The sequence below is a fragment of the Ligilactobacillus sp. MP3 genome, from assembly GCF_024436335.1.
Lineage (GTDB): Bacteria > Bacillota > Bacilli > Lactobacillales > Lactobacillaceae > Ligilactobacillus > Ligilactobacillus salivarius.
In genome coordinates, this window is sequence record NZ_JANFQI010000006.1 from 1 (window position 1) to 57,671 (window position 57,671).

52 protein-coding genes (1 of these 52 running past the window's edge) are annotated in these 57,671 nt (G+C 32.3%); 34 read left to right on the plus strand and 18 right to left on the minus strand.

The window, feature by feature from the left end:
- Positions 1–324: 324 nt before the first annotated feature.
- The 7 genes from NOU10_RS05555 (at position 325) to rpoD (ending at position 9,743) form a co-directional block, all read left to right on the plus strand.
- A complete protein-coding gene (locus tag NOU10_RS05555; protein WP_255906258.1) occupies positions 325–1,656 on the plus strand; it encodes a PTS transporter subunit EIIC in 1,332 nt (443 codons plus the stop codon).
- A complete protein-coding gene (locus NOU10_RS05560) occupies positions 1,657–2,544 on the plus strand; it encodes an alpha/beta hydrolase (protein WP_255906259.1) in 888 nt (295 codons plus the stop codon).
- A gap of 63 nt (positions 2,545–2,607) precedes the next feature.
- Positions 2,608–3,165 (plus strand): hypothetical protein, encoded by a 558-nt coding sequence (locus NOU10_RS05565; RefSeq protein ID WP_255906260.1) that lies wholly within the window; start codon positions 2,608–2,610, stop codon positions 3,163–3,165.
- Positions 3,166–3,579: 414 nt separating this feature from the next.
- Complete coding sequence (glyQ, locus tag NOU10_RS05570) at positions 3,580–4,497, plus strand: glycine--tRNA ligase subunit alpha (RefSeq protein ID WP_003700278.1); 918 nt, start codon at positions 3,580–3,582, stop codon at positions 4,495–4,497.
- The gene (gene glyS, locus NOU10_RS05575; protein WP_255906261.1) at positions 4,497–6,578 is read left to right on the plus strand and encodes a glycine--tRNA ligase subunit beta; all 2,082 of its coding nucleotides are present in this window, start codon (positions 4,497–4,499) and stop codon (positions 6,576–6,578) included. Before glyQ ends, glyS begins: the two co-directional genes overlap by 1 nt.
- 180 nt (positions 6,579–6,758) lie before the next feature.
- Positions 6,759–8,612, plus strand: a complete 1,854-nt coding sequence (dnaG, locus tag NOU10_RS05580; protein ID WP_255906262.1) for a DNA primase — start codon at positions 6,759–6,761, stop codon at positions 8,610–8,612.
- 24 nt (positions 8,613–8,636) lie between these two features.
- Positions 8,637–9,743, plus strand: a complete 1,107-nt coding sequence (rpoD, locus tag NOU10_RS05585; protein ID WP_034983182.1) for an RNA polymerase sigma factor RpoD — start codon at positions 8,637–8,639, stop codon at positions 9,741–9,743.
- 270 nt (positions 9,744–10,013) lie between these two features.
- Here rpoD and NOU10_RS05590 read toward each other — a convergent pair whose 3' ends face one another.
- The gene (locus tag NOU10_RS05590; protein ID WP_160993529.1) at positions 10,014–11,579 is read right to left on the minus strand and encodes an Nramp family divalent metal transporter; all 1,566 of its coding nucleotides are present in this window, start codon (positions 11,577–11,579) and stop codon (positions 10,014–10,016) included.
- 179 nt (positions 11,580–11,758) lie between these two features.
- Here NOU10_RS05590 and NOU10_RS05595 point away from each other — a divergent pair, with 179 nt between their 5' ends.
- From NOU10_RS05595 to cmk, 4 genes are all read left to right on the plus strand, one after another.
- Positions 11,759–12,799, plus strand: coding sequence for a helix-turn-helix domain-containing protein (locus NOU10_RS05595; RefSeq protein WP_255906263.1), 1,041 nt, complete (start codon positions 11,759–11,761; stop codon positions 12,797–12,799).
- A complete protein-coding gene (locus tag NOU10_RS05600; RefSeq protein ID WP_255906264.1) occupies positions 12,786–14,231 on the plus strand; it encodes an ATP-dependent DNA helicase RecQ in 1,446 nt (481 codons plus the stop codon). The genes NOU10_RS05595 and NOU10_RS05600 overlap by 14 nt, the downstream gene beginning before the upstream one ends.
- Positions 14,232–14,292: 61 nt before the next feature.
- Positions 14,293–14,844, plus strand: coding sequence for an SAG1386/EF1546 family surface-associated protein (locus NOU10_RS05605; RefSeq protein ID WP_161022372.1), 552 nt, complete (start codon positions 14,293–14,295; stop codon positions 14,842–14,844).
- Between the two features lie 31 nt (positions 14,845–14,875).
- Positions 14,876–15,550, plus strand: a complete 675-nt coding sequence (gene cmk, locus NOU10_RS05610; protein ID WP_003706313.1) for a (d)CMP kinase — start codon at positions 14,876–14,878, stop codon at positions 15,548–15,550.
- Positions 15,551–15,601: 51 nt separating this feature from the next.
- On the opposite strand, the gene NOU10_RS05615 is transcribed toward cmk, so the two are convergent.
- Entirely contained in the window at positions 15,602–16,450 is an 849-nt protein-coding gene (locus NOU10_RS05615) for an N-acetylmuramoyl-L-alanine amidase (RefSeq protein ID WP_255906265.1), read from the minus strand.
- A gap of 196 nt (positions 16,451–16,646) precedes the next feature.
- Between NOU10_RS05615 and NOU10_RS05620 the strand changes: the two genes are divergently transcribed.
- The 14 genes from NOU10_RS05620 (at position 16,647) to NOU10_RS05685 (ending at position 28,594) form a co-directional block, all read left to right on the plus strand.
- Complete coding sequence (locus tag NOU10_RS05620) at positions 16,647–17,612, plus strand: PhoH family protein (protein ID WP_255906266.1); 966 nt, start codon at positions 16,647–16,649, stop codon at positions 17,610–17,612.
- A gap of 15 nt (positions 17,613–17,627) precedes the next feature.
- Positions 17,628–18,107, plus strand: a complete 480-nt coding sequence (ybeY, locus tag NOU10_RS05625; protein ID WP_255906267.1) for an rRNA maturation RNase YbeY — start codon at positions 17,628–17,630, stop codon at positions 18,105–18,107.
- Entirely contained in the window at positions 18,085–18,501 is a 417-nt protein-coding gene (locus tag NOU10_RS05630) for a diacylglycerol kinase (RefSeq protein WP_069469266.1), read from the plus strand. The genes ybeY and NOU10_RS05630 overlap by 23 nt, the downstream gene beginning before the upstream one ends.
- Before the next feature lie 15 nt (positions 18,502–18,516).
- The gene (gene era / locus NOU10_RS05635; protein WP_255906268.1) at positions 18,517–19,419 is read left to right on the plus strand and encodes a GTPase Era; all 903 of its coding nucleotides are present in this window, start codon (positions 18,517–18,519) and stop codon (positions 19,417–19,419) included.
- Between the two features lie 66 nt (positions 19,420–19,485).
- The gene (gene recO / locus NOU10_RS05640; RefSeq protein WP_034983167.1) at positions 19,486–20,268 is read left to right on the plus strand and encodes a DNA repair protein RecO; all 783 of its coding nucleotides are present in this window, start codon (positions 19,486–19,488) and stop codon (positions 20,266–20,268) included.
- Between the two features lie 169 nt (positions 20,269–20,437).
- The gene (locus NOU10_RS05645; RefSeq protein ID WP_003706303.1) at positions 20,438–20,587 is read left to right on the plus strand and encodes a teichoic acid D-Ala incorporation-associated protein DltX; all 150 of its coding nucleotides are present in this window, start codon (positions 20,438–20,440) and stop codon (positions 20,585–20,587) included.
- Between the two features lie 15 nt (positions 20,588–20,602).
- Positions 20,603–22,129 (plus strand): D-alanine--poly(phosphoribitol) ligase subunit DltA, encoded by a 1,527-nt coding sequence (gene dltA, locus NOU10_RS05650; RefSeq protein ID WP_255906269.1) that lies wholly within the window; start codon positions 20,603–20,605, stop codon positions 22,127–22,129.
- Positions 22,129–23,331: a D-alanyl-lipoteichoic acid biosynthesis protein DltB gene (dltB, locus tag NOU10_RS05655; RefSeq protein ID WP_014568414.1), complete on the plus strand. Its 1,203-nt coding sequence runs from the start codon at positions 22,129–22,131 to the stop codon at positions 23,329–23,331. Before dltA ends, dltB begins: the two co-directional genes overlap by 1 nt.
- Before the next feature lie 20 nt (positions 23,332–23,351).
- On the plus strand, positions 23,352–23,579 hold the full coding sequence (gene dltC / locus NOU10_RS05660) for a D-alanine--poly(phosphoribitol) ligase subunit 2 (protein ID WP_003701982.1): 228 nt from the start codon (positions 23,352–23,354) through the stop codon (positions 23,577–23,579).
- Positions 23,580–23,581: 2 nt separating this feature from the next.
- Positions 23,582–24,856, plus strand: a complete 1,275-nt coding sequence (gene dltD, locus NOU10_RS05665) for a D-alanyl-lipoteichoic acid biosynthesis protein DltD (protein WP_255906270.1) — start codon at positions 23,582–23,584, stop codon at positions 24,854–24,856.
- 80 nt (positions 24,857–24,936) lie between these two features.
- Positions 24,937–25,350: an arsenate reductase ArsC gene (locus tag NOU10_RS05670; RefSeq protein ID WP_069469270.1), complete on the plus strand. Its 414-nt coding sequence runs from the start codon at positions 24,937–24,939 to the stop codon at positions 25,348–25,350.
- A 258-nt stretch (positions 25,351–25,608) separates the two neighbouring features.
- Positions 25,609–26,802 (plus strand): 30S ribosomal protein S1, encoded by a 1,194-nt coding sequence (gene rpsA, locus NOU10_RS05675; protein ID WP_255906271.1) that lies wholly within the window; start codon positions 25,609–25,611, stop codon positions 26,800–26,802.
- Positions 26,803–26,887: 85 nt separating this feature from the next.
- Positions 26,888–28,198, plus strand: coding sequence for a ribosome biogenesis GTPase Der (gene der / locus NOU10_RS05680; protein ID WP_160944439.1), 1,311 nt, complete (start codon positions 26,888–26,890; stop codon positions 28,196–28,198).
- A 120-nt stretch (positions 28,199–28,318) separates the two neighbouring features.
- Positions 28,319–28,594 carry an HU family DNA-binding protein gene (locus NOU10_RS05685; protein ID WP_003701976.1) on the plus strand — a complete coding sequence of 92 codons (276 nt, stop codon included), beginning with the start codon at positions 28,319–28,321 and terminating at the stop codon, positions 28,592–28,594.
- 58 nt (positions 28,595–28,652) lie between these two features.
- Here NOU10_RS05685 and NOU10_RS05690 read toward each other — a convergent pair whose 3' ends face one another.
- Positions 28,653–28,793 (minus strand): hypothetical protein, encoded by a 141-nt coding sequence (locus tag NOU10_RS05690; protein ID WP_003700236.1) that lies wholly within the window; start codon positions 28,791–28,793, stop codon positions 28,653–28,655.
- Between the two features lie 171 nt (positions 28,794–28,964).
- Here NOU10_RS05690 and NOU10_RS05695 point away from each other — a divergent pair, with 171 nt between their 5' ends.
- From NOU10_RS05695 to NOU10_RS05705, 3 genes are all read left to right on the plus strand, one after another.
- On the plus strand, positions 28,965–29,570 hold the full coding sequence (locus tag NOU10_RS05695; RefSeq protein WP_160996126.1) for a GNAT family N-acetyltransferase: 606 nt from the start codon (positions 28,965–28,967) through the stop codon (positions 29,568–29,570).
- A gap of 92 nt (positions 29,571–29,662) precedes the next feature.
- Positions 29,663–30,559, plus strand: a complete 897-nt coding sequence (locus NOU10_RS05700) for an ABC transporter ATP-binding protein (RefSeq protein ID WP_255906272.1) — start codon at positions 29,663–29,665, stop codon at positions 30,557–30,559.
- Positions 30,543–31,751 (plus strand): ABC transporter permease, encoded by a 1,209-nt coding sequence (locus NOU10_RS05705; protein ID WP_255906273.1) that lies wholly within the window; start codon positions 30,543–30,545, stop codon positions 31,749–31,751. The genes NOU10_RS05700 and NOU10_RS05705 overlap by 17 nt, the downstream gene beginning before the upstream one ends.
- Positions 31,752–31,790: 39 nt before the next feature.
- Here the strand turns inward: NOU10_RS05705 and NOU10_RS05710 are convergent, their stop codons facing one another.
- Entirely contained in the window at positions 31,791–32,690 is a 900-nt protein-coding gene (locus NOU10_RS05710) for a DMT family transporter (protein ID WP_255906274.1), read from the minus strand.
- A gap of 144 nt (positions 32,691–32,834) precedes the next feature.
- A complete protein-coding gene (locus NOU10_RS05715; RefSeq protein ID WP_255906275.1) occupies positions 32,835–33,674 on the minus strand; it encodes a metallophosphoesterase in 840 nt (279 codons plus the stop codon).
- A 122-nt stretch (positions 33,675–33,796) separates the two neighbouring features.
- Between NOU10_RS05715 and glyA the strand changes: the two genes are divergently transcribed.
- Together glyA and NOU10_RS05725 are read left to right on the plus strand one after the other, a co-directional pair.
- Complete coding sequence (glyA, locus tag NOU10_RS05720) at positions 33,797–35,050, plus strand: serine hydroxymethyltransferase (RefSeq protein WP_069469277.1); 1,254 nt, start codon at positions 33,797–33,799, stop codon at positions 35,048–35,050.
- Between the two features lie 58 nt (positions 35,051–35,108).
- Entirely contained in the window at positions 35,109–35,558 is a 450-nt protein-coding gene (locus NOU10_RS05725) for an ASCH domain-containing protein (RefSeq protein ID WP_255906276.1), read from the plus strand.
- A 224-nt stretch (positions 35,559–35,782) separates the two neighbouring features.
- Here NOU10_RS05725 and lepB read toward each other — a convergent pair whose 3' ends face one another.
- From lepB to NOU10_RS05740, 3 genes are all read right to left on the minus strand, one after another.
- Positions 35,783–36,370: a signal peptidase I gene (lepB, locus tag NOU10_RS05730; RefSeq protein ID WP_250200337.1), complete on the minus strand. Its 588-nt coding sequence runs from the start codon at positions 36,368–36,370 to the stop codon at positions 35,783–35,785.
- A gap of 142 nt (positions 36,371–36,512) precedes the next feature.
- A complete protein-coding gene (locus tag NOU10_RS05735) occupies positions 36,513–37,385 on the minus strand; it encodes a DegV family protein (RefSeq protein ID WP_003706288.1) in 873 nt (290 codons plus the stop codon).
- Positions 37,386–37,483: 98 nt separating this feature from the next.
- Positions 37,484–37,915, minus strand: a complete 432-nt coding sequence (locus NOU10_RS05740; protein WP_003700220.1) for a MarR family winged helix-turn-helix transcriptional regulator — start codon at positions 37,913–37,915, stop codon at positions 37,484–37,486.
- Between the two features lie 186 nt (positions 37,916–38,101).
- Here NOU10_RS05740 and NOU10_RS05745 point away from each other — a divergent pair, with 186 nt between their 5' ends.
- On the plus strand, positions 38,102–39,790 hold the full coding sequence (locus tag NOU10_RS05745) for an NFACT RNA binding domain-containing protein (RefSeq protein WP_255906277.1): 1,689 nt from the start codon (positions 38,102–38,104) through the stop codon (positions 39,788–39,790).
- Positions 39,791–39,836: 46 nt separating this feature from the next.
- Here the strand turns inward: NOU10_RS05745 and parC are convergent, their stop codons facing one another.
- Positions 39,837–42,263 carry a DNA topoisomerase IV subunit A gene (gene parC, locus NOU10_RS05750; protein ID WP_255906279.1) on the minus strand — a complete coding sequence of 809 codons (2,427 nt, stop codon included), beginning with the start codon at positions 42,261–42,263 and terminating at the stop codon, positions 39,837–39,839.
- A gap of 24 nt (positions 42,264–42,287) precedes the next feature.
- Positions 42,288–44,309, minus strand: a complete 2,022-nt coding sequence (parE, locus tag NOU10_RS05755; protein ID WP_003710138.1) for a DNA topoisomerase IV subunit B — start codon at positions 44,307–44,309, stop codon at positions 42,288–42,290.
- Positions 44,310–44,474: 165 nt separating this feature from the next.
- On the opposite strand from parE, the gene plsY reads away from it, so the two are divergent.
- Both plsY and NOU10_RS05765 read left to right on the plus strand, forming a co-directional pair.
- Positions 44,475–45,095, plus strand: coding sequence for a glycerol-3-phosphate 1-O-acyltransferase PlsY (gene plsY, locus NOU10_RS05760; protein WP_003703540.1), 621 nt, complete (start codon positions 44,475–44,477; stop codon positions 45,093–45,095).
- Positions 45,096–45,201: 106 nt separating this feature from the next.
- The gene (locus NOU10_RS05765) at positions 45,202–45,573 is read left to right on the plus strand and encodes a DUF1304 domain-containing protein (RefSeq protein WP_250201064.1); all 372 of its coding nucleotides are present in this window, start codon (positions 45,202–45,204) and stop codon (positions 45,571–45,573) included.
- A gap of 92 nt (positions 45,574–45,665) precedes the next feature.
- Here NOU10_RS05765 and NOU10_RS05770 read toward each other — a convergent pair whose 3' ends face one another.
- The 4 genes from NOU10_RS05770 to dnaE form a co-directional block, all read right to left on the minus strand.
- Positions 45,666–45,950, minus strand: a complete 285-nt coding sequence (locus tag NOU10_RS05770) for a hypothetical protein (RefSeq protein WP_250201063.1) — start codon at positions 45,948–45,950, stop codon at positions 45,666–45,668.
- 183 nt (positions 45,951–46,133) lie between these two features.
- Positions 46,134–47,894: a pyruvate kinase gene (gene pyk / locus NOU10_RS05775; protein WP_003706278.1), complete on the minus strand. Its 1,761-nt coding sequence runs from the start codon at positions 47,892–47,894 to the stop codon at positions 46,134–46,136.
- Between the two features lie 89 nt (positions 47,895–47,983).
- Positions 47,984–48,946: a 6-phosphofructokinase gene (pfkA, locus tag NOU10_RS05780; RefSeq protein WP_255906280.1), complete on the minus strand. Its 963-nt coding sequence runs from the start codon at positions 48,944–48,946 to the stop codon at positions 47,984–47,986.
- A gap of 166 nt (positions 48,947–49,112) precedes the next feature.
- Positions 49,113–52,406, minus strand: coding sequence for a DNA polymerase III subunit alpha (gene dnaE, locus NOU10_RS05785; RefSeq protein WP_255906281.1), 3,294 nt, complete (start codon positions 52,404–52,406; stop codon positions 49,113–49,115).
- 146 nt (positions 52,407–52,552) lie between these two features.
- Between dnaE and NOU10_RS05790 the strand changes: the two genes are divergently transcribed.
- Positions 52,553–52,738, plus strand: coding sequence for a YjzD family protein (locus NOU10_RS05790; protein ID WP_003700204.1), 186 nt, complete (start codon positions 52,553–52,555; stop codon positions 52,736–52,738).
- A gap of 49 nt (positions 52,739–52,787) precedes the next feature.
- Here the strand turns inward: NOU10_RS05790 and clpB are convergent, their stop codons facing one another.
- From clpB to NOU10_RS05810, 4 genes are all read right to left on the minus strand, one after another.
- Entirely contained in the window at positions 52,788–55,379 is a 2,592-nt protein-coding gene (clpB, locus tag NOU10_RS05795) for an ATP-dependent chaperone ClpB (protein WP_003706273.1), read from the minus strand.
- A gap of 124 nt (positions 55,380–55,503) precedes the next feature.
- Complete coding sequence (gene mnmA, locus NOU10_RS05800) at positions 55,504–56,631, minus strand: tRNA 2-thiouridine(34) synthase MnmA (RefSeq protein WP_003704383.1); 1,128 nt, start codon at positions 56,629–56,631, stop codon at positions 55,504–55,506.
- Between the two features lie 112 nt (positions 56,632–56,743).
- Positions 56,744–57,085, minus strand: coding sequence for a DUF1831 domain-containing protein (locus NOU10_RS05805; protein ID WP_003700201.1), 342 nt, complete (start codon positions 57,083–57,085; stop codon positions 56,744–56,746).
- A 12-nt stretch (positions 57,086–57,097) separates the two neighbouring features.
- Positions 57,098–57,671, minus strand: partial view of a cysteine desulfurase family protein gene (locus NOU10_RS05810; RefSeq protein WP_255906283.1) — the 3' portion only. The gene runs 569 nt beyond the window's last position; the window shows 574 of its 1,143 coding nt (coding positions 570–1,143); the start codon falls outside the window, past its right edge — the gene reads right to left on this strand; its stop codon occupies positions 57,098–57,100.

Here is a 57,671-nt window from a genome sequence, read left to right on the forward strand (position 1 = left end):
TTTACGCTCCCAAGTGAAACTAGCACCAGTAAATTGAGTAGGGAACACAAAATAGAAATTAGATTATTATGAAAAAGAGAATAGAATAGACTTAGATAATATTTTTCATTAGAAAGTATTTTACAGTGAGTTACTTGGAATTTCTCTTATAACTGCTTTTATAAATTTTGGTATAAATCTCAGTGTCAGATTTGATGACGACCGTTTTTTTTAATATTTACATACGCTCTAATAACCTTACTTTTCTAACAATCTCCATATTGCAATTGCCCAACGAATAACTATAATTAGACTTAACATAAAGAGATGAATGTAGGTGGTTTAATGTATGACATTTTGGCAATCCAAAATAAATGGGTCAACAAGTTAGTTTGGCTTCGGCGGCGTGTTATTGTAAGAGCAGTGCAACGAACCTTGCTATCCTTGTTTCCGTTTGCTCTTTTAGGAAGCATCGCCAGAGTTGTTTCAATTTCATTTTTATCAGACAAGGGGTTTATTAACAGTATTCTTGCGATGCCTAAATGGTTTCCGGATTCCCGTTTAGTAAAGCTATTGTTCAATAATTTTGCGACCTTTACAATTGGTATTTTAGCTTTGCTAGCAGCGTACTATTGTGCCAAATATACAGCTGAATTTTACCGAAAAGATCAGCAAGTAGCAGGTATTACAGGTTTGATCTCTTATTTATTCGTATGTATGGTAAATGTTTCTGAAAATGGGGACGGTATTATTAATTTACCAGTAGACGCGATGATGTTAGGGGCAGACGGAATCCTTTTAGGCCTATTGGTTGGTTACATAACAGGACAAATTTTCCGAAAGTTTGGAGGCATTGATTTAAAAAAGACTAAAAGTCATTCGCCAAATGTATTAGAGAAGGCATTTAATTCACTTTTAGCAATTATACTTTCTTTTTTAGTAGCAATTGTCATTAATGGATTATTATATCTATTTTTTAGATATGGTGTATACGATGCGATCGCTGATTATGTAACAAACATTTCCCTTAAACATAGCAACTTTTCAATGACGTTATTCGGAACTTTTGTCACAACAATTTTTGCCTGGTTAGGATTTAGTGGACCTTATCAATATCGTTCATTTGTAGATGATAATACCTCCGTTGAAAATCTTAATTACGCATTGAAATATCACTCTGTTTGGGGTGTACCACATCCATTCTCAGAATATTCGCTCTACCACAGTTTTGGAACTTTTGGTGGAATTGGCTCAATTTTAGCTCTGATTGTAGCGATCTTAATTGTTTCTGGGGCAGGAAGTTATCGTCGCGTTGGTGTGTCTGGCCTAATACCAACACTATTTAATAGTGGGACTTCTGTCATGATAGGACTCCCAGTGATGTTTAATCCTTTATATTTAATACCGTTTATTCTTACTCCAATATTGAATATAGTAATTGCAGCTCTAGCTATTATTGCACATATTATGCCACCAGTTGTTTATCCAGTACCAATGGGGACACCTGGACCTTTAGTAGCTTTTATCGGTACGGGAGGAAATTTTGTAGCTCTAATAATTGGAGTTATTGTTTTTTTTATCGATATTATAGTCTATATTCCTTTTGTTAGACTGAACGAACAAATATGGTTGAAAATGCAATATATTTATTTGCAAGAAGAAAAGGAGGGCGAGTAAATGACTAAAAAACGAACAAGAATTATCTTATTTGTGACCTTAATTTTTATCATTCTACTCGCAATTCCTTCTTATTTTTGGACTAAGAGTAATATCAAAGAGTTAAATGCTTTCTACAACTCTAAACTTTCGCCGGTAATTATGATTCCAGGAAGTTCAGCCACAGAAAATAGATTTGATACTTTGGTAACAAAACTCAATCAACATACTAGAAATAAACATAGCTTGTTGAAGGTTAAAGTTTGGAATAATGGAAAAATTACCTATAAGGGTAAAATTAGGGCTAATGACAATGAACCAATTATTGTAGTGGGATTTGAAAATAATAAAGATGGTTATAGCAATATAAAGAAACAAGCACGCATGTTTAATCAAGCATTCGCAGCATTGCAAACTCGTTATAAATTTAATAATTTTAAAGGAATTGGTCATTCTAATGGTGGATTAATATATACTGACTTCTTAGAACAGTATTTCAATGAGTATAGTCAAGTTGAGATTAAACGACTAATGACAATTGGTACACCGTATAATTTTGATGAAACGTCTATTTCTAATAAAACAGAAATGTTGGCAGACTTTATTGCGAATAGAGAAAGTATTCCAACCAATCTTACTGTTTATTCGGTGGCAGGGACTGAAACCTATGATTCTGATCGATTAGTACCGGAAAGTAGTGTTTCAGCTGGTAAATATATTTATCAAAAGCAGGTTAAGCATTTTACTGAAATAACTGTTACAGGAGAAGATGCGGAACACTCTGACTTGCCACAAAATGATGAAGTTGTAAGTTTGATTGAACGCTACATGCTTGATAGTCAAAATCAAGGAATGAATCGAAAAGGAAAGAATCCACAAGATAACTTACAAAAACAAGATAAAAAATAGATAGTTATGCCGGTTAAAAAACTGGTATGACTATCTTTTTAATTTGGCAGAAGAATAAGTGCCATGATTTCAAGATTCTTTATGTTAGGTGCAAGCATGTCTTATTTCTTTTTAATGCCACAAGCGTTACAAAGAGTTTTTGTATTTACACCATTGATGGCATCTATCTCATTTTTACCATTAACTGTTATACAATTTATTGTTTCCTTGTATATTCCTCGCTTAACAGCACGATTTTCTAATACATCAGTATTAATTTCAGGTGTTGTTGTTGATACCTTAGGTTTTGTTTTGGGAAATGTAATTGGTATTAATAGTGGTTATTGGTGGGGAGTAGCATTTCCAATGATCTTTTTAGGTATGGGTCAAGGTTTGATCATAGGTCCAGCAACGGTTGCTGGAGTGGCTGGAACTTCTGATGAGATTGCTGGTGCTACATCAGGAGTTGTCAATACTTTCCAGCAAATCGGTGGTGCAGTCGGATTAGCTTTTATTTCAGCAATAGTCAATGGATTGAACGGTGCTAATGTAATAATAGATCAAGCTCAATTTTGGATGGTAGTCTTAGCAATTATTATGACAGTTGCTGCTATAAATATCTTACGTGGAAAGCATGAGTAAAGAGCGTTAACTACTTCTTAAAAAACTGTAACTTTTTAGATAGTTTAGAAAAATAAGGACGAGCTAGATTATAAAGAGCAGAAATAAAATTTAAATAATGCATAGTAAAAGTTATTGAATTTTATTTCAAATATGCTATACTCTAAGCATTGAATAAAGTAAACATTGATGAAAAAGGGACTATTCATAAGAATAGGTACAGCGAGTCTGGATAGTGTAAGCAGATGTTATTCTGAATAGTTTGGCGTTTTCGGAGTTTATACGAATTAAGTTGCTAGTTTAACTAGAAGTAGGGTGGAACCGCGATGACGAAAGATCGTCCCTATGTAACCAGAGGCGTTGCATAGGAACGGTCTTTTTCTTATGCAACGAGTTTGATTAGCTTTCGAATCATTTATTCAAAGGAGTATTGTAATGACAAAGAAATTAGCATTGCAAGATATTATTTTAACGTTGCAACAATTTTGGGCTAAACAAGGCTGCATGTTGATGCAATCATATGATACTGAAAAAGGTGCCGGAACAATGAGTCCTTATACATTCTTAAGAGCTATTGGACCAGAACCATGGAATGTTGCCTATGTAGAACCATCACGTCGTCCTGCTGATGGTCGTTATGGTGATAACCCTAACCGTTTATACCAACATCATCAATTCCAAGTTTTGATGAAACCATCTCCAAGTAACATTCAAGAACTTTACCTTGATAGTTTACGTGCCTTAGGTATTGAGCCTAAAGAACATGATATTCGTTTCGTTGAAGATAACTGGGAAAATCCATCTATGGGTTGTGCCGGTGTTGGTTGGGAAGTATGGTTAGACGGAATGGAAATCACTCAATTTACTTACTTCCAACAAGTTGGTGGTTTAGAAGTTAAACCAGTTGCAGCTGAAGTAACATACGGTCTAGAACGTCTATCATCATATATCCAAGATGTTGATTCTGTTTATGATTTAGAATGGGCTGATGGAGTTAAGTACGGTGACATCTTTAAAGAACCTGAATATGAACATTCTAAGTATTCATTTGAAGAAAGTAACCAAGAAATGTTACTAAACTTATTTGATACATTCGAAACAGAAGCTAAGAAGCAACTTGCAAATGGATTAGTTCATCCAGCTTATGATTATATTTTGAAATGTAGTCATACTTTCAACTTACTTGATGCTCGTGGTGCAGTATCTGTAACAGAAAGAGCTGGTTACTTATCAAGAATTAGAAATATGGCTAAATCTGTAGCTAAAGTATTCGTAGCTGAAAGAAAGAAACTAGGTTACCCATTAATTAAAGATGAAAAACTAAGACAAGAGTTACTAAAGGAGGAAAAATAATGGCTCATACATTTTTACTAGAAATCGGACTAGAAGAAATACCAGCACATGTTGTTACTCCTAGTGTTAACCAATTAGTACAAAAGACAACAAAATTCTTAAAAGAACAAAGAATAGATTTTGATGAAGTTATCCCATATTCAACTCCACGTCGTTTAACAGTAAAAGTAACAGGTTTAGCTGGTAAACAAGCTGATATTGAAGAAGAAGCTAAGGGTCCTTCAAAGAAAATTGCTTTAGATGACGAAGGTAATTGGTCAAAAGCTGCTCAAGGTTTCGTTAGAGGTCAAGGCGTAACCGTTGACGATATCTTCTTTAAAGAATTAAAAGGTACAGAATACGTATATGTTAAGAAATTTATTCCTGGTAAGCCAGTTGCTGAAGTTTTGACAGGAATGAAAGATGTAGCGATGGACTTAAAATTCCCTACAATGATGCGTTGGGGATCCAATGATTTTGAATATGTTCGTCCAATCAAGTGGTTAGTAGCTTTATTAGATGATGAAGTAGTACCATTTGAAATTCTAGATATTAAAACAGGTCGTACAACTCAAGGACATCGCTTTTTAGGTGAAGCAGTTGACGTTCCATCAGCTGACAAGTACTTAGAAACATTAGAAACACAAAAAGTAATTGCTGACGCTGGAGTTAGAAAAGCAGAAATTCGTAAACAAATTGATGCTTTAGCAACTGAAAATAATTGGAACATTGTTGTTGATGAAGACTTATTAGAAGAAGTTAATAACTTAGTAGAATATCCAACAGTTTTTGCTGGCAAATTTAAAGAAGAATACTTACAAGTTCCAAATGAAGTTTTAATTACTTCCATGAAAGATCACCAACGTTTCTTCTACGTAACAGATAAAGAAGGTAACTTATTGCCAAACTTTGTATCTGTTAGAAACGGTAACAAGGATTACTTAGAAAATGTTATAGCTGGAAATGAAAAAGTATTAACTGCTCGTTTAGAAGATGCTAAGTTCTTCTATGAAGAAGATCAACAACATACAATTGCTGACTATGTTGAAAGATTAAAGAAAGTTATGTTCCACGATAAGATCGGTACTATCTATGAAAAGATGGAACGTGTAAATCTATTAGCTAAGTTCCTAGGAAACAAGCTTGGTTTATCTGAAACTGAATTAAAAGATTTAGACAGAGCATCCATGATTTATAAGTTTGACTTAGTAACAGGAATGGTTGGTGAATTTTCTGAACTTCAAGGTATTATGGGTGAAATATATGCTCGTCTACAAGGTGAAGATGACAATGTAAGTACGGCAATTCGTGAAGAATATATGCCAACAAGTTCTGAAGGTGAATTACCTCAAAGTAATGTAGGTGCAGTATTATCAATCGCTGACAAATTAGACAGCATTCAATCATTCTTTGCTGCTAACATGATTCCAAGTGGTTCTAATGACCCATATGCATTACGTCGTCAAGCTTTAGGTATTATCAGAATTGCTTTAGATAAAGGTTGGGAGATTTCTCTACCAGTATTGCATGCAGCAATCAATGATGCCTTTGCTAAACGCGATGACCTATACAAGAATACAAATCCTGCCGATAATGCAGCAGAAATGGATGAATTTGTAAATGATCGTCTAGCACAAGTATTAAGTGGTAATAAGTTACGTCGTGATATTCTAGATACAGTAGTAGCTAGAGCTGATATGCCATTTATCCAAGCATTACAAGCTGCACAAGTTTTAAGTAAACATGCAGAAGATGATGACTTTAAAGAAGTTATTGAAGCTTTAACTCGTGTTACTCGTTTGGCTAAGAAAGCTCCAGAATTTGGTAGCGATGCTGTAATTGACAGTACTTTATTTGAAAATGATACTGAAAAAGTTCTTGCTGATGAGTTTGCTAAGGTTGAAGCTGGTTATGGCGATGCAGAAATGAATGAAAAATTTGCTATTTTAAGTTCATTGAAAGACAGCATTACAGCTTACTTTGATGCTACTATGATTATGGCAGATGATGAAAAAGTTAAGAATAATAGATTATTGCAATTGGTTAAGATTGCTGAGTTAACAGAAGATTTCGGATCATTAGATAAATTAATTGTAAAATAATACACTTAACGATTTTTATAAATATGATATATAAGAGTTGAAAGGATTTTATGTGCCTTTCAACTTTTTTATTAATGAAAGTATTTTGCTTTACATTTACATAAAAATAGTTTATTATATATCTTGACTATACGCAGTGGGTGTAGTGCGCACTTTTTTGTTGAAGTGAGGTGAGTTAGATTGGCGAGATTAATTCCAGAAGCAACGATTGACGAACTAAGAAGTAATGTCAATATTTTAGATGTTATTAGTCAGTATGTACAATTGCATAAATCCGGTAAAAATTGGTTTGGAATCTGTCCTTTCCATTCAGAAAAGACACCATCATTCTCGGTAAATGAGCAAAAGCAAATTTTTCATTGTTTCTCTTGTCACCGTGGTGGAAATGTTTTTAAGTTCATTATGGAATTAGAGGGATTATCTTTTCCTGAATCAGTTCAAAGAGTTGCTGAATTAGCAAATTATGATTTAGGAATTTCTATAGATAATTCTGGAAATCAAAATGAAACTTCTGAAAATGGTAAAATTAGGAAATTATATAAGGAAACAACCAAGCTATATCACCATATTTTAGTTAATACAGAGTTGGGAGAACCTGCTTTAGAATATCTGCATAAACGTGGTATTAAGGATGATTTAATCGAAGAATTTGAGATAGGATTTGCCCCTGAAAATAACATTTTAGAAGCCTTTTTTAAGGAGCAAAAATTATATGATTATCAGATTTTACGAAAATCAGGTCTTTTTATTGAAAGACAAAGTACAGAGCTTGTAGAAAGATTTAATGGTAGGGTAATGTTTCCTATTCGAGACACATCTGGACAAACGATTGCTTATTCAGGAAGATTGTTAGAGAAAAGAGATGATGCTCCTAAGTATTTGAATTCTCCAGAAACTGCTATTTTTAATAAACGTAAAGTTTTATTCAATTTTGATAAAGCAAAAGGTATTATTCGACGTGAAAAAGAAGCAATTTTATTTGAAGGTTTTATGGATGTAATAGCAGCTTATCGATCTGGTGTCAAAAATGGAATAGCATCGATGGGAACGAGTTTAACTGATGAACAAATCCAAGCTTTAAATCGGGTAACTTCGCATTTGGTAATTTGTTATGATGGCGATAATGCAGGACAAAATGCAACGAAACGTGCTTTAGAAATCATTGAACCAACTGGAAAATTTAGCTTAGAAGTTATCAAAATTCCTGAAAAACTAGATCCTGATGAATTTACAAAAAAGTATGGTAGTGAGAAGTTTGTTGAATTAGCTCGAAATGATCGTAAAAGTCCATTAGATTTTTATCTAAGTTATTACGAACAAGATAAGAATCTAAATAATGAAAATGATCAACTAGAATACATTCGTGATATTTTACAAGAAATAGCAAAAGTTAGAGATTCTTTGGAACAAGACTTATATCTGAATCGTTTAGCACAAAGGTTTAATGTCGCCAAAGAAAATTTAGACTCACAACTTAGACAAATTCGTGAGAAAATATTTGCTCAAAGAGCTGAAAAGCAAGAAGAACAGAATTATCAGGCTCAGCAAATACCTAGGACAGTTATCCAGAAAAATGAAGTACAACATTTTTCAAAGGCAGAGAAAGCAGAACGCTTATTATTATATCGAATGTTACATGATAAAAATGTTTGGTTGAGAATTAATGGTATACCAGATTTCAATTTTATCCATGAAAATTATCAAGTCATCTATAATCTGAGTGAAGCATATTTTGACACACATGATGAGTATGAAGTTGCTGATTTCTTAGATTTTATCAATGAAGATGGATTACGCCAAGTTGTAGTTACATTGGAGATGGGTGACTATGCTGATGAGGTAAGTGAGCAAGAAATTAATGATTGTTTGAGTTTGATAATGAGCCAAACACCATTAGAGGATAAAATAAAAAAAGTTCAAACTGAAATGTTAGAAGCAAAACGTCAAAATGACACAGCAAAAATAACCAAGCTAACAATGGACTTGATTTCTTTATTAAAAGAACAACAAAATGCTAAGTCATTAACAATATAGGAGGAATTTATCTTGGCAAAAGAAATTTTAGAAAATAACCCTGCATTCACAAAAGCTTTACGTGATTTAATTCGTGAATATAAGCCACAAAAACAAGTTAATTATAAGGTACTTACAGATAAGTTAGTTACACCATTTAAGTTGGATGCAGATCAAATGGATCAATTAATTGGTTCTATTGAAGATAGAGGGATTTCTGTTGTTGATGAAAATGGTGAACCAAGTGCTCACAGTTTGAAGGCAGCTACAAAAGAAGCAGAAAAGGCAGAAAATGATAAAGATGTTTCTGCACCATCTGGGGTTAAGATTAATGACCCCGTACGTATGTACTTAAAAGAAATTGGACGAGTAAACTTGTTGACTGCTGACGAAGAAGTAGCTTTAGCTTTGAAGATTGAAGAAGGAGACCAAGAAGCTAAGCAACGTTTGGCAGAAGCTAACTTACGTTTGGTAGTTTCTATTGCTAAGCGTTATGTAGGTCGTGGTATGTCCTTCTTGGATTTAATTCAAGAAGGTAACATGGGGCTTATGAAAGCTGTTGAAAAGTTTGATTATCGCAAAGGATTTAAATTTTCAACATATGCAACATGGTGGATCAGACAAGCAATTACTCGTGCTATTGCCGATCAAGCACGTACAATCCGTATTCCAGTACACATGGTTGAAACAATCAATAAGTTAATCAGAATTCAACGCCAAATGTTGCAAGATTTGGGTCGTGAACCAATGCCTGAAGAAATTGGTGCTGAAATGGATATGCCAACTGAAAAGGTACGTGAAATCCTAAAAATTGCTCAAGAACCAGTATCTTTGGAAACTCCTATTGGCGAAGAAGATGATTCTCATTTGGGAGATTTCATTGAAGATCAAGATGCAACAAGTCCAGCTGAACATGCAGCTTATGAATTGCTAAAAGAACAGCTTGAAAGTGTGTTAGATACATTAACAGATAGAGAAGAAAATGTTTTACGTCTACGCTTTGGTTTAGACGATGGGCGTACAAGAACACTTGAAGAAGTAGGTAAGGTGTTTGGTGTTACACGTGAACGTATTCGTCAAATTGAAGCTAAAGCATTAAGAAAATTACGTCATCCATCTCGTTCTAAGCAATTAAAGGACTTCTTAGAATAAAAATCAAGTAACAGAAGATAATCGCAGACTCTCTTTGGAATAGATGTATTAATAAAAAAATCTATTCTGAAGAGAGTTTTTTAAATTTGTTAAAAGAAGGAGAAATAAATATATCAACAATATCTGCATGCAAAACAATGCAACTATAAATTTATTAAAAATAAAATATCCATATATCATAAACACAACAAACAGCTATATTTGCTTATTTCTATAAAAAAAGAACTTCCATTTGAGTCAGTTAAGATCGGAAGTTCTTTTTAATTGATTCTATTTATTATGTTTTTTAGCTTGTTCAGCTGCAAAGCGTTTATTACCTAAATGTAATTCAACTAATGTCCAAATTAGTAAAGCAATAATAAGCACAATTAATATATAAGCTACTGTGTGTGCTAAGCCAACTTTGTCAGCTGGGAAGAAAGGTTCAAGGTTTTGTGGCAAACCAATCATATTTAAGTAAGTTAGAGAAATAACTGAAATCCAACCAAGGATATTAATCCATAATCTGTTCTTAAATCTTTCACCCATTTCAACTTTGCTACCTGTCATAATAATAAGAGGTAACATTGAGAATGGAAGGGCAAAGGCTAAGAATACTTGTGAGTTATTCATTAAATTATTTAATGCTTCATGTTCTTCAATTGTACTCTTACCACTAGTTAAGGATACACAGATAAGTACTGGGATTACAGATAATAAACGAGTAATTAATCTTCTAGCCCAAAGTGGCATTCTCAAATGGATAAATCCTTCCATAATAACTTGTCCAGTTAAAGTACCAGTAATAGTGGAGTTTTGACCTGAAGCTAATAAGGCAACTGCGAATAAAGTAGATAAAATACCAGTTCTAGCAGCAGCAGCTAAAAGGCCATTACTCATAACGCTTGTATCGGATAATGCTTGATATAATCCAAAGAATGAAGGATCTTCAACAGCACCAGATTTGAAAACAGCAACCCCCATGATAAGAAGAAGGGAGTTTACAACAAAAGCTAAACCTAATTGAATGTTGGAATCCCAAGCTGTAAAACGAACAGCATTAGCAATGTCATCTTCATTATTACGATCAAACTTACGTGTTTGAGAAATTGCAGAGTGAAGATATAAGTTATGAGGCATAACTGTTGCTCCGATAATACCTAAAGCACCATTTAATGGAGACATGTCATGTACAACTGGATGTTTAGCAAAAGTTTCAGATGTTGGAATTAATCCTTTAAATACGCCACCCCAGTCAGGATTTGATAAAGCAACTTGATAAACAAAAACAAAAAGAATAACAAAAATCAAACAAACAACAATAGCTTCGATTTTTCTAAATCCGACTTTAGTAAGTAATAAAAGGAGTAATACGTCAAAAACAGTAATAAATACGGCAATAATTAACGGAATATCAAATAATAAATACAAGGCAATTGCCGCACCGATAACTTCAGCAATATCAGTAGCCATGATAGCCAACTCAGTTAAAATCCAAAGTACAATACCTAATGCTTTACTAGTTCTAGCACGAATAGCTTGGGCCAAGTCCATTTGGCTTACAATACCCAGTTTAGCAGCCATATATTGTAACAACATGGCAATTAAACTTGATAGTAAGATAACAGACATCAATAGATATTGAAAGTTTTGACCACCAGTAATAGATGTTGACCAGTTACCTGGATCCATATAACCTACAGCGACTAAGGCACCAGGTCCGGAATATGCAAATAAAGTTTTCCAGAAACCCTTGCCTTTAGGAATTTCTACGGTACCATTGACTTCTTCAAGTGATTTACCGTTAGCATATTGAATCATCTTATGCTTTTTATGATTATTTTCATTGTTTACCACAGTGAAAACCCACCTTTCTTTTCATTATAATGGTAGTATACACCATTTTTTTACACTTTAAAAGATATTTTTAGGTCTACCTTAACTTTTATTATTGTAAATGGAATTTACTAATTTTCATTTTAGTTGGGAAATTTTAAAATTTAGCGTATTATATTAATACGAGGGGTGATTTTTAGATGGTAGAATTACGATTATTGGATTTCTTTTCAATCGATCAACCCAGGAGACAGGCGGTATTACGCCAGATTCTTAAAAATAAAGTAACAAGTTCTTCAATATACTGGGGATTGAGATATAATTATTTATCCTATCTAAATGTTTTTCCTGAATTGAATGAAAAAAACTACGATCGAGCAATTGCGCAGTTGATAGAAGAAAATTATCTGAGTAAAAAAGATAACAATTTACTTTTAACTATTAAAGGACAACAGGCTTTAGAGGAATTTAAGCAACAACACTATTTTATCGATAAGCCTCAATTGTTTAATAAATATGATTTGAAACTATGGAAAGAAATTCTACGACTTATGATACAAGTTTTATCAGAATTAAGTTTTGAAAATCGCCGATATTATGTAGTATCTCAGAATTTAAAGGCTCAATTTTACATTAAAAAGTGGCTCTACCAAGAAAAAAAGAAAGTATTAATACCACAATTTAAAGAATACTTATTAGATTTTTTGGAATCTCAACCTAAAGATAAAAGTGATATTTTCATGAATTCCTTTGTTGGCCATGGATTACCAGGATATACTATTGAGCAATTAAGTGAACTTACAGGGTTAGCAACTACTGATATACAAATTGTCATCGCTGATCTATCCTTAAAATTCGCTGACTACCTTAATCAAAAAGGTGGTAATTTTTCAAAAATTGTCAATCTGGTAGCAAGGTCTCAGGGATTGCCGACTAGTGTAGAGGAGACTTACACTCTATTACAAAAGGGCTTTACTGTAGAAAAAATAAAGCAAATAAGACGACTTAAGGAAAGTACTATACAAGAACATTTAATCATTGCCTCAATCTTGTCGCATAATTTTGATTATCATCAAGTACTTATCTCTGAAGACTATCGTATTTTACAAAACATATATTCTGATGATGATCTTGATGATTGGAAATATCAGGATTTAGAATTGTCAGGGCACCAAATGCCTTTTTATAAATTTCGTATATATCAAGTGCAACGGAGCAAATTAAATAATGATAGAACATAATTTAAAATTTTATTTAAAGAAATATTTTGGATATTCTTCCTTTAAAGAAGGACAGGAAGAAGTTATCAAAGCTTTAATTGATCAAAAAGATGCAGTTGCTATTTTACCTACTGGAACTGGTAAATCAATGTGTTATCAGTTAACTGGGAAACTTCTTGATGGAACAGTTATAATTGTTTCACCATTACTTTCATTAATCCAAGATCAAGTAGAGCAATTACGATTTCAAGGTGAACGTAGAGTTTTAGCTTTAACCTCTAATTTGACTTATTCTGAAAAAAATTACGCCTTACAGAATTTGCATACATATAAGTACATTTATTTGGCTCCAGAAATGTTTCAAAATAATGAAGTACTAGCAAGATTACAACAACAAAAGATCAGTTTGTTTGTAGTTGACGAAGCTCACTGTATTTCACAATGGGGGCCAGACTTTAGGCCGGATTATTTAGAGTTAGGTAAGATACGTGAAAAATTAGGTAATCCACTGACATTAGCTTTAACAGCAACAGCATCGCAACAAACAATTAATGCAATCATGTCGGGACTAGAGTTGGATCAATCAGCAACTAAAGTTGTTCGAAAGTCTGTAGATAGGGAGAACATTTTTTTAAGTGCTTTTAAATTTAATAATGAACAAGATAAGTTAGAGAAGTTGTTTGACTTATTAAATACGATAAAAGGTCCAGGCTTGATCTATTTTTCTAGTAAAAAGAAAGCCAATGAGATAACTGAAAAGATAAAAGTAAAAACTTCATTAAAAGTAGCAGCATATCATGCTGATTTAGATATGAATGATAGATTTATTATTCAACATCAATTTTTGGATAATAAGTTAGATTTAATTTGTGCAACTAGTGCTTTTGGAATGGGGATAAATAAAGAAAATATTAGATATGTTATTCATTATCACTTACCAGGAGAATTAGAATCGTATATTCAAGAAATTGGTAGAGCAGGACGAGACGGTAAACAAAGTATAGCTATTTTGCTCTATCAAAAAGGAGACGAAGGAATTCAACAACAATTATCCCTCAACAATATTCCAGATAATCAAATGATAGATTATTACATAAATAATAAACAGCAATTTGCCGAAACAGACAATGAAAGCATTCAATTACTTAATAAAATAAGTAACTTATATTCATCTAAAGAAGAATTACAATCTTTTTTCTTGCAGAGGAAACGACAAAAGTTTAATTCATTGCAGCAAATGCTACAGTATGTTGATACTAAAGAATGTAGAAGGCAGTATATTTTAGATTATTTTGAAGATGATAAAAAAATTGACCATCATGAATTATGTTGCCAAAAACTAAATGATGATTTACCATTAGAAGAACTAGGGTTAATTTTTGATAAAAATGAACAAAAATCTCTAAAGATTGAAGAATTTTATAAAATAATTGATGAAATTTTTAGAACTTAAAGCATTTTTATTGATAAGTTATGGTAAAATGATTGTTGGTATATGTGAGGAGGCGGGATGAATGAATAATAAAAATGATGAAAAACCTTGGGAAAAGACATTTGAAGAAGATCGTGATGAACAGGGTAACTATTCACGAACAGCAAATCGTAGAAATGCCAAAAATAATACAATGTTGACAACATCACTTCTAATCATTTTTATAGTGATAATTATTGGAACAATTGCATTGTATTTTATATCACAGAAATCTGAATCTAAGCCTGCTAGTAGCTCTCAAATTAATACAGTGGTTACAAGTAAAAAGGCTAGTGTGAAGGAAAAAACTGCTACTAGTAAGAAAAAGAAAAGTAATACCAAAGATAAATCATCTGTTAAAAGCGTAGATGCAACTGAAGATACAACTACTACTGATAGTCAAGAAAGTACTGTTAGTGAATCTAGTAGTTCTTCTAGCTCTAGCAATAGCGAAGCTAAATACGTAACAGTTTCTTCTGGACAAGGAATTTATCGAGTAGCTGTTAATAATGGTCTAACTGTTGATCAATTATTACAATTAAATCCAGGTATGGGCTCAAACTTAAACCCTGGACAACAAGTACGTATTAAATAATAAAAAGAACAAATATTGGAGTTGGAATTAAGTGGTTAAAAAACTACAAATAGCAATTGATGGACCTGCCTCTGCTGGTAAGAGTACTGTAGCTAAATTAGTAGCTAAGAAATTAGGATATATTTATTGTGATACTGGAGCTATGTATCGTGCTGTGACTTATGCTGCATTAAAGGCAAATATTTCATTAGATGATGACGCAGCTTTAAAGAATTTATTACAAGATTTCAAATTGGAATTTGTACCGGCTGAACCTGAACAAAAAGTTTTTGTTAATGGAGAAGAAGTTACACAAATTATTCGTACTCCAGAAATTACTAATAATGTATCGTTAGTTTCGGCACAACCAAGTGTTAGACAAGACTTAACTCATCGCCAACAAGAAATTGCTGATAACGGTGGTATTGTTATGGACGGTCGTGATATTGGTACAACAGTATTACCAAATGCTGAAGTAAAAATCTTCTTAGTTGCTAGTGTTGAACAAAGAGCATTAAGAAGATATAAAGAAAATGTTGCTAAGGGTATTGATACACCGTTAGAAGTGCTTGAAAAAGAAATTGCTGAAAGAGACTATAAAGATTCTCATCGCAAGATTTCTCCATTAGTTCAAGCTAAAGATGCTGTTAAGGTTGACACAACACCGTTAACAATTGATGAAGTTGTTAATGAAATTATGAATATTATTGAAGAACGCAATCATTAATAATGTAAAAATAAAAGTCAAAGAATACCAATTTTGATATTCTTTGACTTTTTAGTTTTGATCAAAATATGTATCTAATCCTTGTTTAATATCATCAGCAACACTATCTTGATAACTAGTAGAAGTAATTCTTTCGAAATCTCTATCTGAATTAATATATCCCATTTCAAGTAAAACTGCTGGTACAGTATTTTCACGAATTACAAGAAAATCACCAAATTCAACCCCACGATTTTCTAATTTTAAGTATTTTAATTTACTGTTAATGTCTTGTGCTAATCTCAAAGACGTTTTCTTGTGATAATAGTAAGTAGTATATCCTGACCCCATGTTATTTTCTGGAGCAGAGTCAAAATGAATACTAATAAAGGCATCCGCATGTATATTTTCTGCTAGTTGTGGCCGACTATTCAAACTTACAAAACTATCATCATCTCGAGTCATATAGACCATCGCTCCAGCCTTTCTTAATCTTTCTGCTAATTTTTTAGCATAGATAAGTGTATATGTCTTTTCATTCTTATTTGTACGAGATAGGGCACCTGAATCAGAGCCACCATGTCCAGCATCGATTACGATAGTAGCATCTGATAAACTAGTAATTTTATTTTGTTGTTGAAAGTTCCAATCTTGAATCCAACCAACTTCTCCCTCTGAAGTTTTGACTTTTTTCCAATGATATTTAGTTGAAAGAACTGTAACACGATCGCCCATATTTAAAGTACCTAGGTTTTTGCTAGATGTGTTATAAGATTGATATATAATTGCTTTATTAATCAGTGGTACCTGACGAATATAGTGAACAGTTCTGAATGTTAATATTGAAAATAGGATAATAATTATAAGGTATAGGATTTTTAAATCTATTCGAGATAATAGAATTTTTTTATAATCTTTCATAGTTCATTAACTCCCATAAAGTTTCGTATGTTAGTAATTATACGATAAGATTGGACAATGATAAATTACAGATTAGTTAAAAATAATAAATACATAGTCCATCTTTAGTAAAATTTTATAAGAATAAATATCTAGCCCTAATCTTTAAAGTATGCTATATTAACGATATATATGTATTTTATAAGGGGGATTTGGCTTGGCTGAATCACAAGTTGTAGAAAACGATTTTTATCTTAAAAATGCCAATATTGCACCTGCTTTATTTGGGATAAATGATAGCTATTTAAAACTCCTTGAAGAAAGTAAAAATGTAACCATTAACCCGTTTGGTGATTATATAAAAATTTCTGGTAATCAAGAAGATGTTATTGAAACTCAAGAAATATTAAGTGAGCTAGTGAAATTATTAAATCAAGGGATAAATCTGAGTGAAGCCGATATCGTTTCTGCAGTAAAAATGGCTGAAAAAGGAACATTAGAATATTTCCAAGATTTATATAGTAATACATTATTGAAAGATCGTGCTGGACGACCTATTAGGGTAAAGAATTATAGTCAACGTCAGTATGTACAAATGATTAAAAATAATGATTTAACCTTTGGTATTGGACCAGCCGGAACTGGTAAAACTTACTTAGCTGTTGTAATGGCAGTAGCAGCATTAAAACGTCGTGAAGTAGATAGATTAATTTTAACTAGACCAGCTGTGGAAGCAGGAGAATCACTCGGTTTCTTGCCTGGAGATTTAAAAGAAAAAGTTGATCCTTATCTTCGCCCAATATATGATGCGTTGAATTCAATTTTAGGTGCAGAACATGTTGAACGTCTTATAGAAAGAGGCGTTATTGAAATTGCACCCCTAGCTTACATGCGTGGTCGTACTTTAGATAAAGCATTTGTAATTTTAGACGAAGCTCAAAATGCTACTAGAGCACAAATGAAAATGTTCTTAACACGTTTAGGTTTTGGTTCTAAAATGATTGTCAATGGTGATGCTTCTCAAATCGATTTACCAAAGGGACATAGTCAAAGTGGTTTAGTAGATGCAGAGAATCGCTTAAAAGGTTTACCACATATTGCTTTTGTTAATTTTGACGCTAATGACGTTGTTCGTCACCCAGTAGTGTCCGAAATTATCCGTGCATATAAAAACAATAATTAACTAAGGAAGGTATAAATGGATTTAGAAATTTTTGATGATACTAATAGTGTACCTGCTGAAAAAATTCAGTTGGTTAAGGATATTTTAGAGTTTTCCGGAAAATATCTTGAACTTCCAGAAGATACAGAAATGTCTGTAACTCTTATGAATAATGAACAAATTCATGAGATAAATCTAAAATATCGTGGTGTAGATAAAGCAACAGACGTAATTAGTTTTGCAATCGAGGAAGATGATCCTGATGAACTTCCAATTATTTTACCAGACGATGTAGATTTTGAAGAACCTAAAAATATCGGTGATATGATGATTTCAATGGATAAAGTGAAAGAACAAGCTGAATATTTAGGTCATTCAGAATATCGTGAACTTGGTTTCTTAACTGTCCATGGTTTCCTTCATTTAAATGGATATGATCATATGAAAGCTGAAGACGAAAAAGTTATGTTCAAATTACAGAGAGATATTTTAGATGCCTATGGTCTCAAAAGATAAAAAGAAATACGTAACTAAATGGAAGAATCGTCGTTTTATCAAATCACTAACTTATGCCGTTAAAGGGGTTCAAACCGTCTTTAATGAAGAACGTAACTTCAGATTTGATGTTTTTGCTTTATGTATGGTTATCATTGGAGGCTTATTTTTTAAAGTTTCGATTGTAGAGTGGTTGTGGTTACTACTTAGCGCCACTTTAGTTTTGACAGCAGAAATTATTAATTCTGCGATTGAAAATGTAGTAGATTTAGCTACTGATCTAAAACCCAATAAGTTAGCTAAAAAAGCTAAGGATATGGGAGCAGCAGCCGTTTTGATAATAGCTATTTTTGCGACTTTAGTAGCAGCTATGATCTTTCTACCACGAATATATTTTTGGATATTAACATTTTGAAAGGACTTTTAATTAATGCAAAATAATTTTCATTCTGGATTTGTAGCAATTTTAGGTAGACCTAATGTTGGTAAATCTACCTTTTTAAATCGAGTAGTTGGGCAAAAAATTGCAATTATGAGTGATAAAGCTCAAACAACTAGAAATAAAATTCAAGGAATCTATACAGAAGACAATGCACAGATTGTTTTCATTGATACACCTGGTATTCATAAGCCACACAGTCGTTTAGGTGACTTCATGGTAGAATCTGCATTATCCACTTTAAATGAAGTTGATGCCGTATTATTCATGGTAAATGCAACTCAAAAACGTGGTCGTGGTGATGATTTCATCATTGAACGTTTGAAGAATGTTAAAAAACCTATTTATTTAGTAATAAATAAGATTGATCAAATTCATCCAGATAAGTTATTACAAATAATGGATGACTATCGCAATACTTTGGACTATGCAGAAGTATTTCCTATTTCTGCTTTGGAAGGAAATAACTGCCCAGAATTAATTGAATCTTTGGTAAATACTTTACCTGAAGGTCCACAGTACTATCCTGCTGATCAAATTACTGATCATCCTGAAAGATTTATCGCTGGTGAGTTGATTCGTGAAAAAGTCTTAGAATTAACGCGTGAAGAAGTCCCACACTCAGTAGCTGTTGTTGTAGATAAAATCCATCGCGAAGATGACGAAAAAGTTTTAGTTCAAGCTACAATTGTAGTGGAAAGAAACAGTCAAAAGGGTATTATCATCGGAAAAGGTGGTAAGATGCTTAAACAAATTGGTGTTAAAGCACGTAAAGATATTGAATTAATGCTTGGTGATAAAGTCTATTTAGAATTATGGGTTAAAGTACAACCCAATTGGAAAGATAGACAAGTAGATTTACAAGCACTTGGCTATAAACAAGATGATTATTAATAATTAACATAATAAAGCGTTGAAGAAAATCTTCTTCGCTTTTTTTGTAAGTAGGTGCATGAAAATATGATTTACAAGAATGTGGAATTTTCGGCAATTGTTACTAAAAGAAAAAATTATCGCGAACGAGATATGCTTGTTACTATGTTTACTGATAAGTATGGATTTAAAACTTTCTTTGTTAGAGGTGTTAGAAAGCGTGGATTTAAATTGGGAGCAGCAATTTTGCCATTTACGCATGGAACATACATAGGAAGTATTAATAGTGAAGGACTATCTTTTATAACAGCAACAAAGGGTATTGATCAATTTCAAAGTATTAACCAGGATATTATTTTAAATGCCTATGCAACTTATATTTTAGAACTTGTTAAAGCTGCTTTTGAAGATTCTATTGATGTAACCAATACTTTATGGTTTGAGAAAGTATTGAAAGCTTTAAGTTTAATCAATGATGGATTTGATGCTCAAATTATTACTAATATTATAGAAGTTCAATTATTGGGGAAATTTGGTGTACAACCTAATTGGCGATCTTGCGTTATTTGTGGAGAGACTCAGAGCCAGTTTGATTATTCTGAAAGTTATGGTGGTATTCTATGCCGAAAACACTGGTATATGGATAAGAACAGGTTAAATTTAGATCAAAGGACAATGTATTATTTACGCAAATTTAGTATTGTAGATTTAAACTATCTTAACTCAATTAAAGTTAATGAAGATACTAAAAAAAGGTTAAAATTAACATTAAATGAGATTTATGATAACCAAGTAGGTATCTATGTAAAAGCACGAAGTTTCATTGATAAAATGATGAAAGTTGAGAATGATTTATTGAGAAAAGATTAAGTTAATAATTATCAGTTGATTGTTAATATTATAAATCATATTCTATAAATATAAGATAATTTTAAGAATTATAGTATTGTAATATTTCTGTAAAAGTTGTAATCTTATTAGTTGAAAAGACAAAAGTCAAAATTTGTCTTATCTTTAATTCTAGGGAGGTATGAGGGGAATGCGAGAGAGATTAGGAGAGCTAATGCAAAAAGATGCAGTTAAATTTGTAGGTAGAACCATCTTTTACTTTTTAATTTTAGCAGCATTAGTTTACCTATACAGTTATAGTGGTATCGATCAACCACATTTCATCTATAACGAATTTTAGTTAGGAGATATATTAATGAATATTATTAAAAAGATTGATAATTGGGGAACTACCTCTCCCAATAAAATCGCCTATGACTATCTAGGCACCACAAATACTTATGCTGATTTAAAAAATTATTCTGATAAATTAGCTACATATTTAAATCAGTTAAACTTAGATACCAAAAATCCAATTATGGTTTTTGGTGGACAAGATTTTAATATGATTGCTACATTTTTAGGAATTGTTAAAGCTGGTTATGCTTATATTCCTGTTGATACACATTCACCAGTAGAAAGACTAAATGTTATCAATGACATCGCTAAACCAGCTGCATGTATTGCTGTTGAAGAACTTCCTGAAGGTTTTAACGGCCTTGAAAGTTTACCTATTGTAGATCAAGCTAAGTTAGAAGATATCTTCTCAAATGGCAACGTAGTAATAAATGAAGAAAAATATGTTAGTGGAGATGATAATTTCTATATTATCTTCACATCTGGAACAACTGGTGTACCTAAGGGTGTACAAATTAGTCATGATAATTTGTTAAGTTTCTTAGATTGGATGGAAAAAGACTTTGGAATTAAAGAAGATGTAAACTGCATTTCTCAACCTCCATATTCCTTTGATTTATCAGTGATGGACTTATATCCAACTCTTACTAGAGGTGGAAAATTATCAGTTCTTCCCAAAGAAACAACCGATAATTTTAAAGAATTATTTGCTACTTTACCAAAGTTGCATGCTAATGAATGGGTTTCAACACCTTCTTTCATGGATCTATGCTTGTTAAATCCAGCATTTAATGAAGAAAATTTACCAGAATTAACACATTTTCTGTTCTGTGGTGAAGAATTAACTCATCAAACAGCACAAAACTTGCATACACGTTTCCCTAATGGACATATTTTTAATACTTACGGTCCAACTGAAACGACAGTCGCTGTTACACAAGTTGAGATAACAGAACAAGTTTTAAATGATTATCCACGTTTACCAATTGGTATAACAAAAGATGATACAAAGATTGTATTGCTAGATGATAACTTAAAAGAAGTTGCTGCAGGAGAAGCTGGAGAAATTGTTATTTTAGGACCAAGTGTATCTAAGGGATATATCAATAATCCTGAAAAAACTCAAACTGCATTTATTGACTTCCAAGGTCAAAAAGCTTATCGCACTGGAGATTTAGGGCAATTTGATGATAATGGTCAATTGTTATACAAGGGTCGTATCGATTTCCAAGTTAAATTACATGGATTCCGTATCGAACTTGAAGATGTTGATCATCATCTCGATAGAGTTAGCTTGGTCTCTCAAGCAACAACTGTTCCAAAATACGATAAAAATCATAAAGTTCAACAATTGATTGCTTATGTCGTAGCTAAAGAAAATGATTTTGAAGATGAATTCAAATTAACTCAAGCAATCAAAAAAGAATTAAATGAAACAATGATGAGCTATATGATGCCTCAAAGATTTATCTATGTAGATTCATTGCCATTAACAAATAATGGTAAAATCGATCGTAAGTCTTTAATGAAAGAGGTCAATAAATAATGTTAAATTTGCAACCATATCAAAACCCAACTTATTTTGGTTACTTAGCAGTTGCTTTATTACCAATAATGATAGGCATATTATATGGTCGTCGCTTTAGATGGTATGAAACTCTGGTAACACTTGCTTTTCTAGTATTAACCTTTGGCGGTGATAAATGGTGGCAAGGGTTAATGTTGATCTGTTACATCATTTATGAAATGATACTAACTTTTGGTTATTTCAATTATCGAAAAAAGAAAAATAGTGGTGTTATCTTTGTTTTAGCAGTTATTTTATCTATTTTGCCATTAGTTATTGTAAAAATAACACCTGCAATAGATGCAGGTAAGGAATCGATCATTGGATTTTTAGGTATTAGTTACTTAACCTTTAAAACTGTTGGTATGATTATGGAAATCAGAGATGGAATTATCAAAGAATTAGGGTTATGGGAAACATTGCATTTTCTTTTATTTTTCCCAACAATCTCTTCAGGTCCTATTGATCGTTTTAGAAGATTTAAAAAGGATTACGATGCCGTTCCAGAAAGAGATAAATACCTATCACTTTTAGAAAAAGGTGTGCATTATATCTTTTTAGGATTCCTATATAAATTCTTGTTAGCTTATTTCTGGGGATCATACTTATTACCAATAGTAAGAATTCACGCTTTAGGACATGGTGGCATTTCTTGGTGGTTAGTTGCTTATACTTATGTATATTCCATGGACTTATTCTTTGACTTTGCAGGATACAGTTTATTTGCAGTTGGTACAAGTTACATCATGGGATACGAGACTCCAATGAACTTTAATCAACCATTTAAATCTAAGAATATTAAAGATTTCTGGAATAGATGGCATATGACTTTATCATTTTGGTTCCGTGATTACATTTATATGAGACTAGTTTTCTTCATGATGAAGAATAAACTTGTTAAAAGTAGAATAGCAATGGCTAACATTGGCTACTTAACTTTATTCTTAATTATGGGATTCTGGCATGGTGTAACTTGGTACTATATTGTTTATGGCATTTTCCATGCGTGTGCAATCATTATTAATGATGCTTGGCTAAGATTTAAAAAGAAACATCGCAAGTCAATTCCAAGTAATAAATTCACTGAATACTTTGCAATGTTCTTAACATTCAATGTTGTTTGTTTTAGTTTCTTGATTTTCTCAGGATTTTTAAATGAACTATTTTTTATGAATAAATAATTTGAAAGAGGTTTTTAAAAATGAAAGATACAGTTTTAGATATTTTAGAAGACTTAACAGGTAGTGACGAAGTAAAGAAAGACTTAGATGTAAACTTGTTTGAAACAGGTTTATTAGATTCAATGGCAACTGTTCAATTGTTGTTAGAATTGCAAACACAATTAGGTGTTGATGTACCTGTTTCTGAATTTGAACGTAGCGAATGGGATACACCTAATAAAATTATTGCAAAGGTTGAAAATAACTAATCATGAAGAAAAAACTATTTCTAATATTTGGACCACTAGTATTAGCAGCAGTCTTATTGGCAGTAGTTTTAGTAACACCATTTAATTTTACCAAACCAGATTCTAAAGAAATTCATGAAGCTTCTTTATCACAATCAAATAATATTTTCAAAGGAACTGCTGTAAAAAAAGCAGCCTTTGAACAAAATTATGTACCTTTCATGGGTTCTTCAGAATTATCCCGTATGGATGCCTTCCATCCAGCATCAATGGCTTTGAGATATCATCGAGATTATCAACCATTTTTACTGGGAGCAGCTGGTTCACAATCATTAACACAATTCTGGGGAATGCAAGGTGTTAATAATGAACTAAAAAATAAAAAAGTTGTTTTTATTATTTCTCCACAATGGTTTGTTAAGCAAGGGATAAATCCTGCTGCTTTCTCTATGTACTATTCAAATTTAGAAGCTGTTACTTGGTTAAGACAAGCAAATAATTCTAAAATGGATAGATATGCTGCGCAAAGATTGTTAAAAATACAAAAAAATCATTCAGATTCTTTTTTGAAAGATTGTATTGAACAAATTGCTAATAGTAAAAAACTTTCAGCTACTCAAAAAACTTATCTTGATTTGAAATATAATCAGTTAACTCATGAAGATCAATTTTTCTCAACTCTTTCTTTAAAAAATAGGGTGAAGAAAATTAAGAAAGCTAGTAAGAAACTGCCAGCTAAAGAAGACAACGCAGAGCTTGAATCTTTAGCAACTAAGTTAGGTGAGAAAGCAACTACTAACAATAATTTTGGTATTTCTAATAAGTTTTGGAATCGAGAGCTAAAAGATAAGTATAAACGTTTAAAGGGTGAACAAAGTAACTTTGACTACGTATCTTCACCAGAATTTGGAGATTTCCAATTGGTATTGAACCAATTCGCTGAAAATAATAATGATGTTCTCTTTATAATCCCACCAGTTAATGAAAAATGGTCTAACTATACAGGATTATCAAAGAGTATGCTTCGTCAATTTGATAAGAAAGTTACTTACCAATTACGTGAACAAGGATTTAATAATATCCTCGATTTAAGTAATGATGGCGGCAAGCCATACTTTATGCAAGATACTATCCACTTAGGTTGGCATGGTTGGTTAACCGTGGATAAATCAGTTAAACCATTTTTAGATGGCAAAGATAAAGTTAATAAGAATAATAATTACAAAATTAATAACTATTTCTACAGTGATCAATGGCAAAAAGCTGAAGGTCAAGAATTAAACAATATTATTAAATAATAAAAATCGGAGGACTTGAATAAACTATTTCAAGTTCTCTATTTTTTATTGTAAAATATTATTGAAAGGTGGTATTTACTATGAAGAAACCTAAAGTAGCATTTATATGTGTTCATAATTCTTGTCGTAGTCAAATAGCAGAAGCTTTAGGTAAATATCTCGCTGCAGATGTTTTTGAAAGTTTTTCTGCTGGAACTGAGACAGTACCTCAAATTAACCAGGATGCAGTTCGTTTAATAAAGGAAATATATCAAATTGATATGGAAGAAACACAGTCTTCCAAGTTATTATCTGAACTACCACAAGTAGATATAATAATTACAATGGGCTGCAATGTTAATTGTCCCGTAATACCATGCAAATACAGGGAAGATTGGGGACTAGATGATCCTACTGGTAAAGAGGATGCTGAATTTCTAAAAACAATCCACCTTATCCATGATAATATACTTAATTTATCAGAAAGAATTTCCAAAAATGAATTTTTTAGTTAAATAATAGCAGATTGTATATACTCAATGTGTGAATTTTTTACAAAGATATAACTGATATTAATTAATAATCTAATGTATCAATTTTGTTTTAAAATTATTAAATTTTATATTTTTCAAATTACAAGATAGTGATATAATAATAAGTAAAGATGTTTTGTGGTATCAAAACGTCACAAATCGTGTATTTTGACTGGAATTTACTATTAATTTAAGTTAAAATAACATGTATAGTTATAGTCGTTAAGGAGGACATTGTCCATGAGTGAAACAGAAGCAAACTTATTAGAAGAAGCTTTGAACAGCGTTAAAGAAGTTAAAGTTGGAGACGTTGTTAAAGGTGAAGTATTAACAATTGATGAATCTAACCAAGTTATCGTTGGTATCGAAAACACTGGTGTAGAAGGTGTTGTACCTGTACGTGAATTAAGCGTAAATGCTGATAAAGTTGCTGACACATACAGAGCTGGTGACATGTTAGATTTAGTTGTTATTGCTCGCATTGGGTCAGATAAAGAAGGTGGAAGCTACTTATTGTCTCAACGTCGTTTAGAAGCACGTAGAGTGTGGAACGAAATTGAAGATAAGTTCAAAGCTGGCGAAACTATCAAGGCTCCTGTTACACAAGTTGTAAAGGGTGGTTTAGTTGTTGATGCTGGTGTTCGTGGTTTTGTACCTGCATCAATGGTATCTGACCACTTTGTTGAAGATTTAAACCAATTCAAAGGTCAAGAACTTGAACTTAAGATTGTTGAAATCGAACCAAGTGATAATCGCTTAATCTTATCTCGTAAAGAATTAGTACAAGCTGAACGTGAAGCTAAGCGTCAAGCTGTTATGGAAAAACTTGTTGCTGGTGACGTAGTTGAAGGTAAGGTAGCTCGTTTAACAAACTTTGGTGCATTTATTGACCTTGGTGGTGTTGATGGTTTAGTTCACGTTTCTGAAATTTCTTACGAACGTGTAAACAAACCTGCTGATGCATTGAAAGTTGGACAAGAAGTTAAAGTTAAGGTTCTTTCTGTAGACGCAGAAAAAGGTAGAATTTCTCTATCTATCAAACAAACATTACCTGAACCATGGGAACAAGTTCCTGAACAAGTTGCTGAAGGTGACGTTCTTGAAGGTACAGTTAAGCGTCTTACAAGTTTCGGTGCATTTGTTGAAGTATTACCAGGTGTTGAAGGTTTAGTACACATTTCTCAAATCTCACACAAGCACATTGCTACACCTAACGAAGTATTAACTTCTGGCGAAAAAGTTCAAGTTAAAGTATTGAGCGTTGACGCAGCAGATCATCGTCTAGCTTTATCTATTAAAGCATTACAAGAAAAACCAGCAGTTGAAAAGAAAGAAGCAGCTCCTAAGAAGGAAGAAAAAGTAGAAATTCCTGAAGAAGATACAGGATTTACTTTGGGTGACATTGTTGGTGACCAATTAAAAGACGAACAATAATTTGTTAAAAATTAACTTTTAACTTAGAGAGTGGAATTACTTTCCGCTCTTTTTTAATGATTATAGAATATAGGAGGCGAATTAGATGGCAAATCCAGTAGTAGCAATTGTTGGTAGACCTAACGTTGGAAAATCAACAATTTTTAATCGATTAGCCGGGGAGAGAATTTCTATTGTTGAAGATACACCTGGTGTTACAAGAGATAGAATTTATGCTCGTACTGAATGGTTGGGACATCCTTTCAACTTAATTGATACAGGTGGTATCGATATTGGTGATGAACCATTTTTAACTCAAATTACTGAGCAAGCAGAAATCGCAATCGAAGAAGCTGATGTAATTATCTTTGTAGTTAGTGTTAAAGAAGGAGTTACAGATGCAGACGAAAAGGTTGCAAGGATTTTATATCGTACCGATAAACCAGTAGTTCTAGCCGTTAATAAGGTAGATAATCCTGAATTAAGAGCTGATATTTACGACTTTTACTCACTTGGTTTTGGTGAACCAATTCCAGTTGCTGGTACTCACGGTATTGGTACTGGTGATTTACTTGATAAAATTATTAAAGAATTTCCTAAAGATGCAACTAACGAAGAAGATGATTCCATTAAATTTAGTTTTATTGGACGTCCAAATGTTGGTAAATCTTCATTAGTTAATGCTATTTTAGGTGAAAATCGAGTTATTGTTTCAAACATTGAAGGTACAACTCGAGATGCAATTGACACTCGCTTTGAAACTGAAGATGGTACAAAGTATACTATGATTGATACAGCTGGTATTCGAAAGAAAGGTAAAGTTTACGAAAATACTGAAAAATATTCAGTTTTACGTGCTATGCGTGCTATTGATAGATCTGATGTGGTATGTGTGGTATTAAATGCTGAAGAAGGTATTCGTGAACAAGATAAACACGTAGCTGGATATGCTCATGAAGCTGGACGAGCAATTGTTATTGTTGTTAATAAATGGGATACTTTGAAAAAAGACAACAAAACAATGTCTGACTTTGAAAATCTTATTAGACAAGAATTTCAATACCTAAGTTATGCTCCAATTGTTTTTGTATCTGCCAAAACAAAGCAACGACTTGATAAACTTCCTGAGTTAATTAAGCGTGTAAATGATAATCATGAACAACGCATCTCATCTGCTATTCTAAATGATGTTGTAATGGATGCAATTGCACATAATCCAACACCAACAGATAATGGCAAGAGATTAAGAATTTACTATGCAACTCAGGTAGCAATTAAGCCACCTACATTTGTAATTTTCGTAAATGATCCAGAATTAATGCATTTTTCATATGAACGATTCTTGGAAAATCAAATTCGTGAAGCTTTTGACTTTGAAGGTACTCCGATTCATATTATTGAACGAAGAAGAAAATAATTATTATTATACAAATAATTCAAAAACATTGATATCATAGGCTTTCTATGCTATCCTAATAAAGGATACTAAATTACATTTTGTGATTTGAGTATGACATTCTCTGAGGAGGTGGAATACATGGCAAACAAAGCAGCATTGATTGAACGTGTTGCAGAAAAGACAGGTTTAACTAAGAAAGATGCAACAGTTGCTGTTGACGCAGTTTTTGAAACAATTCAAGACGCATTAGTTGACGGTGAAAAAGTACAATTAATCGGTTTTGGTAACTTCGAAGTACGTGAACGTGCAGCTCGTAAGGGTCGCAACCCACAAACAGGAGAAGAAATCGAAATTCCAGCAAGCAAAGTTCCTGCATTTAAGCCAGGTAAATCTTTGAAAGACGCTGTTAAATAAGATTAAATAAGAAACAGGTAATGATTTTTAACTCATTACCTGTTTTTTTATATAATATTTACTTTTTAGAATCATAATTATTATCCTTAATGCGCACAGTCACTTGACTTGGTTGATTTATACGAGTATTCCATACCAAAATTCCTAAAACGACACTAGTCATAAGTAATAATACAAAGCCTAATAAATTAAGTAGCATATTAATCATCCCTTTCTTGCTATAAATATAGCATACATAAAAATTGTAAACAAAGTATAGTCAAAATTAAAAGAATTCCTAAAGAAATTAAATAAAAGTATTTCTTATTCTTGAATTAAAAACGTTATCAATGTTAGAGTAATATTATTCAAGGGTAAGGAGAGATTTATAATGATAAAAATTCGTCCATTAAATGAGTCTGATGAAGGTGATATAGCCCAGATATTGAATAAGACTTGGAATTTTGATGGCGAGAATGATGAACTACTAGAAAGTAGAATGTATTTTCTAGAATGTATGACTAATGCAAGTTACGCTCGTGTTGCTACAGTTGATGGAAAGGTTGCTGGAGTTCTTATAGCAGCAAATTTACAAAAAGAACATCGCAATTGGAACGTAATTATGCGTAGTATCTGGCTAAAAATAAAGCAATTTTTTATTCCTCAAGAAGAAGTTGTGCAAAATTGGGAAGGTGAAGAGCAAATTTTACAAACACTGGAAGAAAAACTTCCCAAGAATTATGATGCTGAATTGAATTTATTTGTTGTCAGTCCAAAATTTCGTGGATATGGTATAGGTAGCAAGTTATATCGTCAGTTTGAAATATACTTGAAGAAACAACACTTAAAATCCTACTTTTTGCATACAGATACTGGTTGTGCATATAAATTTTATGAACATAAAGGATTAAAACGAAAAGCTATGAAGAAATCATCTTGTTTTTATGCAATAAAAGATCATAAGCCTGTAACTTTCTTCATCTATGGTAATGTATAATATGTTTAAAAAGTTTTCTTTGATTAGAAAACTTTTTTTATTTATTTACATCTATTTTTAGAGTAAAATTTAACTTAAGGAGGTATTAAAATATGCTTAAAATCACTAATCTTAACAAAAGTTTTGGTAGCAAAAATGTACTAAAAAACATTTCATTTTCTGCTCCTGCTGGTAAGATAACTGGATTTATTGGCAAAAATGGTTCAGGAAAAACGACAACCTTCCATTCTATTCTGAATTTTATAGATTACAGTGGTAATATTACTTTCAATAATAAACGTATTGATGAAAATAGTTATGCTAATATCGGATATTTACCGGAAGAACGCAGCCTAATGCCTAAATTAACAGTTTATTCTCAGGTTAAATATTTAGCAAATTTAAAGGGAATGTCTACTGCTAAAGTAAAATCTGAACTACCAAAATGGTTAGATAGACTTCAGGTAGTTGGTAAAATGAATGATAAAATTAAAAGTTTATCAAAAGGAAACCAACAAAAAATTCAGTTAATTACAACATTAATACATAAACCCGATCTAATTATTCTAGATGAACCATTTAGCGGATTGGATCCTATTAATACAGATTTATTAAAACAAGTTATCATTGCTGAACAAGAGCGTGGAGCAACGATTATTTTTTCTGATCATTCTATGAATAATGTTGAGGAACTTTGTGACAACGTAATTATGATAAATAATGGTCTTAAAGTTCTAGATGGATCGATTCAAGATGTTAGAGAAAGTTTTGGATTAACGAGAATTTTCGTACGAACTCCAATGACTGAAACAGAACTAGCAAATCTACCACATGTTATTTCCGTAAATCTAACCAAAAATGGAAGTTATCGTTTAGTAATTGATAATGAACAAGCAGGAAAAGAATTGTATTCTTTATTAACTAAAGGTGAATACATTAGAACTTTCAATCAAGAAGCACCTACTTTAGATGAAATTTTTAAAATGAAAGCAGGTGATACTATTGCATAAATTATTATTAGTAGCCAAAGAAACTTATCTTCGTCAAGTCAAATCATGGTCATTTTTATTTCTAGTATTATCTCCTTTCATTTTTATTGGTTTATCAGCGACCATTAGTTACTTTGGTTCAAAAATGACACCTGATGATCAAATTGCTATTGTTTCTACTGATAAAACGATACAGTCTCAATTAAAGCATCATGACACATTCACCTGGAAATACAAGTCAGTTGATGATGCTAAAAAAGCTATGAAGGATGATAAAATAGTTGGCTATGTTTATATTAAATCTGATAATCAAAAAATCTCTGCTAATTACTATGGAAATATCGAAATACCTTCTGCCGATGAAGCTAAAATTAGGCAGATTCTTCAAAGTAAACAAGCTACTTTAAACATTATTAATGCTAGACTTGATAAGCAGCAAGTTCAGCAACTAAGTATTCAGCCTCAATATAAGAAGTACATAGCAAAAAAAGCAGTTGATAAAAAGACTGTTCAATCTATTTCATATATGATACTAAGTTTCTTAATGTACATAGTCATCCTTACTTATGCAGCAACTACAGCTCAAGAGATTGCTGCTGAGAAGGGAACAAAAATTATGGAAGTTATTTTTTCAAGTATGTCAGCAACTAAATACTTCTATGGTAAAATTTTAGGTATTTTAGGAGTTATTTTAACTCATATAGGAATTTACTTACTTGGTGGAATAGCTATCTACCCATTTATTATCAATTTAGACATGGTATCTAAGTTCAAAGATATGATTGGAGATGTCTTATTAAATCTTGTTTCTGTCAATCTAATATATGTTGTTTTGGGAATTGTTATCTATACTACCTTAGCTGCATTCTTTGGTGCTTTAGTAGTTAGAGTTGAAGATACAAGTAAAGCAATTCAACCAATTACTATTCTAATCATTGTATCTTTCTTGAGTTCAATGGTATTTATTAATAATCCTTCAAGTATGATCGTAAGAGTATTATCTTATGTACCATTCCTATCATCATTCTTTATGCCAATTAGAGTAATTGATAATAGTGTATCTATTGTAGAAATCAGCATTTCTTTAGTAATTCTATTTGCTATAACAGCTCTAATGACTAGTTATATTAGTAAAATATATTTTGGATTGATTCTTCAAAGTGATGATGTAGGAATCTGGAAGAATTTTAAACGAGGATTGAAATTTAAATAGTAAAAAAAAGACATTTTCGATAAAAAGAAAATGTCTTTTTTACTGGATTTTTCCTTTTGGTTGCCAGTTTAATAAGATAACAGCCAAAATTATTAGAACTGAACCTATCATATCAGCTAAATAGAAATGCATATTAAAAACTAAAATAGAACTAATTGTGGCTGAAATAGGTTCAAAGGCATCTAACATACTTGCAGTTGTTGCCTTAACATAGCGTAAAGCACTAGTAAATAATTGAAATGGAATAATCGTTCCAATTACTAATACACATAATAATGGTACAATAGCTTGTGGTGCTAAAATGCTAGCACTAACGTGAGGATGGATAATAAATAATCCAACTCCTGCAATTAGTAATCCCCAGCCTGTGACGGCAGTTGGAGAAAATTCATGAATTAATGACTTGGGAATCAGAGTATTAGTGGCTACTCCAATCGCTGACAAAAGCCCCCAAAACAAAACTTGTGGAGTTATTGCTAAATGATTTATATTTCCATGTGTAGCAAGAATAAATACACCAATAAATGCAATAATTGTACAAATAACTTCAATTCTTCTAGGTGCTTGACGCTTTACAATTGTTAAGTAGAACAGTATAAAGAAAGGACCTATAAACTGAAGAATAGTAGCTATTGAAGCATCACCGTATTTTATAGCTTCAAAATAACAGTATTGAACTGGAATTAAACCTAATAGCCCAAACATGATAATTGTAAAGCTACTTTTTTTAGTTTTCCAAATTTCCATAGGCTTATCTTTATTTAACCAACTGAAAAATAATATCACTAAACCACTTATAATCATTCTTATTTGACTTACAAATATAGGTGTATTACTTCTATCCAGGTTAAAAATGAATTTAGCAAAAATTCCAGATACTCCCCAGAAAGTACAGGAAATAATAATCATTATCGTCCAAAATTTCTTTTTATTTTCCATGGATAAAAATTTCCTTCCTAAAAACATACTCACTTATTATACACGGAAAATACTTGAATAAACAGTTAAAATTCAATTAACTAAATATTATTTCAAATATAAATTAGTATCTCAAAATACTTTCGAGCTAGTTCATCATTTATTTTAGATATTAATAATATTCATGCGATACTTCCATTGATCCATAAAAGTATCTTTTTGCCATTCATGATATTTGCGTTTTTTCTTTCTTACACCAACAGCTTGGTTAAGATAAGTCGCACCCGCTATTCGGAAAGGTTCATGCCAACCATGTACATGTCCATAAAATACATATTTAATTTCAGGATAATCTTGAATTAACTCGCCTAAATGTTGACTACCTAAAAGAGCATTCACCATTTTAAAAATACGAATTTCTTTGTCATTCTTTAAAGTAGCAGGTTTTGACCATAAAGCTTTACTATTAGGTACAAAATGCGTTACAAATATCACTTTCTTTTTAGCTTGTTTGGCTAAATCAAATTGTTGTCTAGATTGCTGTAAAACTAATTGCTCACGCTCATTATCCGATATTGGTTGCTTTATACCAGCATCAATCCAATAAGTATTTTTCCAACGCTTAATCTCATCCTCAGTCAAAGTAGGGGAGAAACTATAATCATACCATCCATTGTTTCCAATGATACGCCAATCAGTATTAGGAATATCAATGTAAGTATTATGCAGATAAAAATCAGAGATATTATTATTTTCTAGTTCTGCAAAGGTTATGTTTTTCAGCATATCATGGTTGCCAGCAATAAAATAAGCTTTCCCAGTAATTAAGGTATTTAATTTTTCAAAATAGTCTTTTGTTTTTTGAAAATCATTAAACATATCTCCAGCAAAAAGATAATATTCCACATTCTGTTCATTTAAATAATTAGCTTGTAAGTACACAATTTCATTAGGATCTTGTCGATTTACATCTAAATGGTTATCACTAGAAATTGTAATTTTCATAATTCACATTCTCCTATTTGAATAATAGCTAGATTATAGGTGTAATTTAGATAAAAAGCAAATGATAATATATAATTTTTATGCTAAAATTAACTTATCAAGTTAAGAAGGGGGATTGCCGCATGGATTTTAAGAAATTAGACCCTGAATTATGGCAAGCCATTGCAAACGAAGAACAACGTCAACAAAACAACATAGAGTTAATTGCTTCTGAAAATATTGTTTCAAAGAACGTTTTAGACGCTCAAGGAAGTGTATTGACTAATAAATATGCTGAAGGCTATCCTGGACGCCGTTATTATGGCGGATGTCAATTTATTGATGTTGTAGAAAATTTAGCAATCGATCGTGCAAAACAACTTTTTGGTGCTAAATATGTCAATGTTCAACCTCATTCAGGTTCTCAAGCAAACGCTGCTGCTTATATGAGTTTGGTAGAGCCTGGCGATACCATCATGGGCATGGACTTAGCTGCTGGTGGTCATTTAACTCATGGTTCTCCAGTTAACTTTAGTGGAAAGACATATAATTTTGTTAGTTATGGTGTCGATAAAAAGACTGAAATGCTAGACTACGATGAAATTGCTAAATTAGCACGTGAACATCAACCTAAATTAATTGTTGCAGGAGCCAGTGCTTATTCTCGAATTATTGATTTCTCTAAATTCAGAGAAATTGCTGATGAAGTAGGGGCAAAATTAATGGTTGATATGGCTCATATTGCCGGTTTAGTTGCGGTCGGTCTTCATCCAAATCCTGTTCCTTATGCTGATATTACAACAACTACTACACATAAGACACTCCGTGGTCCACGTGGAGGAATGATTTTAACTAATGATGAAAATTTAGCTAAAAAAATAAACAGCAATGTTTTCCCAGGAACTCAAGGAGGGCCATTAGAACACGTTATAGCTGGTAAAGCAGCTGCTTTTGGTGAAGCTTTAACACCTGAATTCAAAGAATATGGTGAACAAATTATCAGAAATACTCAAGAAATGGCACTATGCTTTGCTGATAATGAAAAAGCTCGCTTAGTATCTAATGGTTCAGATAATCATCTTTTACTATTAGATGTTAGAAACTTTGGTTTAAATGGTAAAGAAGCTGAAAAATTACTTGATCAAGTAAATATTACGGTTAATAAAAATTCAATTCCTTTCGAAACACTTAGTCCATTCAAAACAAGTGGTATTCGTATCGGTACACCAGCAATTACTAGTCGTGGCTTTAATGAGGAAGATTCATATCAAGTTGCTAAATTAATTCTTACAGTTCTTGAAAATAAAGATGATGAACAAGTTTTAGCTGATGTAAAACGCCAAGTTAAAGAATTAACAGATGCACATCCAATTTATGCTGAAGATTCAATTAGATAATTAATTAAAGAGATGTACGTTATTCCAATGTACATCTTTATTTATAAGGAGAAAAACAATGAATAGCAGTTTAATAGAAAAATTTTGGACAGATTTTTGTAATAATCATGGTATTAGCAGATCTAGTCATTATGAAGCATATAGCTTTGGTGATCCAGAATCAGCTGATTATATAGCTGATTTAGTCAAAAATGGCATAAAAACAGCAACATCTTCAGCACTAGAATTATATGAAGAAAATGAACGAATCCCACAAGTTGGCGATTATAATGTAATTCTTGATAGTCAAAATTTACCAATTTGCGTTACACAGACTAAAGTTGTTGAAATTGTACCATTTAATCAAATTATGGTTGAACATGCATATCATGAAGGCGAAGGAAATCGTTCATATGAATATTGGCATAATGCGCATGTGAAGTTTTTTAATGCAGAATTTAAATCTGCTAACAAAGTTTTTACAGATTCTTCGCCAATTGTTTGTGAAGTTTTTGAACTCATAAAATAAATTATACTGTTAATTTTGCTTAATTGACGCTATTTTTAGCTAATTTCAACAAATACTTGAAATTAGCTAATTACATAATAATAGGGGGCTCCCTGTTATTTTTTTGTTTATCTAGTTTACATAATATACATTATCGAAAGTGTAATTAAAAGAAAAAAGTCCCCCGAAACCGCCCCGGATAAAAAAATAACGATTTTCTAGCTTGAAAATCGTTATCCATAAAATTAATCATTTTTATCATACGAATTTATCAAATCTTTTTTGTCATTCCAAAACGGAACTTTTGCAACACCATTAACTTTGTCTTTAGGAACAAATCCATAATAACGACTGTCATTTGAAACAGCTCGATTATCACCTAAAACAAAATATGAATTTTTAGGAACTGTAATTATTTTTCCTGTACCCAATGCTACACCTTGTTTTTCAACGGCAGCTTCTTGAATATTTAATGTACCTTGTTTTTGCTGTTTCTTAGATATGTAGCTTTGAGATTCTTTTTTACCATTTACATATAATGTACCGTTATTCTTGTATTCTACCTTATCTCCAGGTAAAGCAATAACCCTTTTAACATAACGCGCGTTTTTAGCAACATCTGGACGTTTATCTACTCCATACGCGTCAAATACAATTACTGAATCTCGTTTTATTTTAGCATGGTGAATTTCCATAACTAATTCTTTATCTTGTAAATTAGGAAACATCGAGATACCGTCTACTCGAACAACCGTAAATACAAAAGTTTTTATTAGCAATCCAACTAATAAGCCGATTGCGATGGGAAGAACCCAACCTTTCAATATTTTCACTTCTAACTCACCTTTCTGTTTTAACGTTAGTCTGATACCTAGAGTATATCGTATTAATAAAAAAGTTCATATAACTTAAAACATAATTTAATCTTTTTATGATATATAAAAAAGCTAAAGCATCCGCTCTAGCTTTCGAATATTAAAAATCTAATTTTTCAATATCTTTCATCCAACCTAAAGCAAGCGCCTTTTCACCTAAATGAGTTCCGATAACTGGTCCAAAATAACTAACATCAATTGGATAATCCGGATATTTCTCTTGTAATTTAGCTTTCCATTCCATAGCCATTTCTTCGTTATTAGCATGAAAAACTATTAGTCTCAAAGGATAAGAACGATCTTTGATATTTTCTTCAAATAAGTCCTCTACACGCTTTAAAGCACGCTTAGTTGAGCGAACTTTATCAAAAGCTACAATTTTATCTGATTCATCATCAAAAGTTAAGATTGGTTTTATTTTTAAAACACTACCAATAAAAGCTGAAGCATTTGATAAACGTCCACCACGAACCAAGTTTTGTAAATCATCAACAACAAAATATTCTTTAATGGTACTTCGTAGTGATTCTAAAGTTGAAATAATTTCATCAACATCTTTTCCAGCTTGTGCCATCTTAGCAGCAGCAATAGCAAGATTTCCCATCAAACGAACTGTAATTTTCGAATCAAATGGTATTACATCAATATTCGTAACTTGCTCTCTGATATTTTCAATTGTTTGAACCAAGCCAGAAATTGTTCCGGCTAAATGAATACTAATTACAGCATCATAACCTTCATTTCCTAATGATGTATATAAATTAATAAGTTCTCCGATTGCAGGTTGAGATGTACTTGGAAATGATTCTGAAGTTTTTAACTTGCTGTAAAATTCTTCTGTGGTAATATCAATACCTTCATTATAAACCTTGTTATCTATAATAAATGGAATAGGAACAACTTTAATTCCATATTGTTCTGCCACTTCAGGTTCTAAATAAGCTGTACTATCAGTAACAACAGCGATTTTCATAAAGTGTACACCTACTTTTTTTATAATAACATTTATTATCATACCATAGATTATATCTACTTACTATCTAGGATAAGATAAATTTTAAAAATACCTAACTAATTAATTTGTTGTAAGCGTGTTGCTAATCTATTTAGTAAGATTTTTAGCAAGTTATCTTCTTCATCTGTCCAATGTTCAAAAATTTGTTGATTTAATTCTTCAAATTTTTGATTCATTTTATCTAAACTTGCTTGTCCTGCCTCATTTAGTGAATATGAGGATGCTGGACGAGAACGAATCTTTTCTTCTGTTCTTATTACTTCTTTTTTTATTAAACGCTTGGCATCAAGTCTAGATAATTGTCGACTCAATGTAGATACATCTAAATTAGTATTTTCAGCTAAAAGTTGTTGTGTATTGTAGCCTTCAACAATTAATCTTAATAATTGCCATTCAGCTACCGTTAAATTAACTTGTTTAGCTCTTTTTTGTAATAAAGCTTGATAACTTTTACTTACTATCAAAAGGTTCTCTTTTGTACTTTTCATAGTCCTAACCTCACTTCACAGTAATCCTGTAAAATATTATGCTACATAGATCAGTAAATTTCAAATATTTTTTGGTACTATCAAAAAATATTTGAAAATATAAAATGCAAAGTACATGCAAAAAATGAATATCTGGTATAATATCAATATTAGTGTGAATACCAAATTAGAACGGAGCTGATATCATTGACTTTTGATGGTTTATTCACTCATGCAATGATTCATGAATTAAATCAAACTTTACAAAATGGTAGAGTTACTAAAATATCTCAACCTTATCCAAATGAAGTAATTTTAACAATCAGAGCTAATAGGACTAATTATCCTGTGCTACTATCTGCTAATCCTCGTTATGCTAGATTTCAAATTACACAAATTCCTTATACTAATCCAGCAGTTCCAACTAATTTTACTATGATGTTAAGAAAATACTTGGAAGGTGCAAAATTGCTAGAAATTAAGCAATTAGATAATGATAGAGTTGTATATTTTGAATTTCTAACCCGTAATGAATTAGGAGATAAACTTCCTTTACTATTAAGTGCTGAAATCATGGGAAGATATAGCAATGTCATTTTAATCAATCAATCAACAAATAAGATTATTGATACTATCAAACATGTCGGAATGGATCAAAATAGATATCGAACTTTATTACCAGGTGCTACTTATCGTCAACCACCTACCCAAAATAAAGAGAATCCTTTTGAACAAGAATCAAATACATTTGAAAAACTCATACAAAAATACCCTAATCGCGAAGTTTTAGCTGACAACTTATTAAAGCAATATCAAGGTATTTCTAGAGATAATGCACTTGCTTTAGCAGATAAATTGCATTCTTCAAATAATTCTGTCCAGGCTTTCAATGATTTTTTTGCAATGACAGAAGATCCTATTCCTACAATGAATGGTAATAACTTCTCGATTTTTACTGATAATCCTAACGATAAAAAATTTACTACTTTAAGTGAAATGTTGGATGTTTTCTATCATACTAAAGCTAACAGGGATAGAGTACAGCAACAAGGTGGACAATTACTACACGTTATTAGAAAAAATCTGCAGCGAAATAAGAAAAAGTTAAAGAAACTCTCTAATGAATTAAAAGCTACAGAAAACGCTGATGAGTATCGTATTAAAGGAGAAGTTTTAACAACGTATTTATATCAAATTAAACGTGGTATGACTAAAATAACTCTTCCTAATTTTTATGATAATAATAAAGAAATTACAATCTCATTATCTAACCAACTGTCCCCTTCTCAAAATGCACAAAAATACTTCAAAAAGTATCAAAAACTTAAGAATGCTGTTACTTTTGTTAATGAGCAAATAGAACTTACTAAAAAAGAAGTTGCTTATCTAGAAGAAATACAAACTCAAATAGAATTAGCAACTCCTGCTGATTTAAATGATATTAAAACGGAGTTACAACAAGAAGGTTATATTAAGAAAAAGCAACAAAAAAGTAAGCATAGTAGTAGAGTAAAAATTAATAAGCCTGAATCTTTTATAGCAAGCGATGGAACTGAGATTCTAGTTGGTAAAAATAATTTGCAAAACGAAAAACTCACTTTGCATACTGCTAAAAAGACTGATATTTGGTTACATGCAAAAAATATTCCTGGCTCTCATGTCATTATAAAGTCTAATAATCCTAGCGATGAAACTTTATTTGAGGCAGCAATGTTAGCAGCGTACTTTTCTAAATTTAGAAGTTCTGCTAATGTTCCTATCGACTATGTTCAAGTTAAAAATATTCGTAAACCTAATGGAAGTAAACCTGGATTTGTTATTTATGAAGGACAAAAAACGTTGACTGTTACGCCAACTGAAGACTTTGTATTAGAACTTAGACAAAATAAAAAGTAGGAATTATTATTCCAAAATTCTAATTGGAATAATAATCCTACTTTTTTTAATCTTCAATAATTTTAGTATAGATATTTTCAATTGTATCAGTTTCAGCATCAACTACAAATGATCCATTCGAATATCTATCATTTAATTGGTGATCTTCAGGTTTTACAGTTTCTTGCTTACCATCTGACAATAATAATACTAATTCTTGGTTTGTTTGAACTAATTCAGCAAAAATTATACGATGTGGCTTAGTTTTTAATTCTCTTAAAATTTGAACACCACGTCTTGCTCTTGTAGTCAATGGTACGTCAGCTACTTTCATCTTCTTATAACTGCCACGTTGAGTTATAATAGAAACTTCGTCACTTTCAGATACTAAAATAACATTTGCTAATGTATCATCTCTTAAATCCATGCATTTTACACCAGCAGCTAAAGCTCCATTAGTAGGGACTTCATCTAGACTATATCTCAATCCATATCCTGTATAGGATGCACAAAAGACTTGAGATTTATCAGATTCAACTTGGGACACTGAAATCACTTCATCAACATCAGTCTTTAATTTAATATATCGACTAGCACGTGTCTTATATGTTCGTCCTGGTTTTAAATCAGCCAATTTTACTTGTTTTATATAGCCCTCTTTTGTAGCTATTAAGAACTTTGCATCTTGATCTATATTTTCAAAAACAAAAGCATTTAAAACATACTCGTCATTTCCTAAACCTACAGTTTGAGATAAATGTTCTCCTGTGTCTTTCCAACGAGATTCTATAACTTTATGAATAGGACGATAAATTAGGTTACCTTTATTAGTGAAAATAAATAAATGTGATAAAGTATTAACAACACTTTGTAAAATTGGATAGTCTTCATCTTTCAAGCCATTCTCATCATTATCAGATGCATTGAATGATCGAAGCGATGAACGTTTAACATAACCATCATGGGAAACGAGTAGCATTACATCTTCTTGAGCAACCATTACTTCAGTTTCGATCTTCAATGATGAAATTTCATCTTGAATGATAGTTAAGCGTTCTGAACCATATTTCTTATTAATAGCATTTAATTCCTTACGAATTACTTTATCAAGTTCTTTTGGATTAGCAAGGATATTTTCAAAATTAGCAATAGCTTTTTGCAATTCTTCTGCTTCTTTTTGAAGTGCAGTAACATCGGTATTTGTTAACCTATATAATTGTAAAGAAACAATTGCTTCTGCTTGAGCTTCAGTAAATGAAAATTCAGATACCAAATTTTTTTTAGCATCAGACTTATTCTTAGATGCACGAATTGTTTTAATAACATCATCTAGAATAGATAAAGCTTTAATTAATCCTTTAACTATATGTTCTCTAGCTTTAGCTTTTTCCAAATCGAATTTTGTTCTTCTAGTTGTTACTTCACGTTGATGTTCTAAATAAGCTTCTAAAATTGTTTTTAGTCCTACGTGTTCAGGTCGCTTATTGTTGATTGCTACCATATTAAAGTTATAGGAAACTTGTAAATCTGTATTCTTAAATAGATAATTTAGAATACCTTGTGCATTGGCATTTTTCTTTAACTCAATTACTACTCGAAGACCTTCTCTATCACTTTCGTCCCTTACTTCAGAAATGCCTTCTACTTTTTTCAATATTCTCAATTCATCAATTCGTTTAACTAAAGCTGATTTATTAACTTCATATGGAATTTCAGTAACAATAATTTGCTGCTTATTGCCTCTGATATCTTCAATCTTAGTTTTTGAACGTAAAACCGCTCTACCACGTCCTGTTTCATAAGCTTTTTTAATTCCATCTATACCTTGCAAAATACCACCGGTTGGGAAATCCGGTCCTTTAATAAATTGCATCAAATCGTCTAGGCTAGCATTAGGATGATTTATCAAATAAATTGCAGCTTCAATTGTTTCACTCAAATTATGAGGAGGAATTTCAGTTGCGTAACCAGCAGAAATTCCTGTAGCCCCATTTACTAACAAATTAGGGAAACGTGCTGGCAAGACGGTTGGTTCGTATTCTGTATCATCGAAATTAAGTACCATATCGACAGTTTTTTTATCAATATCTTGCAACATTTCAGAAGCAATTTGAGATAATCTAGCTTCTGTATAACGCATAGCAGCTGGAGAGTCTCCGTCCATAGAACCGTTATTTCCGTGCATTTCAATTAGCGGTTCACGTAATTTCCAACTTTGACTCAAACGAACCATAGCTTCATAAATAGAGGTATCACCATGAGGGTGGAAATTACCCATAACATTACCTACAGACTTAGCAGATTTTCTAAATGCTTTGTCATGAGTATTTCCATCTTCGTTCATTGCAAATAAAATGCGTCTTTGAACCGGTTTTAGTCCGTCACGAATATCAGGTAAAGCACGTTCCTGAATAATATATTTAGAATATCTACCAAAACGCTCTCCCATAACAGCTTCTAGTGATAATTCTTGAATTTTTCTTTCAGTCGGCATTAATTACCACGCTCCTTACCGTTTTTAATAATCATTTTTATCAAATAAAGCCTCTGTATCCTTTAACTTATCGTCAGAAATTTCGCCATGAGCTCCTTCAGCGACAACTGTATCTAACAAGCTTCCATCTTCTTCTAAAGTAAATTTAACATTTTTTTCAATCCACTTACGACGAGGTTCTACTTTATCACCCATTAGAGTTGTAACACGTTTTTCAGCTATTGTATCATCATCTATTCTCACACGAACCAACGTTCTTGTTTCCGGATTCATAGTTGTTTCCCAAAGCTGATCAGCGTTCATTTCTCCTAACCCTTTATATCTTTGTAAAGTGTATCCTTTTTTAAGTTCTTTAGTAGCACTTTCTAATTCAGCATCAGTCCATGCATACTTAATAACGCGCTTTTTCTTAACAGTTTTTTCAATCTTATATAATGGTGGTAATGCGATGTATACTCTCCCTGCATTAATCATTGGTCGCATATACTTATAGAAGAACGTTAATAACAATGTCTGGATATGTGCACCATCAGTATCAGCATCAGTCATGATAATAACCTTATCATAATTTGCATCATCGATGTTAAATTCTGCACCTACTCCAGCACCAATAGTATAAATCATGGTATTGATTTCTTCATTTTTCATGATATCTTGTAATTTGGCTTTTTGTGTATTTAATACTTTTCCTCGTAATGGTAGGATTGCTTGGAATTTTCTATCTCTTCCTTGTTTTGCTGAACCACCAGCAGAATCACCTTCGACTAGGAACAATTCATTACGCTTAGCATTCTTAGATTGCGCAGGAGTTAACTTACCTGATAATAGGCGTTCGCTTTTACGTCTCTTTTTGCCATTTCTACTCTCATCACGTGCTTTACGTGCTGCTTCACGTGCTTCGCGTGCCTTAATGGATTTTCGAACTAACTCTTGGGCAAAATCACCATTTTCCATTAAGAAATAACCTAATTGCTCATTAACAACACTATCAACAATTTGACGAGCTTCAGGAGTTCCTAATTTTCCTTTAGTTTGTCCTTCAAACTGTAGTAATTCTTCAGGAATGCGAACAGAAACAACTGCTGAAAGTCCTTCACGAACGTCACTACCTTCAAGATTCTTATCTTTGTCTTTAAGAAGGTTAATTTTTCTAGCATACTCATTAAAAGCCTTAGTCCATGCAGCTTTCATTCCAGCTTCGTGTGTTCCACCATCTTTAGTACGGACATTATTAACAAATGACATTATAGTTTCAGAATATCCATCATTATATTGGCCCGCAACTTCAACTTCGATACCATCTTTTTTACCTTCAAAGTACATGACAGGACCTAATACATCTTTATCTTCATTTAAATATTCTACGAATTCTTTAATTCCTTCCGCATATAAGAATTCTTCTTCAGTATATGGGTCAGTTCTTTCATCTGTTAAAGTAATCTTTACACCCTTTAATAAGAAAGCAGATTCTCTTAATCTTTCTGCTAAAGTATTAAAATTATATTTTGTTGTTGAAAAAATATTAGCATCAGGTTTAAAAGTTACTTTTGTACCACTTTTACGTTTAGCTTTACCAATTTTACGTAAAGTTCCTACAGGTTGCCCACCGTTAACAAAATCTTCTTCATATTCAATGCCATCTCGAACAGTATTTACAGTTAACTTTGAGGAGAGTGCGTTAACGACAGAAGCACCAACGCCGTGTAATCCGCCTGAAGTTTTATAGTCGCCTTGGCCAAATTTACCACCTGCATGTAAAACAGTAAAAATTACTTCTACTGTTGGAATTCCCATTGAATGCATTCCAACTGGCATTCCACGTCCGTTATCGACTACTGTTATTGAATCATCTTTATGAATAATAACGTTAATTTCTTTGCCATAACCAGATAGTGCTTCATCAACTGCGTTATCAAATATTTCATATACTAAGTGATGTAATCCACGTGAATCTGTAGAGCCTATATACATCCCAGGACGCTTTCTAACAGCTTCTAGGCCTTTTAGAACTTGAATTGAGTCATCATTATAATTATTCTTTGGCATGCTCTTCTCCTTTCTGACTTTAAAAGTCACGTCTTTAATATCATATCGCATTTTTCTATCTCATATCAAGCAATTATATGGATAAATTTTAATTTTAATTAATGAAAAATAGTTTCTTTAATGTTAATATAGTGTATGAGTGACTACTTTAGGAGGAATTTTTTAGTGGATATAAAAATTATCTTAATGCTTATTATAGGATACCTTTTAGGATCTATTCCATCTGGTGTTTGGATAGGAAAGATATTTTATAATAAAGATATTCGTAACTATGGTAGTGGTAACATGGGTACTACTAATACTTTTAGAGTTCTGGGAAAGAAAGCTGGTATCGTTGTATTATTAATGGACATGTTAAAAGGAACTATAACAGCTTGTTTACCATTTATTTTCCACGTAAATGTTAGTGTGCTATTGATTGGATTATCTGCAATTTTAGGGCATGTATTTCCTATTTTTGCTGGCTTTAGAGGTGGTAAGGCAGTTGCTACAAGTGTAGGCGTATTACTTGTATATAATCCTTTATTCTTCACAATTGCATGGGCCATTTTTATCATTACTTTATATATTAGTAGTATGGTAAGTGTTGCTAGTATGTTAGGCTTCACACTTGTTTCTATCATTTCCTTATTTTTCAATGATCGAGTTTTAACTATCGTAGCCATTGTGTTAACTATATTCGTTTTTGCTAGACATTGGAAAAATATCGAAAGAATTAAAAACGGAACTGAAAATATGGTTCCTTTCGGTTTAGGATATCGAAGACGACAAAAAAATACAAAATAAACCTTTGGGATTAAAAATCTTTATTTCCAAAGGTTTTTAATTTGCAATAATATCATTTTTTTCGCTATACTAGTAACGTTACATAATTTTAAAGGAGGAAAATTTAATGAGTATTTTTTCTACTATCTTAGCCTCTTTAGTTGCTTTAGAAGCTTTATACATCATGCAGTTAGAAATGTTTGCCTCTAAAGAAAAATTAGAAAATGTCTTTGGATTAAGTAAAGAATACTTATCAATGGAAGAAGCTAGAGTTTCAATGAAAAATCAAGGTCTATACAATGGTTTTATTGGTGTTGGTTTGCTATTCTCTCGTTTCTTTTTCCCTGTAAATTCTCAATTTATAGGTACTACAATGTTTGTTATCTTTGTTATTATTGCCGCAATTTATGGATGGCTTAGTGCTAAAAACAGCAAAATTCTGCTTTTACAAGGTACACCAGCAATATTAGCTTTATTATCATTAATTATTTTTAAATAATACATTTTCAACAAAAAATGCTGCAGCTTACTAATTCAAATCGTAAACTATAGCATTTTTTTATTTTAATATCTACTTTAAAATTCATACAATTATTTCTCAATTATTTCCTTTGTTACTCTGACAACTTCTTTTCCTTGTTGATAAGATAGCCTCAACAATACTACATTTTCTCCCTTCGAAGAGTGATATTCATATTTAAATTCTAACAACTTTAATTTAATACTCTTACTACTTTTAATTGTTGGATGTAGATTTTTATCTAAAGTTAGCGTCACATCATCGAAAATATATTCCTTTATACCCAGTTTAGTACTTTTATCAGGTAATTCTCCTCCACAAAGCCACTCTTCTGTTTCTTTCTCGCTATATTCCATACTACTTATACCTCATTTCATTTCTTTCTTAAGTACATTATAATATCGAAATACAACTGTTGTACCTTGTTTTTTGATAAAAATAAAAAGTAGCCCATTTCGTAAAAACGAAATGAGCTACTCAATTATATTTTTAATAAAATCTCACAAGTTGCGAAACTCTAAAATCTTATCGTAACAGGATTAAAGAGCGTTTGATGCACCATGGTATACAATACCACGACGGCTATCAACTGTTACAACTTCACCGCTCTTGATCAATGATGTTGCATCCTTAGCACCAACAACTACAGGAATACCCATAGAGATACCTACTACAGCTGCATGAGATGTTAAACCACCATTTTCAACGATTAAAGCAGATGATTTTTCAATAGCTGGTAAGTAATCTTTGTCAGTTGTCTTTGTTACAAGGATTCCACCTTCAACAGCGTTCTTGTTTGCTTCATCAGCAGATGTTGCAACAACTGTCTTACCGATAACAGTTTCATCACCAACACCTTGACCTGAAACTAACTTAGAACCAATTAATTGGATCTTCATGATGTTTGTAGTACCTTTTTCACCTACAGGAACACCAGCAACGATTAAGATCAAGTCGCCTTCCTTAGCTAAACCAGCCTTCTTAGCTTCTTCTGTAGCTAATTGGAACATTTCATCAGTTGATGAAGGAGCATCAGCCAATACAGGTTGTACACCCCAGTTAACTGTTAAACCACGACGTGTACGGTCATCAAATGTAACAGCTAAAATGTCAGCATTTGGACGGTACTTAGAAATCATACGTGCTGTATGACCAGATTTTGTAGCAGCAACAATTGTCTTAATGTTCAAGTTTTCTGCTGTTTCAGCAACTGAACGACCAATTGCTTCTGTAACATCTGTCTTATCAAATGCATCTAATGTCAATGCTTTGTGTTGACGTAATGCATTTTCAGACTTGATGTCGATACGTGCCATTGTAGCAACAGATTCTACAGGGTAGTCACCATTTGCAGATTCACCAGAAAGCATTGTTGCATCTGTACCATCAAATACAGCGTTAGCAACGTCAGAAGCTTCAGCACGTGTAGGACGTGGGTTTTCTTGCATAGAGTCAAGCATTTGTGTAGCTGTAATAACTGGCTTACCAGCTAAGTTACACTTCTTGATTAATGATTTTTGTACCAATGGAACATTTTCAGCTGGGATTTCAACACCCATGTCACCACGAGCAATCATCAAACCATCAGAAACTTTCAAGATTTCATCAAAGTTGTTGATACCTTCTTGAGATTCAATCTTAGGGAAGATTTGTACATGTTCCATGTGCTTTTCTTCAAGTAATTCACGAATATCTAAGATATCTTGTGGCTTACGTACGAAGGAAGCAGCAATGTAGTTAATGTCTTGGTCTAAACCAAAGCGGATATCATCAGAGTCTTTTTCTGTAATACCAGGTAAGTTGATAGAAACACCAGGAGCATTAACACCTTTACGAGAACCAAGTGTACCTTCGTTTAATACTTTACATACAAGTTCTTTGTTTGCATCGTCTTTCTTTTCGATTTGCATATCAATCAAACCGTCGTCAAACAATACATGTCCACCTTCGTGAACGTCATCGTATAAACCAGGGTATGTTACAGCGATTTTTTCTTTTGTACCTTCAATAGAATCGTCCATAGAAATACGTACTTCATCACCGATTACAAAATGAATCTTGCCTTCTTTTTGAACAGTTGTACGGATTTCTGCACCCTTTGTATCTAATAAGAAACCTACTGTTTTACCAGTAATTTTTTCAGCTTCATGAACTAAATTCATGCGGCCTAAGTGTTCTTCATGATCACCGTGTGAGAAATTAAAACGGAAAACATTTGCACCTGCTTCGATTAACTTAACAATTGTATCTAGGTCAGAACTAGCTGGTCCAAGGGTACTTACGATCTTGGTCTTTTTCATGAATAAAACCTCTCCTTTGAAAATATTAAAAGATGACTTTCATGTCTATCTTTGCCGAAAGTTAAAATAAATACTTTATCGATACAAAATTAGAAACGAACACGATCATTCAAATCTTGTAATGATACATCTGTTTGATGTTTGTGATTTTCAAGTGTATCAATGATATCAGTTGCAACCAATTGATTATCATGAATACCAATAGCTAAACCACCTTTACCTTCAAGTAACAAGCGAATAGCATAATCACCAAGTCTTGTAGCTAAAACACGATCTTTAACAGTTGGGCTACCACCACGTTGGATATGTCCCAAAGTAATAGCACGACTATCAAAATCACCGTATTGATCAAGCTTTTCTTTGAATTCAGCAGCGCCCATTACGCCTTCTGCTAAAACAATTAAGCCATGATCTTTACCGTTCTTACGGTTTTCGGAAATTTTATTTGCGATAGCTTCAATATCGTATTCACGTTCTGGAATAACAATTGCATCTGCACCAGTAGCAATACCAGACCATAATGCAATATCACCTGCACCACGACCCATAACTTCAACAACGAATACACGTTGGTGTGAAGTTGCAGTATCGTTGATACGATCTAATGCTTCCATTGCAACATTAGCAGCAGTATCGAAACCAATTGTAAAGTCTGTACCTGGAATGTCATTATCAATAGTTCCTGGTACACCAATTGAATTGTATCCGTGCATAGTTAATTTTTCTGCACCGTGGTATGAACCATCGCCACCGATAACAACCAATGCTTCAATACCAAATTTCTTTAATTGTTCGATACCTTTCAATTGTGTTTCTGTTTCTGCAAATTCTGGGAAACGTGCAGAATATAAGATAGTACCACCACGACTGATAATTTCATCAAGTTTTGTAGATTCCATCTTAAAGATGTTACCTTCTACAAGTCCTTTATATCCGTAGTTGATACCGTAAGCTTCAAGACCTGCATTCATTGCAGAACGAGCAATCGCACGTACAGCTGCGTTCATACCAGCTGCATCGCCACCACTAGTTAAAATACCAATGCGTTTCATTTTTTCACCTCAAGTATATATTTCAGTAGAACTACATTCTCCACAAGTAATATTACCACTTTTATAAGCAATTGTCTTGTAAAAATATGAAAAATTAAGTAAAAATTCTGATTTTTTTGTAAAAAAGCCGTCAAAACCAATAATTTTTTTGAAAAAGTAACTTAATTTATTTCAAAACTACATTTTCAACTCCTAACAACTCTACAAGTCTATTGTAAACTATTTTATCCTGTGATAGCCATAATTTTTTATTAAGAAGTTTCTTTTTCCCCGATTTTTCATCAACTATAATAACAGGTACATTACCACTATTTTGGAGCATTAACTTTTCAAGATTTCTTCTTTTACTTGTATCGAAGGCTTTTGCTAAGCGTAGATAATAAGTTTTTATTCTTACATCGTTTGCTAACATCGCTTTACTAATTGTTATGGCCAATCCTCTTGTTGTATCAACTCTACCTTCAATTAAGATAATATTTCCATCTTCCAAAACTGATGAAAATCTCTTATATACATTAGGGAAAAACGTTAAATCAATGTTTCCAGTTTGATCAGCTGCAGTTACAAACGCCATTTGAGAACCATTTTTAGTTCTAATGATTTTTATAACTTTTATCTGCAAAATCATTGAAACATACTTATCTTTATTAGACTCGTTTATTTGAGAAACTCTAGTTGAATTGGTTAAATAGATTAACTCTACATATTTTTCGACTGGATGACCTGATAAATAAGCTCCTAGATAATAATTTTCTTTTTCTAAGAGTTCATCATTTGAAATCTCTATCTTTTCTACAGTCGTTTTCTTGGGTGCCAATATTGAAAATAGTTCAACATTATTTCCACTAAGTTCAATATTGCTTAGTAAGCGTGGCAACATCGCCAACAATTCTTTTCTAGATTGACCAAATGTATCAAAGACACCTGAATAAATTAAAATCTCTATTAATTCTCTTTTTAAGTATCTTTTATCGATTCTTTGCAAGAAATCCTCCATGTTTTTGAAAATACCACTTCGTTTTCTTTCTTGCAAAATATCTTGAAGAAAGTTCTTTCTCAATGACTTAATACAACTTAAACCAAAGTAGATTTCCCCATTACGTAAGATATATAGAGATTGGCTAATATTGATGTCTGGATGATGAACTTTTACTCCCTTATTCTTAGCTTCTAAAACATAATCTTTAGTTTTACGTGGATTTCCAATTACTGAATTTAATAAAGCTGCAAAGAAAGCTGCTGGATAATGTGCTTTTATATATGCTAATTCAAATGACATTTTTGAATAAGCAACTGCATGTGACCGGTTAAAACCATAATCTCCAAATTCCATGATGTAAGCATACACTTTTTTAGCAACTTCATGCGTGTATCCTTTTTTCATCGCACCATTAATAAACATAACTTCCATTCGCGAGATGATATCATGTTTCTTTTTACTCATCGCTCTTCTAAGCGAATCCGCTTGTCCTAAAGTAAAGCCTCCCATAGCAGAAGCAACTTGCATAACTTGTTCTTGGTAAACCATAATTCCATAAGTTTGCTTCAAAATACCTTCCAGTTCTTTTGAAGGATAAGTTATTGGTCTTTCACCATGCTTTCTTGCAATGAATTCGTCAATATTTTGAATAGGTCCTGGACGATATAAGGCATTTACCGCTGCTACATCTTCAAATGAAGTAGGCTTTAATTTTGTTAGTACCCCTCTGATACCAGCTGATTCAAATTGAAAAATACCACTTGTTTCTGCATTTTGATAGATCTTTAAAGTTTCAGGATCATCCAAATTAATTTTTCTTATATCAAAATCAATATGATAACCCTTTTTTATTAGTGTAATTGTATTTTCCAAAATTGATAAATTTCTCAATCCTAGAAAATCCATTTTTAACAATCCAACTTCTTCAACTTGATTTTTAGCAAATTGACTCATTAAAATACCATCGCCACCAATCTGAACTGGTACGTGATCTACTAAATCATCATCACTTAAGATAATCCCAGCTGCATGTGTAGAATAATGTCGTGGTAGTCCTTCAAGTGCAATGGCTGTTTCGAATAATAGTCGATTCTTAGAGTTATCTGCAACTAAGTTCTTCAAAGATTGGCTACTAGCATACGCTTCTTTTAGAGTAATTCCATATTCTTTAGGTATCGCCTTACTCCACGCATCTGCTTCATAAGTTTTTAAATCAAATACCCTAGCAACATCGCGCAATACCTGTTTTGTTTTTAATGTTCCAAAGGTTATGATCTGTGCCATATGTTGCTGCCCATATTTCTGATGTAAGTATTCAATGATAGTATCTCTTTTTATATCAGGAATATCTAAGTCAATATCTGGCATTTGAGCACGTTCTTCATTCAAAAAACGTTCAAAAATCAAGTCATACTTAATAGGATCAATATCAGTAATATATAAGGTATATGAAACTAAAGAACCAGCTGCTGATCCTCTACCTGGACCGGTTAAAATATTATTTTCATGAGCAAAATTTGTCACGTCCCAAACAATTAAGAAGTAATCATCAAATCCCATGCGATGAATAACTGATAATTCATAATCTAATCTATTCTGATATTCTTCTTGGTTCTTTATATTTTCTTCCGCTATTCTTTTAGCTAATCCTTCTTGACATAATTTTCTTAAGAAATCTTCTGAATTTAAGCCATTAGTTTCTTTAAAATGGGGTAACTGTGTTTTAGGAAAGTTTAATGTTAAGTTACATTGAGCAATCACATTAATTGCATTTTGATATGCACTACTTAAATAATCTGTACCTAAGCGCTCATATTCCTCAGGTGTATGTAGATAATTTCCATCATTTTTAAAATTCCAATTCGGATTAACATTTTCACCAGTTCCTATGGCTTGTAATACCTTAGTACTAAAATAATCACGTTCTTTTAAGTATTTAACTGGTGTTAATAAAATCGTCTCTAATTGTAACTTCTCAGCAGCCATTAAATCATTATTTATAGCATCTCTATCATTAGGGTTAACACCATAATAAATTGTCTCGGCAGCTGACACTAATGTTTGTAATTCTGTCACTTGATCACTTATTATGTCATTTACCGTTAGATACGATGGATTCAATACAACAATTACATCCTGTAAATACTCTGTAATATCTGCTAATTTAAAAATATTTTTATAGTTCTCATCTACTGCAGTTAGTCTCTTTGAAGAAATATTCATCAAATTTTGATAACCATTACTGTTCTTAGCAATAAAAATATACTCATCATCGCTAGATTGTAATGTAATACCAATAATTGGTTTAATTCCTGCTTTAACACATTCATGATAGAAGTCCAAAACGCCATACATTGAATTTATATCTGTCAATACCAGAGCACTGTATCCCAATTCTTTTCCTAACTTTACATACTCTGAAATTCTCAATGGACTTTGCAACAAACTATATGAACTTAAAACTTGTAAGGGAGCATACATAATATCTCTCCTTTCCTACAAAATACAATTTCATTATACTTAAAAGATATCAACTTTACAAAATTATAGATAAGATACACAAATATTACATGTAAGTTCTTTAAAATTGTGATAGAATAACTTAGTATAGATATGAGGTGTTGAAAATGGGTAAACAACTTACAGTCCTATTTTGGGGCTTTATCTATGGTGAAGTTATTGGTTATATCATTTCTGCTTTAACTGGTGTTCAATTTGACTGGTTAGCAAGTGGTGTAATTTGCATGATTGGTGGTTTAATCGGTATTAACTGCTTGAACTACTTTATCAGCGATAAAAAAGCTTCAAAATAGTTTATATCAAACAAAAAGTGTGTGAACGTAAAATTCACACACTTTTTTATTATGCTTGAGTTATAAATTTTAATTGGTTATCTACTAAAGTTACCGTTACTTTAGAATGAGGTAGAATTTTCCCAGCGATTATTTCCTTAGCTAGCGGCGTTTCAACGTTATTAGTTATAAATCTTTGCAATGGTCTTGCACCATAAGCTGGGTTATATCCTTCTTTAGCAATCCACTTCTGAGCATCTTCATCAATACCTAACGTAATCTCTTGACTTTCTAACCTGTCTGACAATTGATGAATGAATTTTTCAACAATCTTTTGTACAGAATCCATTGTTAATGGTGTAAACATCAAAATATCATCAATACGGTTTAAAAATTCTGGTTTGAAATGTGCCTGTGTTAGTTGCATGACTTTCTTCTTTATTTCAGGAGAAATTGTACCATCTGTAGAATCATTTTCTAGCAAGAACTCTGAACCTAAATTAGATGTCATGATTAAAATTGTGTTCTTAAAGTTAACCGTTCTTCCTTGACCATCAGTTAAGCGTCCATCATCTAGAACCTGTAATAAAATGTTGAAAACATCTGGATGAGCTTTTTCAACTTCATCTAACAAAATAATAGTATAAGGATTGCGACGAACAGCTTCTGTAAGTTGTCCACCTTCTTCGTATCCTACATAACCAGGAGCAGCACCAACTAATCTTGAAACTGAATATTTTTCCATATATTCTGACATATCTATTCTTACCATATGGCTTTCAGAATCAAATAAATTCTCTGCTAAAGCCTTAGCTAGTTCTGTTTTACCGACACCTGTTGGTCCCAAGAACAAGAAAGATCCCAGTGGCTTGTTAGGATTTTGCAAACCAGCTCTAGATCTTAAGACTGCATCAGAGACTGCATCTACAGCTTCATCTTGGCCTATTACACGCTTATGCAAATTATCTGCTAAATGTAAAAGCTTTTCACGTTCTCCTTCAACCAATTTACTAATTGGAATACCAGTCATTCTACTAATTACTTCTGCAATTTCCTTATCAGTGACAGACTCTTCAACCATCCATTCTTTAGGACGTTCACTATTTTCCAATTGTTGTAGTTCTTTTTCTAGTTGTGGAATCGTTGCATGTTGTAACTTAGCAGCCTTTTCTAAATCATAATTATTTTCAGCTTCTTCTAATTGATGACGAGCTTTATCTAATTCAGATTTCTTATCAGATACTTTTTGGATGTCTAGTTTTTCATCTTCCCAACGTTGACGAAGTTTATTAGCTTTTTCACGCAAATTGGATAATTCGGCTTGTAACTCCTCTAAGCGTTTCTTAGATGCAGCATCTGTTTCTTTCTTCAAAGCAGCTTCTTCAACTTCCTCACGCATTAACTCGCGAGTTACTTGATCTAATTCATTAGGAACGGAATTCATTTCTACACGTATTTCAGCACAAGCTTCATCGATTAAATCAAGGGCTTTATCTGGTAAAAATCTATCTGTAATATAGCGATTGGATAGAGTTGCAGCTGCTACTAAAGCATTATCATGAATACGAACTCCGTGATGAATTTCATAACGTTCTTTTAAGCCACGCAAAATGGAAATTGTATCTTCAACAGTTGGCTCCTTAACAAGTACTTTTTGGAAACGTCTTTCAAGAGCTTTATCTTTTTCAATATATTCTCGGTATTCATCCAAAGTAGTGGCACCAATTAAATGTAATTCGCCTCTAGCTAACATTGGCTTCAATAAGTTTCCAGCATCCATCGAACCTTCAGTCTTACCTGCTCCAACTATATTATGAATTTCATCAATGAAAAGTAGGATCTTTCCTTCGCTTTTCTTCACTTCTTTTAATACATTCTTTAATCGTTCTTCAAATTCTCCACGATATTTAGCTCCAGCAATTAAGGAACCCATATCCAAAGAAATTATAGTCTTATCTTTTAGGTTATCTGGAACATCATTTCGAACAATTCTCTGTGCTAGTCCTTCAACAATAGCCGTTTTACCAACACCAGGTTCACCTATCAAAACTGGATTATTCTTAGCTTTTCTTGATAAAATTCGAATAACATCGCGAATTTCTTCATCACGTCCAATAATAGGATCTTGATTACCATTTCTAACTTCTTTGTTTAAATTTACTCCGTACTTTTCAAGTGATTTATAGCCTTTTTCCTGATCTTGACTTGTCACTCTTTCTCCTCCTCGATAATCAGCTACAACCTTGCCTAACTGATTTTTTGTTAATCCAGTTTGCTTTAAATATTCTGTTAAGGGATTGTACTCTAACTCCATTAAAGCTAACATTAAGGTATCTACAGAAACATAAGTATCTTGATTGCCTTTAGCTATTTCTTGTGCTTTTTGCAATAATGAAAAAAGTTGCTGACTTATTGATTGTCCATATTGAACATTACCACCTTCAACAACACTAACTTTATCTAATTCGCCATCAATAAAGTTTTCGAAGGCCTGTATGTCTAAACCTGCTTTTTTATAAATCTCGGCAGCTATTTCTCCAGGTTGGACTAACACTTTAAATAATTCATTAATTCCAATTTCTTGATGCTTTCGGTTAATTGCCACCTTTTGCGCTTCTGCTAAACTTTTTTGAACTTCAGTTGTATAATTTTCGTTATCCATACTTATCAGTCCTTATAATATATTTCATCTCCTACATTATATCATCTTTTTTAAACTTTGACTAAGTTTGACCTTTTATTTAAAAATAAAGAGGATCACTTAATAGCAATCCTCTTTATCAAAATTATACGTATTGTAATAATTTACTTTCCTTATATGCGTGGTCAATAGTTCCACTACCTAGACATTCTTCACCATCATAAAATACAACTTCTTGTCCAGGAGTAATAGCACGTACAGGTTCGTCAAAAATAACTTCAACCTTTGTACGATCTTCATTAAATTTAACTGTAACGCCTGTATCCTTTTGGCGATAACGGAACTTAGCTGTACAATGGAATTCATCACCGCGATCAGAAATATCGTCAACAAAACTTAACTTTGAAGCATCTAAACTATTAGCATATAAATGTTCATTGTGGTAGCCTTGTCCTACTAATAAAGTATTTGTCTTCAAATCTTTACCGATAACAAACCATGGTTCATTACTCTTGCCATCGCCACCAATACCTAAGCCTTTACGTTGACCAATAGTATAGTTCATCAAGCCAAAATGATTTCCCTTTACTTCACCGTCAAGAGTTACCATTTCACCTGGTTGAGCAGGTAAGAACTCACCTAAGAATTTACTAAAGTTACGTTCACCGATAAAGCAAATTCCAGTTGAATCTTTCTTTTTAGCAGTTGCTAAACCTGCTTCTTCAGCAATTCTTCTCACTTCTGATTTTTGTAAGTGTCCAATTGGGAACATTACTTTTTGTAATTGTTCTTGTGAAAGCTGACTCAAGAAATAAGTTTGATCCTTGTTATCATCTGCTCCACGTAGTAAATGCACTCTGCCATCTTCATCACGACGCAATTGTGCATAGTGTCCCATTGCAATATAATCTGCATCAATAGACATTGCGTAATCTAAGAAAGCTTTAAACTTAACTTCTTTATTACACATAATATCAGGATTTGGAGTACGTCCATTTTTATATTCATCAAGGAAATATGTGAATACTCTATCCCAATATTCCTTTTCAAAGTTAACTGAGTAATAAGGAATACCAATTTGACTAGCAACTTTAGCTACGTCTTGATAGTCTTCTGTTACTGTACAGACACCACTATCATTCTTATCATCCCAGTTCTTCATAAATACACCAACAACGTCATATCCTTGTTGTTTCAATAAGTAAGCAGAAACTGAAGAATCAACTCCACCACTCATTCCTACAACGACACGAATTTGACTCTTGTCTTTCACAAAAAATCACCATCATTTCAATATATTCTGAATTTCACGATTTGAAGGTCGTTTTTGTTCAGTAAGCTACATTATAGCTATTATTACCATTAATATCAAGCATAAATACATCCTAAACTTCTTCTAGGATTTTCCTTTCCTTTAAATCATTAATGATAAATTCTAATTGTTCAATATTACCTTGGTTGTCATTACCTTTAAAAATATTTACTTCGCGCATTCCATTAGCTGTTAAAGTAACCATCTTAAAGTTCTTCATGTCAGCTTGAATTGCGACTTTTAATTTATATCCTTGATTGAAAGGAGAATATGGATCTAATGAACGTTCTAATTGAAATTTACCACCCTTAGACTCTATAAAGCCTGCATCGCGTAGTGGAAATCTCTTAACATTAGTAGAAAGTTTGTATGTCTTTGTATCTCCTAATATTTTTGCTGTTGTGCCATATGCCATAATAAATCCCCTCTATTTCTTAATAATTTTTACTAACGTCTCAATCAAGTAATCAATGTCCTCACTAGTATTATTGATTCCAAAACTAAAACGTAAGGATTCAGCAACTCTTGGACTATCTTCACCATACATTGCTACTAAAACATGAGAAGGTTCCAATGAGCCAGCTGTACATGCTGAACCAGCAGCTGCTGAAATCCCACTTAAATCAAGGTTAGTTAGTAAACTATCACTAGCAAAGCCTTTAAACCAGATACTAATAATTTGAGGTAATTGATTTTCTTCGAGATGCCCATTAATCTCAAAGTCAATTCCATTTTCCTTTAATCCATCCACCAATTGATGTTTAAAAGATAAGTATTTTTGGCGATGTTCTTCTTTTACTTCTGCTGGTAATAAACTAACAGCTTCTGCAAAACCTGCAATCGCCGGTACATTCTCAGTTCCTGCACGACGCTTTAATTCTTGATCTCCACCTTTGATCAAGGATGGAAAATTAATTCCATCTCTGCGATATAGAAATCCTAACATTTTAGGACCATTCAATTTATGTGCAGACACTGATAATAAATCAACTTTTAAATCT

Excerpts from the sequence above, each read along its gene's own strand:
- NOU10_RS05685 (WP_003701976.1), top strand. The coding sequence starts at position 28,319 with ATGGCAAACAAAGCAGCATTGATTGAACGTGTTGCAGAAAAGACAGGT.
- NOU10_RS05645 (WP_003706303.1), top strand. The coding sequence starts at position 20,438 with ATGCGAGAGAGATTAGGAGAGCTAATGCAAAAAGATGCAGTTAAATTT.
- NOU10_RS05690 (WP_003700236.1), bottom strand. The coding sequence starts at position 28,793 with ATGCTACTTAATTTATTAGGCTTTGTATTATTACTTATGACTAGTGTC.
- NOU10_RS05605 (WP_161022372.1), top strand. The coding sequence starts at position 14,293 with ATGAATAATAAAAATGATGAAAAACCTTGGGAAAAGACATTTGAAGAA.
- der (WP_160944439.1), top strand. The coding sequence starts at position 26,888 with ATGGCAAATCCAGTAGTAGCAATTGTTGGTAGACCTAACGTTGGAAAA.
- NOU10_RS05695 (WP_160996126.1), top strand. The coding sequence starts at position 28,965 with ATGATAAAAATTCGTCCATTAAATGAGTCTGATGAAGGTGATATAGCC.
- dltC (WP_003701982.1), top strand. The coding sequence starts at position 23,352 with ATGAAAGATACAGTTTTAGATATTTTAGAAGACTTAACAGGTAGTGAC.
- parE (WP_003710138.1), bottom strand. The coding sequence starts at position 44,309 with ATGCCAAAGAATAATTATAATGATGACTCAATTCAAGTTCTAAAAGGC.
- NOU10_RS05765 (WP_250201064.1), top strand. The coding sequence starts at position 45,202 with ATGAGTATTTTTTCTACTATCTTAGCCTCTTTAGTTGCTTTAGAAGCT.
- rpsA (WP_255906271.1), top strand. The coding sequence starts at position 25,609 with ATGAGTGAAACAGAAGCAAACTTATTAGAAGAAGCTTTGAACAGCGTT.
- pfkA (WP_255906280.1), bottom strand. The coding sequence starts at position 48,946 with ATGAAACGCATTGGTATTTTAACTAGTGGTGGCGATGCAGCTGGTATG.
- NOU10_RS05560 (WP_255906259.1), top strand. The coding sequence starts at position 1,657 with ATGACTAAAAAACGAACAAGAATTATCTTATTTGTGACCTTAATTTTT.
- NOU10_RS05670 (WP_069469270.1), top strand. The coding sequence starts at position 24,937 with ATGAAGAAACCTAAAGTAGCATTTATATGTGTTCATAATTCTTGTCGT.
- NOU10_RS05735 (WP_003706288.1), bottom strand. The coding sequence starts at position 37,385 with ATGAAAATCGCTGTTGTTACTGATAGTACAGCTTATTTAGAACCTGAA.
- clpB (WP_003706273.1), bottom strand. The coding sequence starts at position 55,379 with ATGGATAACGAAAATTATACAACTGAAGTTCAAAAAAGTTTAGCAGAA.
- glyS (WP_255906261.1), top strand. The coding sequence starts at position 4,497 with ATGGCTCATACATTTTTACTAGAAATCGGACTAGAAGAAATACCAGCA.
- NOU10_RS05715 (WP_255906275.1), bottom strand. The coding sequence starts at position 33,674 with ATGAAAATTACAATTTCTAGTGATAACCATTTAGATGTAAATCGACAA.
- era (WP_255906268.1), top strand. The coding sequence starts at position 18,517 with ATGCAAAATAATTTTCATTCTGGATTTGTAGCAATTTTAGGTAGACCT.
- pyk (WP_003706278.1), bottom strand. The coding sequence starts at position 47,894 with ATGAAAAAGACCAAGATCGTAAGTACCCTTGGACCAGCTAGTTCTGAC.
- NOU10_RS05630 (WP_069469266.1), top strand. The coding sequence starts at position 18,085 with ATGCCTATGGTCTCAAAAGATAAAAAGAAATACGTAACTAAATGGAAG.
- NOU10_RS05615 (WP_255906265.1), bottom strand. The coding sequence starts at position 16,450 with ATGAAAGATTATAAAAAAATTCTATTATCTCGAATAGATTTAAAAATC.
- NOU10_RS05600 (WP_255906264.1), top strand. The coding sequence starts at position 12,786 with ATGATAGAACATAATTTAAAATTTTATTTAAAGAAATATTTTGGATAT.
- parC (WP_255906279.1), bottom strand. The coding sequence starts at position 42,263 with ATGCCGACTGAAAGAAAAATTCAAGAATTATCACTAGAAGCTGTTATG.
- NOU10_RS05770 (WP_250201063.1), bottom strand. The coding sequence starts at position 45,950 with ATGGAATATAGCGAGAAAGAAACAGAAGAGTGGCTTTGTGGAGGAGAA.
- NOU10_RS05555 (WP_255906258.1), top strand. The coding sequence starts at position 325 with ATGTATGACATTTTGGCAATCCAAAATAAATGGGTCAACAAGTTAGTT.
- dltD (WP_255906270.1), top strand. The coding sequence starts at position 23,582 with ATGAAGAAAAAACTATTTCTAATATTTGGACCACTAGTATTAGCAGCA.
- dnaE (WP_255906281.1), bottom strand. The coding sequence starts at position 52,406 with ATGTATGCTCCCTTACAAGTTTTAAGTTCATATAGTTTGTTGCAAAGT.
- NOU10_RS05725 (WP_255906276.1), top strand. The coding sequence starts at position 35,109 with ATGAATAGCAGTTTAATAGAAAAATTTTGGACAGATTTTTGTAATAAT.
- NOU10_RS05790 (WP_003700204.1), top strand. The coding sequence starts at position 52,553 with ATGGGTAAACAACTTACAGTCCTATTTTGGGGCTTTATCTATGGTGAA.
- glyA (WP_069469277.1), top strand. The coding sequence starts at position 33,797 with ATGGATTTTAAGAAATTAGACCCTGAATTATGGCAAGCCATTGCAAAC.
- NOU10_RS05595 (WP_255906263.1), top strand. The coding sequence starts at position 11,759 with ATGGTAGAATTACGATTATTGGATTTCTTTTCAATCGATCAACCCAGG.
- NOU10_RS05805 (WP_003700201.1), bottom strand. The coding sequence starts at position 57,085 with ATGGCATATGGCACAACAGCAAAAATATTAGGAGATACAAAGACATAC.
- NOU10_RS05565 (WP_255906260.1), top strand. The coding sequence starts at position 2,608 with ATGATTTCAAGATTCTTTATGTTAGGTGCAAGCATGTCTTATTTCTTT.
- dltA (WP_255906269.1), top strand. The coding sequence starts at position 20,603 with ATGAATATTATTAAAAAGATTGATAATTGGGGAACTACCTCTCCCAAT.
- recO (WP_034983167.1), top strand. The coding sequence starts at position 19,486 with ATGATTTACAAGAATGTGGAATTTTCGGCAATTGTTACTAAAAGAAAA.
- NOU10_RS05700 (WP_255906272.1), top strand. The coding sequence starts at position 29,663 with ATGCTTAAAATCACTAATCTTAACAAAAGTTTTGGTAGCAAAAATGTA.
- NOU10_RS05710 (WP_255906274.1), bottom strand. The coding sequence starts at position 32,690 with ATGGAAAATAAAAAGAAATTTTGGACGATAATGATTATTATTTCCTGT.
- glyQ (WP_003700278.1), top strand. The coding sequence starts at position 3,580 with ATGACAAAGAAATTAGCATTGCAAGATATTATTTTAACGTTGCAACAA.
- dltB (WP_014568414.1), top strand. The coding sequence starts at position 22,129 with ATGTTAAATTTGCAACCATATCAAAACCCAACTTATTTTGGTTACTTA.
- ybeY (WP_255906267.1), top strand. The coding sequence starts at position 17,628 with ATGGATTTAGAAATTTTTGATGATACTAATAGTGTACCTGCTGAAAAA.
- NOU10_RS05740 (WP_003700220.1), bottom strand. The coding sequence starts at position 37,915 with ATGAAAAGTACAAAAGAGAACCTTTTGATAGTAAGTAAAAGTTATCAA.